Origin of the sequence: Candidatus Acidulodesulfobacterium acidiphilum, from assembly GCA_008534395.1 — a bacterium.
GTDB classification, from domain to species: Bacteria; SZUA-79; SZUA-79; order Acidulodesulfobacterales; family Acidulodesulfobacteraceae; genus Acidulodesulfobacterium_A; species Acidulodesulfobacterium_A acidiphilum.
In genome coordinates this window covers 1-57,671 of the sequence record SHMQ01000007.1, presented here as the reverse complement: position 1 = coordinate 57,671, position 57,671 = coordinate 1, and the positions used below count along the sequence as shown (strand labels likewise).

Annotated in this window: 47 protein-coding genes and 2 tRNA genes (1 of these 49 running past the window's edge); 35 read left to right on the top strand and 14 right to left on the bottom strand. The window is 35.1% G+C overall.

What is annotated here, in order from left to right; all coding sequences use genetic code 11:
• Positions 1–112, top strand: partial view of a nitroreductase family protein gene (locus EVJ48_04005; GenBank protein RZV39681.1) — the 3' portion only. It extends 524 nt beyond the left edge of the window; the window shows 112 of its 636 coding nt (coding positions 525–636); the start codon falls outside the window, past its left edge; the stop codon is at positions 110–112.
• 20 nt (positions 113–132) lie between these two features.
• Here EVJ48_04005 and EVJ48_04000 read toward each other — a convergent pair whose 3' ends face one another.
• Together EVJ48_04000 and EVJ48_03995 are read right to left on the bottom strand one after the other, a co-directional pair.
• Positions 133–1,311, bottom strand: a complete 1,179-nt coding sequence (locus EVJ48_04000) for a C4-dicarboxylate ABC transporter (protein RZV39680.1) — start codon at positions 1,309–1,311, stop codon at positions 133–135.
• 299 nt (positions 1,312–1,610) lie between these two features.
• A tRNA-Arg gene (locus EVJ48_03995) sits at positions 1,611–1,687 on the bottom strand.
• Positions 1,688–2,115: 428 nt separating this feature from the next.
• Between EVJ48_03995 and EVJ48_03990 the strand changes: the two genes are divergently transcribed.
• The 9 genes from EVJ48_03990 (at position 2,116) to EVJ48_03950 (ending at position 11,862) form a co-directional block, all read left to right on the top strand.
• Positions 2,116–3,849: a hypothetical protein gene (locus tag EVJ48_03990; GenBank protein ID RZV39679.1), complete on the top strand. Its 1,734-nt coding sequence runs from the start codon at positions 2,116–2,118 to the stop codon at positions 3,847–3,849.
• A 171-nt stretch (positions 3,850–4,020) separates the two neighbouring features.
• Entirely contained in the window at positions 4,021–5,742 is a 1,722-nt protein-coding gene (locus EVJ48_03985) for a hypothetical protein (GenBank protein ID RZV39678.1), read from the top strand.
• 4 nt (positions 5,743–5,746) lie between these two features.
• Positions 5,747–7,024 carry a hypothetical protein gene (locus EVJ48_03980; protein ID RZV39677.1) on the top strand — a complete coding sequence of 426 codons (1,278 nt, stop codon included), beginning with the start codon at positions 5,747–5,749 and terminating at the stop codon, positions 7,022–7,024.
• Positions 7,025–7,083: 59 nt separating this feature from the next.
• The gene (locus tag EVJ48_03975; protein ID RZV39676.1) at positions 7,084–7,737 is read left to right on the top strand and encodes a type II secretion system protein; all 654 of its coding nucleotides are present in this window, start codon (positions 7,084–7,086) and stop codon (positions 7,735–7,737) included.
• A gap of 169 nt (positions 7,738–7,906) precedes the next feature.
• Positions 7,907–8,485, top strand: coding sequence for a hypothetical protein (locus tag EVJ48_03970; protein ID RZV39675.1), 579 nt, complete (start codon positions 7,907–7,909; stop codon positions 8,483–8,485).
• A gap of 13 nt (positions 8,486–8,498) precedes the next feature.
• Positions 8,499–9,461: a type II secretion system protein gene (locus EVJ48_03965; GenBank protein ID RZV39674.1), complete on the top strand. Its 963-nt coding sequence runs from the start codon at positions 8,499–8,501 to the stop codon at positions 9,459–9,461.
• A 14-nt stretch (positions 9,462–9,475) separates the two neighbouring features.
• The gene (locus tag EVJ48_03960) at positions 9,476–10,669 is read left to right on the top strand and encodes a hypothetical protein (protein ID RZV39673.1); all 1,194 of its coding nucleotides are present in this window, start codon (positions 9,476–9,478) and stop codon (positions 10,667–10,669) included.
• Between the two features lie 49 nt (positions 10,670–10,718).
• Positions 10,719–11,222, top strand: a complete 504-nt coding sequence (locus tag EVJ48_03955) for a hypothetical protein (GenBank protein RZV39672.1) — start codon at positions 10,719–10,721, stop codon at positions 11,220–11,222.
• A gap of 28 nt (positions 11,223–11,250) precedes the next feature.
• Positions 11,251–11,862, top strand: a complete 612-nt coding sequence (locus tag EVJ48_03950; protein ID RZV39671.1) for a hypothetical protein — start codon at positions 11,251–11,253, stop codon at positions 11,860–11,862.
• A gap of 5 nt (positions 11,863–11,867) precedes the next feature.
• On the opposite strand, the gene EVJ48_03945 is transcribed toward EVJ48_03950, so the two are convergent.
• Entirely contained in the window at positions 11,868–13,400 is a 1,533-nt protein-coding gene (locus EVJ48_03945) for a DHA2 family efflux MFS transporter permease subunit (GenBank protein ID RZV39670.1), read from the bottom strand.
• Positions 13,401–13,496: 96 nt separating this feature from the next.
• Entirely contained in the window at positions 13,497–14,198 is a 702-nt protein-coding gene (locus tag EVJ48_03940; protein ID RZV39669.1) for a hypothetical protein, read from the bottom strand.
• Positions 14,199–14,259: 61 nt separating this feature from the next.
• Between EVJ48_03940 and EVJ48_03935 the strand changes: the two genes are divergently transcribed.
• The 6 genes from EVJ48_03935 (at position 14,260) to EVJ48_03910 (ending at position 18,958) form a co-directional block, all read left to right on the top strand.
• Positions 14,260–14,336: transfer RNA gene (locus EVJ48_03935), tRNA-Arg, on the top strand.
• Between the two features lie 13 nt (positions 14,337–14,349).
• Positions 14,350–15,804 carry a phosphoglucomutase/phosphomannomutase family protein gene (locus tag EVJ48_03930; protein ID RZV39668.1) on the top strand — a complete coding sequence of 485 codons (1,455 nt, stop codon included), beginning with the start codon at positions 14,350–14,352 and terminating at the stop codon, positions 15,802–15,804.
• A 118-nt stretch (positions 15,805–15,922) separates the two neighbouring features.
• Positions 15,923–17,224 (top strand): phosphopyruvate hydratase, encoded by a 1,302-nt coding sequence (locus EVJ48_03925; protein RZV39667.1) that lies wholly within the window; start codon positions 15,923–15,925, stop codon positions 17,222–17,224.
• Positions 17,225–17,310: 86 nt separating this feature from the next.
• Positions 17,311–17,574: a YfhL family 4Fe-4S dicluster ferredoxin gene (locus tag EVJ48_03920; protein ID RZV39666.1), complete on the top strand. Its 264-nt coding sequence runs from the start codon at positions 17,311–17,313 to the stop codon at positions 17,572–17,574.
• A 118-nt stretch (positions 17,575–17,692) separates the two neighbouring features.
• A complete protein-coding gene (locus tag EVJ48_03915) occupies positions 17,693–18,376 on the top strand; it encodes a TIGR00730 family Rossman fold protein (GenBank protein ID RZV39665.1) in 684 nt (227 codons plus the stop codon).
• Between the two features lie 36 nt (positions 18,377–18,412).
• Positions 18,413–18,958, top strand: coding sequence for a dCTP deaminase (locus tag EVJ48_03910; GenBank protein RZV39664.1), 546 nt, complete (start codon positions 18,413–18,415; stop codon positions 18,956–18,958).
• A gap of 3 nt (positions 18,959–18,961) precedes the next feature.
• Here the strand turns inward: EVJ48_03910 and EVJ48_03905 are convergent, their stop codons facing one another.
• Both EVJ48_03905 and EVJ48_03900 read right to left on the bottom strand, forming a co-directional pair.
• Complete coding sequence (locus tag EVJ48_03905) at positions 18,962–19,759, bottom strand: hypothetical protein (GenBank protein ID RZV39663.1); 798 nt, start codon at positions 19,757–19,759, stop codon at positions 18,962–18,964.
• Between the two features lie 63 nt (positions 19,760–19,822).
• A complete protein-coding gene (locus EVJ48_03900; protein RZV39662.1) occupies positions 19,823–20,545 on the bottom strand; it encodes an ABC transporter ATP-binding protein in 723 nt (240 codons plus the stop codon).
• 292 nt (positions 20,546–20,837) lie between these two features.
• Between EVJ48_03900 and EVJ48_03895 the strand changes: the two genes are divergently transcribed.
• From EVJ48_03895 to EVJ48_03870, 6 genes are all read left to right on the top strand, one after another.
• Entirely contained in the window at positions 20,838–21,128 is a 291-nt protein-coding gene (locus EVJ48_03895) for a co-chaperone GroES (GenBank protein RZV39661.1), read from the top strand.
• A 52-nt stretch (positions 21,129–21,180) separates the two neighbouring features.
• Positions 21,181–22,821, top strand: a complete 1,641-nt coding sequence (groL, locus tag EVJ48_03890) for a chaperonin GroEL (GenBank protein ID RZV39660.1) — start codon at positions 21,181–21,183, stop codon at positions 22,819–22,821.
• A gap of 261 nt (positions 22,822–23,082) precedes the next feature.
• Positions 23,083–23,610, top strand: coding sequence for a molybdenum cofactor biosynthesis protein MoaB (locus tag EVJ48_03885; GenBank protein RZV39659.1), 528 nt, complete (start codon positions 23,083–23,085; stop codon positions 23,608–23,610).
• A 24-nt stretch (positions 23,611–23,634) separates the two neighbouring features.
• Complete coding sequence (locus tag EVJ48_03880) at positions 23,635–24,321, top strand: hypothetical protein (protein RZV39658.1); 687 nt, start codon at positions 23,635–23,637, stop codon at positions 24,319–24,321.
• The gene (locus EVJ48_03875; GenBank protein ID RZV39657.1) at positions 24,306–27,296 is read left to right on the top strand and encodes a hypothetical protein; all 2,991 of its coding nucleotides are present in this window, start codon (positions 24,306–24,308) and stop codon (positions 27,294–27,296) included. The genes EVJ48_03880 and EVJ48_03875 overlap by 16 nt, the downstream gene beginning before the upstream one ends.
• 57 nt (positions 27,297–27,353) lie before the next feature.
• Positions 27,354–27,833, top strand: coding sequence for a transcriptional repressor (locus tag EVJ48_03870; GenBank protein ID RZV39656.1), 480 nt, complete (start codon positions 27,354–27,356; stop codon positions 27,831–27,833).
• An 8-nt stretch (positions 27,834–27,841) separates the two neighbouring features.
• On the opposite strand, the gene EVJ48_03865 is transcribed toward EVJ48_03870, so the two are convergent.
• The 5 genes from EVJ48_03865 to EVJ48_03845 all read right to left on the bottom strand — a co-directional run bounded on the left by EVJ48_03865 (position 27,842) and on the right by EVJ48_03845 (position 34,556).
• Positions 27,842–28,438, bottom strand: a complete 597-nt coding sequence (locus tag EVJ48_03865; GenBank protein RZV39655.1) for a hypothetical protein — start codon at positions 28,436–28,438, stop codon at positions 27,842–27,844.
• A gap of 7 nt (positions 28,439–28,445) precedes the next feature.
• Entirely contained in the window at positions 28,446–30,230 is a 1,785-nt protein-coding gene (locus tag EVJ48_03860) for a hypothetical protein (protein RZV39654.1), read from the bottom strand.
• A 33-nt stretch (positions 30,231–30,263) separates the two neighbouring features.
• Entirely contained in the window at positions 30,264–31,757 is a 1,494-nt protein-coding gene (locus tag EVJ48_03855) for a DHA2 family efflux MFS transporter permease subunit (GenBank protein RZV39653.1), read from the bottom strand.
• A gap of 28 nt (positions 31,758–31,785) precedes the next feature.
• On the bottom strand, positions 31,786–33,582 hold the full coding sequence (gene aspS / locus EVJ48_03850; GenBank protein RZV39652.1) for an aspartate--tRNA ligase: 1,797 nt from the start codon (positions 33,580–33,582) through the stop codon (positions 31,786–31,788).
• A gap of 107 nt (positions 33,583–33,689) precedes the next feature.
• Positions 33,690–34,556 (bottom strand): alpha/beta hydrolase, encoded by an 867-nt coding sequence (locus EVJ48_03845; GenBank protein ID RZV39651.1) that lies wholly within the window; start codon positions 34,554–34,556, stop codon positions 33,690–33,692.
• Positions 34,557–34,635: 79 nt separating this feature from the next.
• Between EVJ48_03845 and uppS the strand changes: the two genes are divergently transcribed.
• The 3 genes from uppS to EVJ48_03830 all read left to right on the top strand — a co-directional run bounded on the left by uppS (position 34,636) and on the right by EVJ48_03830 (position 36,950).
• Positions 34,636–35,526 carry a di-trans,poly-cis-decaprenylcistransferase gene (gene uppS / locus EVJ48_03840; protein RZV39650.1) on the top strand — a complete coding sequence of 297 codons (891 nt, stop codon included), beginning with the start codon at positions 34,636–34,638 and terminating at the stop codon, positions 35,524–35,526.
• Positions 35,527–35,610: 84 nt separating this feature from the next.
• Positions 35,611–36,768: an MFS transporter gene (locus EVJ48_03835; protein RZV39649.1), complete on the top strand. Its 1,158-nt coding sequence runs from the start codon at positions 35,611–35,613 to the stop codon at positions 36,766–36,768.
• Entirely contained in the window at positions 36,765–36,950 is a 186-nt protein-coding gene (locus EVJ48_03830; GenBank protein RZV39648.1) for a hypothetical protein, read from the top strand. Before EVJ48_03835 ends, EVJ48_03830 begins: the two co-directional genes overlap by 4 nt.
• A 1-nt stretch (position 36,951) precedes the next feature.
• Here EVJ48_03830 and EVJ48_03825 read toward each other — a convergent pair whose 3' ends face one another.
• Positions 36,952–38,523: an APC family permease gene (locus EVJ48_03825; protein ID RZV39647.1), complete on the bottom strand. Its 1,572-nt coding sequence runs from the start codon at positions 38,521–38,523 to the stop codon at positions 36,952–36,954.
• 259 nt (positions 38,524–38,782) lie between these two features.
• On the opposite strand from EVJ48_03825, the gene trxB reads away from it, so the two are divergent.
• On the top strand, positions 38,783–39,697 hold the full coding sequence (trxB, locus tag EVJ48_03820) for a thioredoxin-disulfide reductase (protein RZV39646.1): 915 nt from the start codon (positions 38,783–38,785) through the stop codon (positions 39,695–39,697).
• A 51-nt stretch (positions 39,698–39,748) separates the two neighbouring features.
• On the opposite strand, the gene EVJ48_03815 is transcribed toward trxB, so the two are convergent.
• Positions 39,749–40,126 (bottom strand): peroxiredoxin, encoded by a 378-nt coding sequence (locus EVJ48_03815; GenBank protein ID RZV39645.1) that lies wholly within the window; start codon positions 40,124–40,126, stop codon positions 39,749–39,751.
• A gap of 53 nt (positions 40,127–40,179) precedes the next feature.
• Positions 40,180–41,220 (bottom strand): tryptophan--tRNA ligase, encoded by a 1,041-nt coding sequence (trpS, locus tag EVJ48_03810; GenBank protein ID RZV39644.1) that lies wholly within the window; start codon positions 41,218–41,220, stop codon positions 40,180–40,182.
• 248 nt (positions 41,221–41,468) lie between these two features.
• On the opposite strand from trpS, the gene nadA reads away from it, so the two are divergent.
• The 9 genes from nadA to uvrA all read left to right on the top strand — a co-directional run bounded on the left by nadA (position 41,469) and on the right by uvrA (position 57,383).
• On the top strand, positions 41,469–42,410 hold the full coding sequence (gene nadA, locus EVJ48_03805) for a quinolinate synthase NadA (protein ID RZV39643.1): 942 nt from the start codon (positions 41,469–41,471) through the stop codon (positions 42,408–42,410).
• 40 nt (positions 42,411–42,450) lie between these two features.
• Positions 42,451–43,350, top strand: a complete 900-nt coding sequence (locus EVJ48_03800; GenBank protein RZV39642.1) for a glycine--tRNA ligase subunit alpha — start codon at positions 42,451–42,453, stop codon at positions 43,348–43,350.
• Complete coding sequence (locus EVJ48_03795) at positions 43,347–45,497, top strand: glycine--tRNA ligase subunit beta (GenBank protein ID RZV39641.1); 2,151 nt, start codon at positions 43,347–43,349, stop codon at positions 45,495–45,497. Before EVJ48_03800 ends, EVJ48_03795 begins: the two co-directional genes overlap by 4 nt.
• A 61-nt stretch (positions 45,498–45,558) precedes the next feature.
• Entirely contained in the window at positions 45,559–48,219 is a 2,661-nt protein-coding gene (locus tag EVJ48_03790; protein ID RZV39640.1) for a pyruvate, phosphate dikinase, read from the top strand.
• 3 nt (positions 48,220–48,222) lie between these two features.
• Entirely contained in the window at positions 48,223–51,417 is a 3,195-nt protein-coding gene (mfd, locus tag EVJ48_03785; GenBank protein ID RZV39639.1) for a transcription-repair coupling factor, read from the top strand.
• 57 nt (positions 51,418–51,474) lie between these two features.
• Positions 51,475–52,392 (top strand): hypothetical protein, encoded by a 918-nt coding sequence (locus tag EVJ48_03780; GenBank protein ID RZV39638.1) that lies wholly within the window; start codon positions 51,475–51,477, stop codon positions 52,390–52,392.
• Positions 52,393–52,526: 134 nt separating this feature from the next.
• Complete coding sequence (locus EVJ48_03775; protein ID RZV39637.1) at positions 52,527–53,540, top strand: hypothetical protein; 1,014 nt, start codon at positions 52,527–52,529, stop codon at positions 53,538–53,540.
• A gap of 16 nt (positions 53,541–53,556) precedes the next feature.
• Entirely contained in the window at positions 53,557–54,588 is a 1,032-nt protein-coding gene (gene pdxA / locus EVJ48_03770; protein RZV39636.1) for a 4-hydroxythreonine-4-phosphate dehydrogenase PdxA, read from the top strand.
• Positions 54,573–57,383 (top strand): excinuclease ABC subunit UvrA, encoded by a 2,811-nt coding sequence (gene uvrA / locus EVJ48_03765; protein ID RZV39635.1) that lies wholly within the window; start codon positions 54,573–54,575, stop codon positions 57,381–57,383. The genes pdxA and uvrA overlap by 16 nt, the downstream gene beginning before the upstream one ends.
• The last annotated feature ends 288 nt before the right edge of the window (positions 57,384–57,671 follow it).

The window sequence follows — 57,671 nt, the reverse complement described above, 5'->3', positions numbered from 1 at the left end:
TATTAAAAGCCCCGACAATCTCGTTGCATTGATTCCTGTCGGAAAACCGGTCGAAAGAAAGTCTAAATCGTCGAGGATGAATGTCGAAGAAGTTATTACGGTTGTATTATAATGCAAGATTAAGATATTGAATTAAACAGGGCATTCTTTAGATTCGTCCGGCAAACCAGTTTCTGTCGACAGGCACGGAGCTTTAAAAAGATAGCCGTGCCACATGCCATGAAGCGTTCTCGACGTAACTAACGTCCAGAATCCAGCAAGCATTATGACGAATATAGCCCCAGTAATCCTGAAAAATTCAATACCGGTAATCCTATAGAATATAATCGTAGCTGCAGTGTAAACACCCAGCGGGAAGGTAAATCCCCACCAGCCCATATTAAAAGGCATTCCTTCTTTTACATATCTTATAGTTAATAATAATGCAATAATAAGCCACCAGAAACCGAATCCCCATATAACCAGCCCGCCTATAGGACCGAATGCTGCAGCCGTTTTAGCGTAAATAAAAAGTTTAGTGCCGATAAATGCACGCGGTGCATCGCTTCCCAGGAGAAGAAGTCCTAAACTTCCCGTGCCTATCGGACCCAGCGTCAACCAGGTAGAAACCGCCATATCTTTATGCGGCAATTTGTGCCAGGCAAGACGCAAAAACAGTATAACGAGAACGCCGAAAGCTAAAGGAACCGAGAATGCCCATAAAGCATAGCCGGTAACTACTACTACTCTTGCCGCCGCCGCCGCTAAATGCGGAGCAAGAAAACCTCCCGAAGAAGCCGCAACTTCGGCGGGTACTATAGGCAATAGCCATACGGCAGTCATGTCTTCAATGCTGTGGGTATGGTTAGTGAACATATAGAAAGGCACAAGAATACCTACAATAACGCTTATTATTACGTCTATCCACCATAAATAGAAAGCAAGATTGACCATTTTCGGGCCTGCGAAATTTAAAAAACCGTTTATAATAGTTACCAATCCCATAGGAATAGCTCCAAGAAACATGGATTGAATCGGGTGGCCGAACAACTTTACCGCCGATTTAAAATAAAAAACAAATCTGCCTATAAATAAAACGCTAAAGATTACAAAAAGAAAAATATTTATAACCCATAAAGTTTTAGCTACCATTAAGAGACCCGGCACATAAAACGGGAAAGCTCCCAGCATAAGAGACAAAATTCCAGTACCCATATTCATAGTAAACCAGTTTGGGGTGAATTGTCTTATAAGGTCGCTCGGTTTGTTCATTTGTTTCAACGGGCGCAAATTGTTGACAAACGAGCCGTTTTTTTTAATATCTTTTTTCATAGATTTTAAATAAATTATATTTATATTGTTTAATTATTAGATATAAAAATATAACGATATTATATTTTTATATAAACTAACATTGAAGCGCTATTAAAGATATCATTTTTTTTAAATTATATCAAGAAAATTTTAAAATATAAATATGTTATATTTTTAAAATAATTTCTTATTTTAAGAGTTTTAAAATGTTTACAAAGGAAGAATTTTTAAATATAAGCTATGTATATATTTCCCGAAACTTTACATTTCTTTGACGCGAGAAGGTTTTAAAAACGATATTAAAACCCTTGATTTAATGGTGCGTCCAGCAGGATTCGAACCTGCGACCCACAGCTTAGAAGGCTGTTGCTCTATCCATCTGAGCTATGAACGCATAATTGGATAGTATTATCTTTAATATATATAAATAATACCATTTATACCTATTTCTGTCAATTATCGAAATGCGTTTTTTAAAGTACGTTGTGTCGAAAGCATGTATTAAACGGAGCTTGTGAATATTAAGCGTCGTCGGCCAAGGTTTATCCATTGATTCTATTTTTATTTAGTTGTTTGATTATAGTCATTTAAAATTTTCTAAAATATCATCATGAATTTTTGTATATATATTTCGTTTTTTTAGTCCGCGATTCACTATAAAAACCTTTCAATAAAGATTTTTACTATAATCTTGCCCGATATGTAACATAAATTTAACAAAAATTTAATGTAAATGTAACAAAATTGTCATAATGTGGAAACATTAAAAAAATATAATTGAATTATATTTAAAAAATTAACTTAATTAAAAATAAAAAAATTATGAAAATTAAAAACAAAAAATTATCGGCGTTTATATTTATTACTGCAGTTGCAAGTATCGGTATGATTTTTTCGGTTAAAGTATGCGCAGCTTATAATAAGAATCAAAACAGTTTTAACGAATTACTTAAGAAATACGGGATAAAAATTAAAAAAGCCGGAATAGTACATATTAATTTCGATGGGAAAAAGGAGGATCGTCTATCTGTAAATGTTCGTAAAAATAGAGGTTGTGAAGAAATTAACGGAGCAATCTGCAAAAAAAGTTTAACTAAAATGAATATGAATATGCCTTATTTTTTGAGGCAAAGAATTTCACTTTCCGGAAACGGAAGCGTAAAATCCGCATTAATGACTTTATCTCATGAAACGGGCGTTCCTTTTGTAATTTACAGGGGTTTTCCTGATAAATTGAAGAACGAAGCATATTATAAAGATATTCCGTTGTATAAAGTTTTAAACGGACTTTTGGTTTCTAACGGTTTTGCTTACAGTTATAAAAATAAAATGCTTTATGTTTATGCCGTAGAAGAAAAAACCTTCCATATTCCGGTATCGGATCTATTATCAACTTTTTCTTCGACAGTCGGCATGAGCGGTATAGAAGGAGGAGGCGTTAATTCTAGCATTAATAACGGAAATACTCAAGAAATACCGGAAGGAGGCGGGACGGGTATTACAGGAGGAAATACCGAATCATCCGGTTCAGGTTCTTCTGATTCTTTGTCTTCCGGTTTAATAAACTCCGGCGTAAACGGTAATTATGGAAACGGCGGCGGTTATTCGGGCAATCCTTCCGGTTCGCTTTCGCTTACATTGTCGGAATCGGACAGTCTATATTCTATAATTTCCAGAAATATAAAAGAAATGTTAACTAAAAACGGAAAATATTTTATTAATCCGAAAGACGGATTGATATGGGTAAAAGACAGAGTTTCAAATGTCAATGAAGTTGCGGCTTATATAAAAAGAATAAATAAGTTTCTTTCAAAACAGGTGTTTTTAAAAGTTGAGGTAATAGACGTAAATTTAAATAAAGGATTTCAGGCGGGAATAAACTGGAATTTATTATTTAATCAGGCTTTTAAGTCTAATGTTTTTGGGGCGGATTCATTGTCGGTTTCGGCTCAGCTTGCGTCTTCAAACAATATTTCTAATGCGCCGTATATAGGTTTTAAGGGTTCTGGAAGCAACAGCGCAATTTTAAACGCTTTGAGGACTCAGGGGGCAGTCGACGTTATCTCTCAGCCAAGGCTTGTTTTAATGGATGGGCAGACGAGGCTTATATCTTCCGGCACTATAACCCCTTATGTTTCGAGTATTCAGACGATGTCGCTAAGTTTGTCGCAGACGGAAACTTATCCTGTTATATCTCAGGTTCAAACGGGGCTTTCGATATCTTTTACTCCTCATATAAATTTTAAAAATAATTCCGTTTCCGTTACGTTAAGCCTAATAGATAATTCTATTACAGGCTATCAGTCTTTTGCAATCGGGGAGGAAAGTTTCAGTAATCCTGTAATAGAATCGAAAAGCTTTTCCGACACCGTAAACGTAAAGTCGGGTTCGACGATACTTGTAGGAGGAATACTTACGACTGATAAAGTTAAAAATACGTACGGAATTCCTATATTTTCTAAAATACCTCTGTTTGGCAATTTTTTCAAGTCTGTAAACGATACCGATGAAAAAGAAGACCTGCTTATAATGCTTACGCCGAAAATAATCAGATAAAGCTGAATTTACAAAAAATTTGCAGCAGAAAATGAGTATAAAATAAAAATTTTCATTCGTGTTTATTATAGATGTTTATGTATATACGTATATATAGAGCATAAAGATTTATAAACAAACAATAAAGATATCAAAATAAATCAATAATAAATTTATTTGTTTTTTAGTCATATGAAAATCGGCGAATATTTTATATCGAAAAGAAAGTTTACTGAAGAACAGCTTAAAGATGCACTATTCATGCAGTCTATCGGCAAAAAAAGACTGGGTGAAATATTAACGGATTGTGGCTATGTTACAGATGCCGATATAGCGCTTTATGCGGCAGACAGTTCAGGAAGAGAATTTTTCGGCGATTTAAATTCGTTTTATATAGATAAAAAGGAAAATGAATATTTCGGCTTTGCCCTGCTATATGATATTCCAGCCGTAATAGCAAAAAAAGACGGGATCAGCTATATAGTTTGCAATGAAATTACATCATCTTTGTCGGGAAAGATAGCTTTTGACGAACGTCTTAAATCTTATAAAATAGCTATTTCTACGAAAAGAAAAATTTACGAAGCGCTCAGTAAGATATTTATTAGCAATAAAGAGTTCTCCGAAAAAGAAATTTTAAACGAGGCAATTGAAATAGCGTTATTAAAAGGATCACCTAATTTAAGGATAAAAAGAACGGAAAATTTTTACATGATTATTATGGACGGAGAAATTTATCAGGAAAACATAAGAGTTCTAAGCTTGGAGTCGGGACAGAGGATAATAAATATTATAGCCGCAAATTGCAGAATTACTTTAAAAAAAGGCGAGGGATTAGACGCAAAATTTATTTTTGTTTCAAATTTTTATAAAGGGTTAAAAGTTAGCATTAGAGTTGCATTTTTACCCATTTCATCGAAGCTCGACAAAGAAACCATGCTTTTTGAAGCAGTCCTTAGAATTCATGGTTTGAATAAAGTATTCGATTTTGAATCGATAGGTTTTACGGAAGAAAATGCCGAATTGCTAAAAAAATCTTATATACACCCAAACGGACTTATTATAGCTACCGGACCGACCGGTTCCGGAAAAACTACTACATTTTATGCAATGCTTAAACTGCTGTCCCAGAAAAAAGGTACGATTTTGACTATAGAAGATCCGGTAGAAATAGAATTACGCGAATCGAATATAACGCAAATGAATATATCTGAAGATTTTGGATATCCTGAAGCCGTCAGGGTTATGTTGAGAAGCGAGCCGGATATAATGATGATAGGCGAAATAAGGGACGAAATTACCGCAAAACATGCGCTGATGGCTGCAGAAACGGGTCATCTCGTCATGACTACGCTTCACGCTAATTCGTCTCTGTCGATATTCGGAAGATTTAAATCTTTAAATATAGATGTCGTTCAGTTATTTTCGGTATTAAGATTCGTAACGGCGCAGAGGCTGTATAATCCTTTATGTCCAGAATGCAAAAAAAAGATATATTTCGAAGAGTTACCTTCTATTTACAAAAAAGCCCTGATGCAGGACTTACGATTTACCCCAGAAACAGGTTATGAAATGAATATAAAAAGTAAAAATAACATAGCAAGATTTATCGATACGACTTCAGATTTTAAAGAGGTAAAATTTCTCGATGCCGTTTTTGTGAGAGGAGAAAAAAACTGCGACAGTTGCGGCGGAACGGGATACGATAAAAGAAAGCCGCTTATTGAAATTGCCGAGTTTAATGAATCTGCAAAAGAGGAAATATATAAAGACTTAAATTTATTGTTTAATCAGTCTTACTTAGAATCCGTTTTAATAAATTTATCGGGATTTAAATCTTTAAAAACGCAGGCATTTGAAAAATTGCTTGCAGGCGATATAGATCCCCAAGCTTATTTTAGTTTGTCGAGGTAGATTTATGTTAAAAAATTATTTAGTCAAATTTTATACCCCTGAAGGTAAAAGTCTGATAAGAAATATTAAGGCGCAAAATTTATCGGATGCGGAAACGCTTATTTTAGAAGAAGGCTATATGCCGTCATTTGTTTTACCCAATATTTTTTTAGATGCAATAAACCCTACCGGCAACGGAGGAATGAAAGACGCCGAGCTTGCGGTGTTTTTTAATGAACTGCATCATCTCGTCAAATCTACCGGTTCGGTCGGCAAATCTTTTAGTTATATGGACAAAGATATACCAACGCCTGAATCTTCAAAAAAATATGATTTGCTATATTTATTAAAGCGCCTATATTACAGCCATAAGCTTTCAAAGATAAAAAATCGTAAAAAATTGATAAAAAACTGCATTTATTTGTTGGATAAAGGGGAAAGCGTTAAAGAAGCGTTTGCGAGGAATAATTTTGAAGAAATAGCACTTTCCTTAATAGATTTAGCGGAATCTACCGGCGATTATTCGGAATCTTTTTTAAAAATATCCGAATATTTCGAAACTAAAAATATTTATAAAAAAAATATTATAGGAACCTTAGCTTATCCTTTATTTTTATTTTTACTGCTGTTTATAGCTTTTTCGGTTTTTCTTTATTACGTCGTTCCGACTTTTTCGTTATTCTTTAAGCAGTTTCCGAATATTCCCTTGTCTACGGTTTATACGTTAAAATTGTTCGGGCGGTTAAAAAATATTTTTATCTATATAATATTTTTCGCCGTTCTTATTTTCGCCGCTTTTTTGTCGGATTTATCCGGAATAAAAACTAAAGCGTTTTCCTTTTTGCAAAACATACCTCAGTTAAAAAATATTTTAAATTACTCTTATTTAAACTGGATTTTTTATCAATTTTCTTTAATGATATCTTCGGGCGTGACGGTTAACGCAGTATTCGATTATTTTGGAAAAAACAGTTCTAAAGTATATTTTAGAAATAAATTTAAATCAGTTTATCAAGATTTAATTAAAGGCAATACGTTGTTTGATTCTTTGCATAAAGCCGATTTTTTGCCGGAGGATGCCATAGAGTCTATAAGGTACGGCGAAATAGGAGGGTTTTTATCCGAAACGGTTTTGAATCTTTCTAAGGAATTTAAAGAAAAAGCGGACAGATATATGAAAATATTTACTAAAGGATTGTTTTTGCTTGCAATGATAGGCGTAGTACTTTTTTTGCTATTAATGTTTTTTTCTTTATTTTTACCTCTTATTCAGGGAATGGTGGGTTTGTCGGCTAATTACTAAAATTATAAATAAATTTAAAACTAAAAAACAAAAAAATTAAATTTATCCGGAGGAAAATTATGATTGCGCTAAAAAAGAAAGAAATTAAAATTAAAAGCAAAAAAAGCAAAAAAATTAATGACAAGTTGGATTTTCACTCACTAAAAATTTATAAAAACGGGAACGGTTTTACCCTTATGGAAATTATAGTCGCAATGATAGTAGTCGGAATACTTTCGGCAGGGGGATTAATGGTTTATAACGGATTAATAGGTTCTTCCAATGTTACTGCAACGGTTCAATCGGTTACTAAATTAGAATCGGCCGTAAATTCTTATATGCAGGTAAACGGCGGGAGTATAATTCCCCCTGCCGGCGTTTCTCTTCCATATGCTATGCAGGAAGACAACCTGCTCCCTTCTTCATGGACGGTTAACGGCAATAACGTTATACCGCCTAATGCGGGTTTTGTTTCCGCATATCAAATTTCTACCGATTCAAATCCGGGACAGTATATTTACGTCATCGGCATAAACGCTCCGCAGATGACGAATGCCCAGGCTTTAAACATATGCAATTCTTTAGAAAACTCAATATCCGGCGTAGATACCGAGGGCAGTCCCGTCTTTAACATAGGTAACGGTCAAAATTGCTTGACGGATCTGTTCAACGGTAATGCAGCTTCGGCAAATAATTCAAATTTTCAGGGAAGCCTGACCTTTACATTTAATTAACAAGTTAACAATCGTTAAAACAGCGAAAATTAAATTGAAATTAATTAAATCCTTAAAAAAGCTATTAAAGGTTATTTATATGAAACGTTACGGCTATTACATTATTTTAAATATAATGTTTGTTTTTTACTTATTTTTATTGCCAAAATTTTCTTTCGGAATGTCCGGTATGCCTAAGGGTCAAATATATAATATGGAAGCGCAAAATATCGTCAATATTACAGATTTATTAATAAAGGCAGAACATGCTTATTTTCAAAACACGGGAACTTTTACGGATATCACGAGTTTGGAAAACAATAAGCCGGCGTATTTAAGTCCGATGAAAGTTTATAATTTTCAAGGAGATTCATGTTTAGAAAAATTACTCTTTAAAAGCACGACAAATATATGCATTAATTTACAAAACGAATCAATCGAAATTTATATTCCTTTAAATTTGGCCAATGAAGATATAGTCGCTAAAGAAATAAGCAAAGGCATAACGGGTAAGACGGGGCAGGTTTCCGATATTAACGGCTTAGGCGTAGTAACTTTTAGTTTAAACGACGCAGCGCCCTCTTTTCATTCTGCTTCTGCCTCTAACTCTAATACTGGCGCGTCTTCACCGGTTTCATCGGTAAACGTAAGTCCTAACGCCAACGGAGGTATTAATTATACCAATACCGTAGGGACGCAGAGCAATTTATTAACAAAAGTAACGCAGACAATAACAAACTTTTTTGCATCTGTCTTAAGTCTTTTTTAAAAATGGAGGTGTTATGAATATTAATTTTGCTAAAATTTTAGAAAATAATAATAAAGGATTTTCGCTTGCAGGAATTATTGTTTCAATGATAGTTTTGTCGATAATGACTGCGTTAAGCATACCTGCGCTTCAGGGTATTGTATGCGAAAATAGAGCGCAAAACGTATCTGTTCTGGCAAATACTTTGATAAATGCCGAAAGTACCTATGTTAATAATAATAGTAAATTCAGTAGCATAAGTTCTCTTCAATCTGCAGGGTACATAGCTAAAGGCATAGGCATAAATTTTGTCGGAGGCAATCCAAATTCGAATTGCATATACGGAAGTATAAAAACGGAAGACGATACTAAAATATGTTTAAGCGTTAATAATGCCGTTAATAATGGTACCGCTCAGGAAATCAGTTATACTCTTGCCGTTACTCCTTCGCAAAGCGGCGAACCTAACGACTATTATAATTTTTATAAAGAAATAAGGCACGATATTCCCGGAAGTTCGTTAGTTAACGGAAACGAAATAATTTATATAGACCCTATAGCCTTAAGCAATGGAGACGGCGGCATTTATGAACAGTACATAGGAAAGAGTTTTTATATTACAGGCGCAATTTGTTATGTTACGCAAACTATGAGTCGTTATAATCGTGACGGATGGTCAAGAGACTGGGCAGACGGCGAATTGAAGTTATATTTTATAGTTGAAGCTATTGACGGAAATAGCGCTATATTGAGCTATGCCAACGATCCTTATTCCGGATGCGGCGGAGGTTCTGCATATACAAATAATTCCGGCGTTACCTATACCGAAAATTACTGGGTAGGAGGAGCGTTTCAGAGTAAATATCTTCCTGAAGTTTACGGGAACGTAAGGTATTCTTATTGGGAAGGCGGAATGAATTACGTTCAAGTAGAACCCGCAGGATATGAGATAAAAATACCTGCAAATTATCTTCCAGACCTTATAAAATTAAATTAAACTTAAAAAAAATTATGTATAAAAATTTTATTTATATTGAAGAATACGATATATATCAGTATTTTGACGGCGATAAATCATTTTTTTCGCATGAACGTATCGACGATTATGCAGCCGATTTTGAAATAGAACATGCAGTTTCGATAATATCTAAAAATATAAATTTTTCGATTATACCGGAAAAAAGATTAAAAGACGGTAAAAAATTTTATTTAAGCCGTTACGTAGGAAAATCTTATAAGAACGAATCTTATTTTTTTGCGGATGGTATAAATGGAGGATGCGGATTTTATCATACCCTGCCTTTAAATATTAAAAAATATTATTCGTTATTTAAAGGAATAGATATAGTTATTCCATACGATTTTTTGGTGATAGAGTTTTTAAAAGAAAAATTTAACGGCATTAATCTTAAAAAAGATTTTCTATTTATAGAAAAAACCGACGACGTATATAAAATGATTTTAGTTTCAAACGGTTTTAGCATAATGCCGGTTTTAAGTTTTAAGGCGGATATGTTAATGGATAATCTTAATATTTTGAAAACCAGAATAGATTCCGAAAATATTGGCATTAAAATAGAGCAGATAATTGCCGAATGCGATTGCGCCGATTTTAAAAATTTTTTCGGAAATGTAGAAATATTAAATTTTACGGCTAAAGATTTTTTTGAATATTTTAAAAGCATAAACAAAAATACCCCTCATTTTGAAGATATAGAAATAAAATTTAAAAAAATAGAAGATAAAAAAAATAGGGCAAAAAATATTTATATCGCAGTTTTAATATTTGCTATATTTTTAATGGAAGTGCTGGTTGTATCTTACCGAAAAAAAACATTTTACGAAGTGCAAAAAATAAGAGAAATGAACAAAAAAATTTCCGTTTTATCTTTAAAAATAGATAAAGATAAAAGTAAAATTTTATTTAACGAGGATTTCCCTAAAGTTAATATTGCGAATTATTTAAAAAAATTTTTTGCGATTTTACCGAAAAGCGTCAAAATAAAAAAAATCAATATTATAAAATCGGGAGCAGGATATATTTTTAATGCAACCGTATTTGGTACCGACGGTTATAGGATATTCTCGCATAATTATAATGCGCTATCAAAAAAGTTGGACGGAAAAAAAACTTTAAGCGTTAAATATTTTTTCGACAAATCTGGAAAACCTTCAATGAAATTTTTAGGATTACTAAAAAAATAAATTAAACAAACTAATATTCAAAATACGACAAATTAAAAAATAATACAAAATGAAAAAAATTAAGAACAAAAGGTCGATAATATTAATTTTATTATCTTTAACCTCGGCTTGTATATTGTTTTATGGGTTAATACCTTCTATAAGCTATTTTTATAAATTAAATAAATCATATACTTACGAAAAAAATACTATCAGACAGTTAAAAATTAATATTAAGAAAGATAATAAGATTAAAACTATTAAATTTACGGCTGGAAAACATGAATTTTATAGTTATATGGTGTCTTTTTTATCTTATGCGAGATATTTAAAAGAAAACGGATTTAATATCGGAATTAGCATCCAAAAGACGGAAAATAGGAAAAATGTTCAAGATGTTTATTTAAAAATAACTAACTTTACGGTGGCATTAAGTAATTTTTCGGACATCGATGCCTTATTTTCTTTAATAAAGACGCTTAAATCGTTTCCATTCGAAATAAAAAAAATTAATATTAAATCCGGAAGAAAAATAGATGCAATTATAAACGCCGAACTTATTGGTTTTAAATAAAAATAAATTTTAATAAAAAGAGGGGCTGATGAAATCTAAAGTTAAAAAATTTGCGGTTATTATTTTTGCATTTTTTATATTTATAACGGTGCTATCGACGTTAAGCAGACTAAAATCGGGAAATAATAAAAAAATAAATATTTTGCATAATACGTCTTGTAAAAATAAAAAAATTACTAAGCTCAATTTAAGCGTTAAAGGTAAATATACAGACCTGAAAGCTGAATCTACGGAATTATCTAAAAAACCGCTTAAAGATATTTTTAGTATTCCGAATAAAAAATACGAAAATTACAGCAGACTTTTTATTTTGCACTCAAAGTCACAAAAAAATGTAGTCGCGGACTACGTTGCAAAACCGGCGCCGTATCTCATTAACGCAAATAGCGGTTTTAATAAAGGCGGAAATTTAAGCAACGTCGTTAAAAATTTGAAATTTAAAGGATTTTCAGGCAAAAATAAACGGACAGTGGTTTTAATATTTACGGGCGGCAATACTGCTTTGGTAGCAATAAACGGTAAAAAACATTATATTCATACGGGAGAAAATATAGGCGGTATTTTTATTTTAAAAGTCGAGCCTTCAAAAATAATTTATACGCGTAAAGGGAAAATTTTATATAAATATTTAAATGATTAACGATATTAACGATGTATCTTATTTTTTAACATAAGAGCCGGTATTATTCCTATAAGGCATATGACTCCCGCAACGACAAATACGTCGTCGTAAGATTGGACGGTCGCAAACATTTTAACTACGGAGTCTATAAAACCCATGCCCGGATTAATTTTTGCCGAATTAGCTATGACTGCGGTATTAGCCTTAAAAAGCCCATTACTGCCAAACGTCGATTTCATTTTAATAAAAGTATTGTTTTTGTAGTTTATTTTATCGCCGTATCTTGTAAGATAATAAACCTTTTTTGTAGCCAGATAGTTTGCAAAATAAGCGATGCCGAAGCCGGAAGCAAGTCTCATGGTTATAGGCAGCAGACCGGAAGCTTCAGGTATCTGGTCTTTTTTGACCGAATTTAATCCTGCGCTCATAATGGGCGAATATAGCATGCCAAGCCCTATGCCTCTTATAATTGAAGGATATATTATATCGTAGAGGCTTGACTGCGTTGAAAGATTCCAATATAAAAAGAGGGAGATAGCCGTCGTCAGCATACCGAAAACAATAAAATATTTTGGGCCCCATTTATCTGCCATTTTACCGAAAACGGGAGCCGATAATGCAACGGCTATCGCCGACGGCATCATAATAAGACCGGTCATATAAGGCGTGTAATCCATAATGTTTTCCAAAAAGACGGGCATAATAAACAACGAGCCGAACAAGGCTATAGCCCTTACTGCATTAATAGACGTTATTAAAGTAAAATTATAATTTTTAAATATTTTAAAATCTATTAATGGACGAGAAATAAACGGTTCAAATAAAAAGAACATAAAAAACCCTGCGGCGCTTAAAATTTCGCAGATATGAATGTAGCTTGAATCCCATCCTTTATTCTGTCCTTCATTAAAAGCTACGAGCATGAATGCTATAGCTATCGCAAAAAAAGCAAAACCTAAAAAATCAAAATTTGCTTTAAAATTAATTCCTTTATGGTCATCTTCCATAATTATGAGTATCCCTATAAGAGTTATTACCGCAATAGGAGCATTCACGAAAAATACCCACCTCCATGTAAGATGGTCGGTAATCCAGCCGCCTAAGGTAGGACCGATAGCCGGAGCCGCCATTGCTCCGATACCCCATATTCCCATCGCCCTTCCTCTTTCATGCGGTTCAAAAACCTTGCCCATAAGCGCTAATCCAAGAGGCGCAATACCTCCGCCCGAAAGCCCCTGTATGACACGGAATGTTATCAGCATATTTATAGAGGTGGCAAAACCGCAAGCCACGGAAGAAATAGTAAAAAATATTATGCTAAGGACAATAGGTATCTTTAACCCTATTTTTCTTATTATGAATGTTATAGGCATAATTATTATTGCCGTAGCCACGTTATAAGCTATCATTACCCAGTCGACGTCTTCAAGATTTACGCCTAAGCTTGACATAATTTTCGGTATAGCTATAGTTACTATACTCATGTCGAGCATAACCATAAAGAAAAACGCTACGAGTAACAATAAAATCAAATTTTTATATTCTTTAGAGTACATAAATTAAATTTTACCATATAGTGACTTAATAGTCATTAATTTTATAAGACTTAATTAAAAAAATCATTTTAATAAAATAATTGAAAAATTAGAAAATTATAAAAGGTTAAATTCCACGCAGTTAATAGATATTATCTGTATTATCGATATTATATTGGAATGATAAATTACATGACCTCCGTTTTGAATATCGCTTTTTTCGTCAGATATAATATATATATAGAATTCGTTAATTATTTTGTTTCCAAGCGATATTATTTTATGTAGCTTCTCCATTAATATTTTCTTTCTTTCTTTTATATCTCCATGGTTTATCTCCATAAAAAAAGTATCTATATTTTCCTTAAAAAAAGCGCTCAGGTAAAGACATAACTCCGGTATATAAGTTTGAACTTTAAGCACGGGATATTTATATAATTCGTTTATATTTAATTTTATTAATTCTAAATTATTGTAAATATTTTTCATGTTTTCCGTAAATTTTATTATACGCAGTGTTTTGTATATTATATTTAATTGCTTAATCTTTTTTTTCTTAAATACCGGTTTGAAAAATATTATTTCGTCTTTTTCCAATATTTTTAGCGATAAAGTGTTAATTTCTTCGCATATAATATCAAATTCATTCTTACTTATATTGAAAAAAAAATCCTTTATACCGCTGTCATGTATTTTGTAATTATTTGTGATGACCTCGTTTAAAATTCCTTCTATATTTTGTTCGACGATATAAGCCAGTTTTGTAGCGTTAGAATTCAATAAATACAATAGTATATTTTTTTTATTTTTTTTCCCCATACATATATTATATAATATATGTAAAATTTTAATTTTCTATTAAGCAATGCTAATTTATTTAGTGTCCGTAGCTCATCTGGACAGAGTGCAGGACTCCGACTCCTGAGGCAGCGGGTTCGAATCCCGCCGGACACACCACATACGGTGGCTTGTGAATAATATATTAATAAATTTTGGTACCGACGGATATAGAGGAGTAATAGGCGATAATTTTACATTTGAGCATGTCGGCCGTATCAGTTGTGCGCTTGGAGAGTATTTAAAATCAAATTCTTCCAAGAAGGTGGCAATAGGATACGATACACGTTTTTTGTCTAAAGAATTTGCCTTGAAGTCGGCAGAATCGCTTGAGTCCGTCGGGATAGATGCGACGTTAAGCGATAATTTTTGTCCGTCCCCGGTTTTATCTTATTTTGTAAAGAATAAAGGATATGACGCCGGTATAATGATTACCGCCAGCCATAATCCGTTTATGTTTAACGGTTTGAAATTTAAAAGCCGTTTCGGCGCTTCTATGCTTCAATCCGAAGTTAAAAAAATTGAAAAAATAGCAAATGAAGACGGAAAGAAATACGGCAAAGAATATAATAAATTTAAAAAAAATATTTATAATTTTCAATATGCGGATTTTAAAAAAGATTATATTAAAAGGATAATTGATTTAACTGGTGTCAATAGAGTATTGTCTAATTCAGATAAGGATTTTTTAAAATCGTTATACGTAGTGATAGACCCTATGTACGGTGCCGGAATAGGTTACTTGTCCCTTATATTAAAAGATTTTTCCGTTAGCCATTCCTCCGTCAATAATATCGTTAATCCCGCTTTTCCCGGTTTAAACCCAGAGCCTATAGACGCCAATCTTAATAAATTAAAATTTTCCGTAAAAAAAAGGGGGAATAAAAATAAATTTGCGGTTGGTTTCGCTACGGATGGGGATGCAGACAGAATTGGGGCGGTGGACGACAGGGGAAATTTTATCGATTCGCATAAAATTTTTACTATAATTTTAAATTATCTTATAGAAGAAGGTTTTTCCGGAAGCGTAGTCAAGACCGTTTCGGTATCTAAATCTATCGGCGATATTTGCGGTAAAAACGGAATTAAGCTGTATGAAACGCCTATAGGTTTTAAAAATATAGCCGAGCTTATGATAAAAGACGGCAGCGACGTATTTATAGGCGGAGAAGAGTCGGGCGGCATAGGAATCGCTTCGCATTTGCCGGAAAGAGACGGTATATTTAATGCATTGATGCTTTTAAAAATTATGGTTGTTAAGCAAAAGAACTTAAACGAACTATTAAACGATATTTTTGGAGAAAATTATCCGTATATATATAAACGCGTCGATATCAAAATAAACGATACGAAAAAACTAATTCTTATTGAAAAACTTAAAGCGGAAGATTTCAGCCTGCCTTTTAAGAATAAAATTACTAATCTTAATTTTAAGGACGGATTTAAATTTGAATATAACGACGGATCATGGCTGCTGATACGCCCTTCCGGAACGGAACCTGTTCTAAGAATTTACGCAGAGAGTAAAGACGAAAAGTTGACGGATTACCTTATAAATCAAACGATTAAAGAAATAAACGCTTTATAGGCTATAAAAAAATAAAAGAAAATATTTTTAAAACATAAAAAAAGTGGTATAATGTTTAAGATTTTTTAAAAATTAATCTAATAATTGAATTTAATTAACTTTTAGGGGACGTTGCAATATGAGCGAAATAGTAGATATTAAAGGAAGACAAATTTTGGATTCCAGAGGAAATCCGACTATAAGCGTAAAAGTTTCTTTGGAGAGCGGAGTAAGCGGTTCAGCCTGCGTGCCGTCCGGCGCTTCCACCGGCGAATATGAAGCTTACGAAAAAAGAGACAACGATAACTCGCTTTTCGACGGAAAATCAGTTCATTCCGCGGTAGAGGGAATTAACGATATAATAGCAAAATCTCTTAACGGAATCGAAAGTTATTCGCAGAGGCTTATAGACGACATCATGATAAATCTCGACGGCACCCAAAATAAATCTAATCTTGGCGCAAATGCTATTTTAGCGGTGTCGCTTGCGTCTGCCGCCGCTTCGGCGAATGAATTGGAGATACCCCTTTATCGTTATTTAGGCGGAGTTAACGCTCATGTAATGCCGGTTCCGATGATGAATATTTTGAACGGCGGAAAACACGCGAATAATTTACTTGACTTTCAGGAATTTATGATAGTACCCGCCGGCGCCAAATCTTTCGAAGAGGCGTTGCGAATGGGTGTAGAAGTTTACCAAAAACTCAAGAAGGTTTTAGACGAGAAAAAAATGCCTACTTCGGTGGGCGACGAAGGCGGTTTTGCGCCTCATCTTCAGAATAATATGGAAGCAATAACGCTCATAATGGAAGCTATCGAAAAAGCGAGATATCAACCAGGCAAAGATATATTCATTGCCCTTGATCCGGCGGCAAGCGAATTTTATGATAACGGAAAATATGTTCTTAAAGAGGCAGGTAAAAAAACCGTATTGGAATCGGACGAAATGGTGGCTATGTATGCAGGCTACGTGGAAAAATTTCCTATTATATCAATAGAAGATGGTATGGCTCAGGATGATTTTAACGGCTTTTCTATGTTGTTAAAGGAAATTGGAAATAAAGTCCAGATAGTCGGCGACGACCTTACCGTGACTAATCCCATCCGCATTAAAAAGGCTATGGATTCCCATTCTATAAATTCGGTCCTGATTAAATTAAATCAGATAGGTTCTTTGTCTCAGACGTTGGATGCTATAGAATTAACTCAGAAAAACAATATGACGGCCGTTATTTCCCACAGATCGGGGGAGACGGAAGATACCTTTATTTCCGATCTTGCGGTCGCGGTTAATTCGGGATTAATTAAGACCGGAGCGCCGGCGCGTTCGGAAAGAGTCGCGAAATACAACAGGCTTTTACAAATAGAAGAGGAACTCGGTTCTAATTCTTCATATTTGGGATTGAAAGCTTTTAAAGGAGCAGGAGATCGTTTAAGTTAATCAAATTCATTAGCTTAATTAAACTTTATTTAGTCGTTTTTAGCAGTAAAAATAAAAATAAATTAAAAAAAATTAAGGAGGTTTTTATGGCTTTTGTAATTACCGATGAATGTATTGCATGCGGGGTTTGCGTTCCCGAATGTCCAAATAATGCTATTTCCGAGGGTGACATATATGTTATAGATCCCAGCCTTTGCACGGAATGTTATGGGTATTTCGATACTCAGCAGTGTGCGTCCGTATGTCCGGTAGATTGCTGTATTCAGGACGACAACCATAAAGAGTCTAAAGATGAATTGAAAGCTAAAGCATTAAAGGCTCATCCAGATAAAAAAGACTGGAAATTTTAATGTATAAAACCAATCAAATTTAATCTTATTTAAAAGCAGAGGGGAAACCGTTAAATTTATAAATTAATATTTAAATGTTTTACCTCTGCTTTTCCTTTAAAATTTTTTAAAATAAATTATGCCTATTAAAAAAGAAGATATAAAAAGATACGAACTAAATTCGTTTGACCATACGGAACCATGGCGGCTTTTTAGGATTATAGGGGAATTTGTGGACGGGTTCGATATATTGCCGTCGGTATGTCCGGCTGTAACTATATACGGAAGTGCAAGAGTAAAGGAAAATGAAGAAGTATATTTACAAACTAAAGAATTGGCTCATAAATTAGCTTTAAAGGGTTTTTCCATAATTTCAGGCGGAGGTCCGGGAGTAATGGAAGCCGCAAACAGGGGATGCAGGGAAGCCAAGGAACAGCACGGTTTAAACGTGAGTTCGGTAGGATTAAATATTAAACTTCCGCATGAGCAGACCCTTAACAAATTTGCCGACGTAACTTTAGAGTTTAAATATTTTTTCGTAAGAAAAGTTATGCTTGTAAGATATGCTTCCGCATATATTATGATGCCCGGAGGTTTCGGAACTTTAGACGAACTTTTTGAAACCGTAGAATTGATTCAGACCGGTAAAACAAAACCTTTTCCGGTAATTTTATACGGCTCTGACTATTGGAAAGGATTAATAGACTGGATTAAAAGCAATACTTTAAAAAAATCTTATATTTCCTCAAAAGATTTTGATATAATTAAAATCATGGATGATCCGGACGAAATAACCGATTTTATTTTAAACTTTAATTTATAAATTAACATTAATAATTTATAAAAAATATTTTAATATATGATTAAAAACGACAAATGGATCGAAGAAAAAGCTAAAGAAGGGATGATAAGCCCTTTTGAAAGTTCACAAGTAAGAAACGGAGTTATATCTTACGGCGTTTCTTCCTTCGGTTATGATTTGCGTATATCAAACGAATTTAAAATATTTACTAATATCAATAATACGGTAGTCGATCCTAAAAACTTCGATTCGAAGTCTTTTATAGACCTAGTATCGGACGTCTGCATAGTTCCGCCTAATTCTTTTGCGCTCGGCAGATCGGTTGAATATTTTAAAATACCAAGAAACGTGGTCACCATATGCCTCGGCAAATCTACATATGCCAGATGCGGTATAGTAGTTAACGTTACACCGTTTGAACCGGAATGGGAAGGATACGTTACCTTGGAAATATCTAATACCACCCCGCTTCCCGCTAAAATTTACGCCAATGAAGGTATTGCCCAGGTTCTTTTTTTTGAAGGCGAAGAGCCTAGGGTTTCCTATAAAGACAAAAAAGGCAAATACCAGTCTCAGGTCGGCATAACCCTGCCGAAACTTTAAAATTTATTTTATAACTCTTTTTTTTATAAAATAAACCGATGCATAAAAAAATATAAGCGCAAATAATATAATTATCGACAAATAGGAAAATAACAAAACCGGATTAATTTTGCCTTCGTCAAGCATTCTCATTATACTTACGGTGTAATATAGAGGCATAATATAAACGAAATATCTGATTAAATAAGGTAGGGAAGAAACAGGATAAAATACGCCGGAGAATAAAAACATAGTAGATATTGCTATAGTAAAATAATAGGAAAAAAAGTCGTACGACGGCGAAAATGATGTTATTAACAGCGATAACGAAGAAAACAATATCCCGTTTAGAACGATGACAATAGGGATAATAAGAGCCGCAGGCGATATTATCCACCCGAAAACCGCTCCGATTATCAATACGGCGGTTCCGCTCATAAAAGCTTTTGCCGTTCCCCAAAGAATCTCGCCGGAAACTATGTCTTCTATGCCTATGGGGGTAAGTAAAATTGCCTGATAAATCCCGTTCGTAACCATTCTCGTATATGCGCCGAAAGTCGATTCGAATGCCGCCGCATACATTGAAGAAGAGGCAATTATTCCCGGAACTATATATTTAACGTAAGATATTCCGTTTATATTATGGATAAATCTGCCTATTCCAAATCCTAAAGCGGCAAGATATAAAAGCGGCTCAAGAATATCTCCTATTATGCCGGGTTTGTAATATTTTAGCCATACTAAATAGTTACGGTAAAAAACGGTAAATAAACTTTTGCTTAAATTTGAATTTGTTTTGTTTACTTTTTTTAAAAGTTCCATTTATAACCATTTTGTGGCAGGGACAGAGTTAAATTCTGTCCCTGCTGTTTGTTAATGATGAATTTATGTTTTTGTGATGTCAAGAAAAATTTCTTCCAAAGATTTTTTATTAAGGGTAATTTCGCTAATAGCGCCGTTAAAAACGATATTGCCGTGATTTAATATTATAATGTTTTTAAAAAGCCGTTCCGCTTCTTCCATATAATGCGTGGACATAAGAATAGTAACCCCGTTCCTATTTAATGCCTTAAGTTTTTCCCATATATTTTGCCTGTATTCGGGATCTAATCCGCTTGTAGGCTCGTCTAATATAATTAAGGACGGATTGTTGATTAATGCTCTGGCAATCATAAGCCGTCTTTTTAATCCGCCGGAAAGTTCCGAAACTTTAAAATATTTTTTTTCGCCCATATCGAAAAAATTTAGAAGTTCGTTTGCGCGCCTGCGAGATTCGACGCCGGTAATTCCGAAATATTTTGAATATACGGTCAGATTATCGTTAACGGACAGATCTTCGTCTAAATTATCTTCCTGCGGGACTATTCCTAAAGAATATTTAATTTTTTTATAATTATATAAAAAATCCAATCCGTTAATAGAAATATTTCCGGAATCAGGAATTACTATTCCGTATAAAATTTTTAAAAGAGTGGATTTTCCTGCGCCGTTGGGACCTATTAATCCAAAAAAATCACCGTATTTAATTTTAAAACTAACTTCGCTTAAGACCTTTAAGCGATTAAAGTTTTTTGTTAAGCCGTTTATTTCGAGAATATATTTTTCCATTTAATTCAATTATATCACTTTTAAATTGACGATAAAATAAAAAAATAAAATTGAAAATATAAGTAAAACGTAATAAAATTACAAATAATCGAAAAATATAAAGAAAATATCGATTATTTATCTGTCAATATAAAATATCTTAAATTAATTACAAAATAGTTAAAGATTTATGATATTGTTTTTTTAAAAGCATAAGTGTATATTAAAAAGGTTAGCACTCAAAGCTAATAAGTGCTAAAAATTTTAATTTTGTTTATGAATTAAATTAAATTTAAATAAGGAGAAGAAGTTTATGAAAGTTAAACCATTGCAAGACAGAGTCTTAGTAGAAAGACTTCAGGAAGAAGAAAAAACTAAGGGAGGATTATTTATTCCTGATTCTGCGAAAGAAAAGCCTATGCAGGGCAAAGTCGTCGCTGCGGGAAACGGCAGAATTTTAGAAGACGGGAAAAAAATCCCGATGGACGTTAAAGTAGGCGATATCGTTTTATTTGCAAAATATTCAGGAAACGACGTAAAAATTGACGATAAGGAATATCTTATTATGAAAGAAGACGACATCTTGGCTATAGTAGAAAAATAAGAAATTTTAAAATTTAATAATTTAAATTCAAATTTAAAGGAGTAAAATAATTATGGCAAAAGAATTAAAATTTTCAGCGGAAGCCAGAGCCGAAATTCTTACCGGCGTCAATGCGCTTGCAGATGCCGTTAAAGTTACGCTTGGACCCAAAGGAAGAAACGTAGTAATTGAAAAATCTTTCGGTTCGCCTACAATTACGAAAGACGGCGTTACGGTAGCAAAAGAAATAGAATTGTCCGATAAGTTCCAAAATATGGGCGCCCAGATGGTAAAAGAAGTAGCTTCTAAAACATCGGATACAGCCGGTGACGGAACGACTACCGCAACAGTTTTAGCTCAGGCTATATATAAAGAAGGCGTTAAATACGTTACCGCAGGAGCCAGCCCCATTTATGTTAAAAGAGGAATAGACAAAGCCGTAGAAGAAATCGTAAAAGAACTTAAAAAGATATCGAAACCGATACAGGATCAAAAAGAAATAGCTCAGGTAGGCACGATATCGGCAAACAATGACGAAACTATCGGTTCTATTATTGCCGAAGCTATGGATAAAGTAGGCAAAGAAGGCGTTATAACCGTAGAAGAAGCAAAAAGCATGGAGACCACCCTTGAAGTAGTCGAAGGAATGCAGTTTGACAGGGGTTATTTATCTCCTTATTTTGTAACCGACTCGGAAAGAATGGAATGCGTTCTCGACAATCCGTATGTTTTGATTAACGAAAAGAAAATCTCCGCAATGAAAGATTTATTGCCGATTCTTGAGCAGATTGCAAAGTCCGGCCGTCCGTTTATTATAATAGCCGAAGAAGTAGAAGGAGAAGCTCTTGCTACGCTTGTCGTTAATAAATTAAGAGGCACTTTAAACTGCTGTGCCGTTAAAGCCCCGGGCTTTGGCGACAGAAGAAAAGCTATGCTCGAAGACATAGCGGTATTGACCGGCGGTCAGGTAATTTCCGAAGATATAGGCGTTAAACTCGAATCTATTACTCTTAAGGATCTCGGACAGGCGAAGAGGATTACGGTAGATAAAGACAATACGACGGTAGTGGACGGCTCAGGTTCTAAAGCCGATATAGAAAAAAGAGTCAAACAAATTAGAGCGCAGATTGAAGAATCTACCTCGGATTACGATAAAGAAAAACTTCAGGAAAGACTTGCAAAATTAATCGGCGGAGTTGCCGTGATTAACGTAGGCGCGGCTACCGAAACAGAGATGAAAGAAAAGAAAGCCAGAGTCGAAGATGCTTTACATGCTACGAGAGCGGCGGTAGAAGAAGGAATAGTTCCCGGAGGCGGCGTTGCGCTCTTAAGAGCCGCTAAATCTATAGATAATATCAAAGGCTCAAACCACGATGAAGAATCCGGCATTAAAATAATTAAAAGAGCCGTTCAGGAGCCTTTAAGGATGATTTCTGAAAATGCAGGAGTAGAAGGTTCTATCGTAATTGATAAAGTTCTTGCTAACGACGGAGCTGCTTTTGGATATAATGCAGCAGCCGATAAATACGAAGACCTCATCAAAGCCGGTATTATAGACCCGACTAAAGTTGAAAGGACTGCTCTTCAGAATGCAGCAAGCGTTGCATCTCTTATGCTGACTACGGAAGCAATGATAGCCGACAAACCCGAAGAGAAACCTGCGGCAGGAATGCCCGGCGGAATGCCCGGCGGCGGAATGGGCGGAATGTATTAATTGATGCCGCTTAGAATAAATAAATTGCTGTTTAAATAAACAAACAAGTGCCGAAAATATTTTAAACTTAAGTATTTTCGGCACTTTTGTTTTATATAAAAAAATAAAGAAAAAAGTGTCAGATTTTATTTTATTCACACGAAAAGAAACAATTAACGATAAAAGATGTTGCATGAAATTAATCTGACTTTTTTTTAATGCAGGTATAACAGGTATAAGAAAATTGACATTTTTCGCTTATTAGTTTAAAATTTATGTAATATGGGGCATATCGAGCATAAAAAAAATATTAACGCTAACAAGCCGCTTAACGTTTATATTATAACGCTGAGCGACTCAAGAAAAGAAAGCGAAGACGAAAGCGGAGATTATATAAAAAAAGCGCTTGCGTCGGCAGGACATGAAGTATCGGGCTACGCTTTAATAAAAGACGACGAAGATTTACTTGAGAGCTTAATCGTCAAGGTTTGCGGTGCGGAACATAAGCCGAAAATCGATTCTGTTATTATAAACGGCGGAACCGGCGTTTCTTACAAAGACATAACTTACGAAACATTAAAAAATATATACGATAAAGAATTATACGGTTTTGGGGAGCTGTTCAGGAGTTTAAGCTATAACGAAATAGGTACCTCCGCAATAATGTCCCGCGCTTCCGCAGGGATATACAACGGAAAGGTAATTTTTTCCGTTCCCGGTTCTATTAATGCCGTAACGCTTGCTATGAATAATATAATCCTTAAAGAAATGGGACATCTTTATTATGAAATTTCAAAACACCTTTCTTAAAATAACAACCTTAAAATAATATATATGATAAATATAAAAGTAAGATTATTTGCCGCTTTAAAAGAATTAATAGGGAAAAATTTATTAGATTTTACCGTAAAAGAAGGTTCATCGGTAAAAGATATTATTTCAATAATGGAAACAAGTTATCCCGACATAAAAAATATTCTTAAAGTATCTAAGTATGCCGTTAATCAGGAATATGCCGACGCCGGAAAAAAATTGTCGGAAGGAGACGAAATCACGGTTATTATGCCGGTAAGCGGCGGAGTTTCCTCTTTTTATTCTATTGCGGATGCCGCTTTTAATATTAAAATAACGGCTGAAAGAATAAACTGCAATGAAGTTCTTGATTTTGTTTCCGATTCTTCCTCTGGTTCCGTGCTTTTATTTAACGGAACGGTAAGAGATAATGAAGACGGAAAACCGGTAGAGTATCTTTACTATGAAGCTTATGAAGAAATGGCGGTTAAAGAAATCAAAAAGTTGATAAAAGAAGCGTTTAACAAATATAATATATTAAAAGTTTGCATAGTACATAGAACCGGAAAAATGGAAATTGGAGAAATATCCATCTCCATTGGCGTTTCAAGTCCGCACAGGGAAGATTCTTATCTGGCTTCAAAATTTTTAATAGACGCAATAAAAGAGACTGTTCCTATATGGAAAAAAGAAATATTCGAAGAAGGCGGTAAGTGGAAAAGAATATGAAGGAAAAGCTTTATCTTGGGATAGATATAGGTTCTACTACAGTTAAATTTGCAATTTTAGACGATAAACTTAATCTTATAAAGAAAGACTACATAAGGTCTAACGGCGAATCAATAAAAACGGCTTATGACGTTTTAAAAAAAATATTCGAAGAATATCCTGAAAACCTTTTTGCCGGAATAGGGGCTACCGGTTCCGGTTCGCGGACGTTAGGCGAAGTTTTAGGTATTCCTAACATAAATGAATTAGTAGCGCAGACGGAAGCAGTAAAATATTTTTATCCGAATGTTAAAACCGTAATAGAAATCGGTGGGCAGGACTCCAAATTTTTAATGCTAAGGAAAAACGAAGAAACCGGTCGAATATTTTTGGAAGACTTCGGCTTAAACGATTTATGCGCGGCTGGCACCGGTTCTTTTCTAGACCAACAGGCGGAAAGACTTCATATAAGCATAGAAAACGAATTCGGCAATATGGCGCTTGAGTCTAAAAATCCGGCTAAGATTGCGGGAAGATGCACGGTTTTCGCAAAGTCGGATATGATACATCTTCAGCAGGTTTCTACGCCTATATCAGATATTGTTGCAGGATTATGTTATGCGGTCGCAAGAACTTTTATAGGAACCGTAGCAAAAGGTAAAAAGTTTGAAAAACCGGTTATATTTCAAGGCGGAGTTGCATTTAATAAAGGTATGATAAGAGCCTTTAAAGATATTCTCGGGCTTAAAGAAGGCGAACTTATAATACCGGAGCATCATACCGTTATGCCGGCTATAGGCATAGCTATAATTTCGCGTGACGAAAAAGATTTTAAATTTAACGGCTTGGAACCTCTAAGGGAATTTATAGAAAAAGACAAATCTTCCGGCAGATATAGGGAAAGATTGAAATCCATGCAATTTGCGGATGAAAAGTTTAATAATGCGGAAATGGATAGTTTAACTTCCCTTAAATCTCTTTCCGGTCTCAATATTCCGGTTTATATAGGCATAGATACCGGTTCCGTTTCAACCAACGTAGTTTTATTAGACGAAAATAAAAATCTGTTAGTTAAAAAATACAAAAAAACAAACGGCAAACCAATTGAAATAGTAAGAGACACTCTTTACGAAATTTATCTTGAATTACAAAATTTCAATATAGAAGTTACGGTAAAAGGGGTGTGTACGACCGGCTCCGGACGCTATTTAATAGCCGATTACGTAGGCGCCGACATCGTAAAAAATGAAATAACGGCACAGGCCGCGGCGTCTATATTTATAGACAAAGACGTCGATACAGTTTTTGAAATAGGCGGACAGGATTCAAAATATATCAGGATTCAAGACGGCGTAGTAGTGGATTTTGAAATGAATAAAGCATGCGCGGCAGGCACCGGTTCATTCCTTGAAGAACAGGCTTTAAAACTTAATATCGATATTATAAAAGAATTTTCGGATAAAGCCTTTAACGCCGAAAGTTCTTGCAATCTCGGCGACAGATGCACCGTATTTATGGAATCCGACCTTGTTTCGCATCAGCAGAAAGGGGCAAATAAAGACCAGCTTATAGCGGGATTAGCTTATTCAATAGTCGAAAATTATTTAAATAAAGTAGTTCTTGGAAAACCTGTGGGTAAACATATACTTTTTCAAGGAGGCGTAGCTTTAAATAAAGCAGTAGTAAGCGCTTTTGAAACGCTTCTCGGAAAAAAAATTATAGTTCCGCGGCATAATGAAGTAACGGGAGCTATAGGTAGCGCGTTAATAGCTTTTACCAATAATTCCGAGTCTAAGTTTGTCGGTTTCGATTTAAGAAACAGGAAATATACGCAGGAATCTTTTGAATGTTTAAAATGTTCAAATTTATGCGACGTTAATAAAGTAGTTGTTGAAAATGAACCTGCACATTATTACGGAGCAAGATGCGACATATTTGAAGTAGATAAAGCCAAAACGAAAAAAGGAGATAATTTTTTTAAGTATAGAAAGGAACTCTTGTTAGAAGGATATTCCGACTCTAATGAATCCGATTATTCTAAACCGCGCATTGGTATTCCTTTCTGCCTCGAAACCTACGATCTTTTTCCATTTTATAACGAATTTTTTAGTAGTTTAGGTTTTAACGTTATTTTATCTACGGAAACAAATAGAAATATAATAAATTCATCTAATATGCTTTCCGTTACCGATACGTGTTTTCCTGTAAAATTAGTAGCTGGTCACGTAAAGAATCTGATAGAAAAAAAAATAGAAGCGGTTTTTTTGCCGGCATTAGTTAACAGGGAAAAAAATCATGATTTTCAAGAAAATACATTTCAGTGTCCTTATATACAGGGAGTGCCGTTTATAGCCAGATCGTTGATAGAGCTTAACAAAATACATGTTATTTCGCCGGAAGTAAGATTGTTCGGCGTTAAACATGATTATGACTTGACGATCGACCATTTTTTAAAAAATCTTAAAAAATTCAGTATATCTAAAAATAAAATTATTACCGCTTTCGATAAAGCGCTTAATAAGCAGAAACTATTTTATGAAAGATTAAAAACAAAAGGCAAGGAAGTATTAGAAAGTTATGATGATATTACGGTGCTTATAGGAAGGACTTATAATACTCAGGACGAAGGAATTAATCTTTCGATATCCAATAAAATTGCTTCTCTCGGCAAAACAGTCATGCCTATGGATTTTTTAGATATAGAGGGCGTTTCTATTTATGAAGAACACGACAACATGTTCTGGCATTCGGGACATAAAATTTTGTCGGCAGCTAAAATAGTCATGGATAATCCGAAATTGAATGCAGTTTATATTACTAATTATGCATGCGGCCCCGACTCTTTCATAAAAAACTTCTTTGCTGAATATATGAAACATAAACCTTATCTTGAAATAGAAATAGACGAGCATAATGCCGATGCCGGTTACGTTACGAGATTGGAAGCTTTTTACGACAGCATTAAAGATTTTAAAATAAAACCTGAAAACGTTTGACATTTTTTTTATATTATATAATAATTAATACTATATAATAATTTTTGGAGATTTAAAATGAAACAGCAAGTTAATATACGGTTAAATGATATAGTTTCTAAAATAAAAAAAATGGGGTACAGTCTAACCCCTCAAAGGCTTGAAATTATTAAAATAGTTTCGGAATCAAAAAGTCATCCATCTGCGGTAGACGTTTACGATAAAATTAGAAAAGCATATCCGATGATTTCGTTAAATACAGTTTATAAAAATCTTTCTCTTTTGTCGTCTATACATGAAGTTAAAGAAATAAGAACCCTGCAGAATTCGGTGCATTATGACGGAGATATTTCTTTGCACGGTCATGCTATATGCGAAAAATGCGGCAGAATAATAGACGTTAAAATAGACGAATCGGATTTTAAAGGATTTTTTGAAACAAAGATAAAAGAAAATTTTAAAGAAAAATATTATATTAATAATTATGGATTAGAATTTTACGGTTTATGCGGTTTATGTTATAAAGAAACTGCTTCAAACGAAAGCATTTCCGTTTAATCTTAATTTTATTGATTTTCGGCTACATAATCGTAACCTTTTAGAATAGTTTGAATCATATTTTTCTTTAAAGCGTCGTTTTCGGAAAACAAAGCCGTCTGTCTCAAAACTGAATCAAGATCTAAAAGACTGCTTTTAGATATAAATGCTCCTATAAGGGCAATATAGGAACTTACCCTGTTTTTACCCATGGAATCTTGGTCTACTATGTTTTTAAGCGGTATTTTATAAATATTTTCCGTTTTTTCTTTTAATTTTTGCATAGTCGATTCGTTGTCTGTCAGCCAGAAATCGCAAACGTTAAACGAGGAATAATCCGAAATTAAAAGCGTATTTTTTCCGATAAAAGTATAATAGTTTAACAAGGATTGAAAATCTAAGCTTATAACCGCATCGATATTATTCAGGCAGCTTATCGATTCAAATTTACCCACCTTTATAACCGCATATGTCATGCTGTAATTGGATATATTAGACGTAGGTTTGATGAGCAAAGACACGTTGAAGTTTTCATTTTTTAAAGAGTAATAAAGAAATTTACTCAGGTAATTTATTTCTTTAAAGTCCGCTCCGTTAAGTATAAGATTGTAATTAATGTTTTCCATAAAAGTTTTATAAATTAATTTTACTTTCTAAAGATTTTTTTACTTTAATTTTTTTACGTTTTTTAGATTTAATAGCATTATGCGGACAAATATCAATACATAATTTGCAAAAATTACAAATTTCAGGTTCTACAAATATATCTTTATTTATATCTATTTTTATAGCCGGACATTTTGTTTTCTGGTAGCATAACCTGCAGTCAAATTTTTTGCAAACGTTATTGTTTATAATAAGATACGATTTATAATTCAAATCTCGTCCTGATTTTGCATTATTGAAACAATCGTTATCTATAAATATTAACTGCATACTATCGGGAGCTATATTTAAATCTTTAAATCGAGTGCTCTTTTTTATAATATTTTTTTTAAAAGTTTTTAAGGCAGGATTTAAAATTAAGTTTTCCGCATTAAAATCATAATCGAATATAGATTTATACACAACAAATATTATTCTGCCGTTAGTTTTTGCTACGTTATAAATTTTAAAAAATTTATCTATATTTTCGTAAAATTTTAAATAAGTAATAAAAACATAAAAATTTTTATTTAAATCTTTCGAATTCATCGTAGAGATGAAAAAAACAGGATTATCGTTTGTTGCTATATTGTTAAAAGAAAATTTTAAAGCGCTGGATTGCAATAAAGAAAAGCATCCTGTATCTCCGATTAAAACATCGTTTTCCGAATTGCCTATTTTTTTTTCAAGATACGATAAAAAAGAAAATAGATTGCATCCGACACAAAAAGATTTAGGTATTTTTGAGTCTTTAATCTCGAAATCGTCGGAACAAAAACCCAACTCGATGCCGCTATCGTTTTTATACTCTACAACCGATAAATTTTCATATTTAATTATGTTTTTGTTATTTTCAATTATATTTATAAGCTTAAAATTTAACAGCGAGTATGAGTCGAATATATATATATTCTTATAAAAACCGCCGCAATTATCTTTTATAATTTCATTTAATTCAAAATAGTTAATTGGATTAAGCAGATAAAACAAAATAATATTGGAATTTTCAGAGAATTTTTTATTTTCTATTATGCGGTGAAAATTTTTTGCATCTGTAAAGATAAGGTTATTTTCGCCTGAACTTTCAGAGATTTTTTTAAAAAAATCTATATGTTTTCCTGTATTTTTAAAGGATTGTATATTTTGAATAAGCCCTTTTTCTTCACCGGTACTTTTATAATATGCATCCGTAAGATTTTTTAGTGTAAAATCGGGCATTGATGCCGTTCTTTCGGTATATTCTTTTTTTTCTTCGAGAATATATTCGTTCATTACGGAATCGTTAAGATAAATAATAACGGGGAGTTTTAGTTTTTCCGACAGTTCAAAATAATACGGAATATAATCGATAAAATTCGAAACTTTATAATAATTATAAACTGGAAAAACGCTTTTGAAATCAAAAGAAAATTTTTTTAACCCCTGTTTTTTAAAAAGAAACAGTACCGTGCCGCCTGTTAACGCTTCATTTTTAATAAAATATTCTTCTAAATGCGCATAGTTTAAAAATGAAATATCATAAGCAAAAACCGAAGTCCTGCGGTTAGTTACGGAAAGAGAATAAACCTCCGTCCATAAAAAATCCAGATTATATTCGACGTTTAAAGGAGAAACTGCCGGAATTTCGGGCATTGCCTTTGCAATATTGTCTTCTAAGAATATATTGCTTATGCCGTTGTTTAAGGTTCTTTTTATTATATATTCTACGCCGGAAATAAACTCGCCGTCATTATTTTTGACGGCGAGTTTATTTCTTTTACTAAAAATTCTCATGAAATTTATTTTATAAATATTATTGCATTAATATTACATTAAGTCTATGGGTTCAGCGCCTTCGATTTTTGTTATCTTTACGTTTTTCTTAGCTACGGACATTATGGTCGCAAATACGTTAATGCCGAGTAGCATAAACATAACGATTGTAAGGCCGTGCAAGAAACCAATATTGGCGATTTTTTCCGGTATATCTTTAAGCAATGCAAAACCGTGAGCTTTGGCATAGCTATGTTTTGTCGAGGAAACTATAAGTCCTGAAATGGCAACCCCGAATATTAAACCTAATGCCCTCATCATGTTAAGAATTCCACCTGCGACTCCAAGTCTTTCCGGAGGAGCGGAAAGCATAATTGCGCTATTGTTAGGCGGAGTAAATATACCCATTCCGACACCTAAAATGATAAAATCGAAAATAAGCATATAAATATTTACGGAATTGCCCAAAAACGACAATAGAAGAGTAGCTATGGCGCATACGAACATGCCGAGCGTAGTCATAATTCTTGAACCTACCTTGTCCGATATAGCTCCAGCAAAAGGCGCTATAATAGCCATAGAAAGAGGAATAGGCGTTAAAAGAGAGCCTGTTGCCGCCGCATTATAGTGAAGTAAATTTTCAAGATAAAAAGGCATAAGGAAGAGGACGGCAAATAAGACGTAATAAGATAGCATACCCGTAACGTTTCCTGCAGAAAATCCCCATTTTTTAAAGAGTTTTAAATCTATCATCGGATGTTCCACTTTAATTTCCGTATAAACGAAAAGAGGCAGAAAAACTGCGGCAATAACAAAATAAGTAATTATAATAGGCGAAGACCAGCCTAATTTTGTTCCTTCATTGACTGCCAGAACTAGGAAGGCAAGTCCTGCCGCAAAAAAAGAAATTCCAAAGTAATCTATTTTTTCTTTTTTCTTCATATTAGCTTTGCTTGACGGCAGGATAAATAAAGCCATAAACGTTCCTGCGATTCCAATCGGCACGTTAACGTAAAATATCCAGCGCCATCCTATAGCCGCAATAATCATACCGCCTACAAAAGGGCCTATAGACATTGCGATAGCCTGAACGGAACCCTGAAGCCCTATAGCCTTGCCTAGTTCGTTAGAAGGAAAAGCCTGAGTTATTATCGCAACGGAATTAGCCTGAAGAAGTCCTGCTCCTACCGCCTGAAGAACACGGGAAAAAATAATAAAATTTGCATTAGGCGCAATGCCGCAAAGCGCCGAACCGACTGTAAAAACAACGAAACCGGTATTATACATCTTTGTTCTTCCGAACATATCGGCGAGTCTTCCAAATAAAGGTAAAAAAACTGTAAGAGTCAGCATATAAGCCATTGCAACCCATTCTATAACCGCCATATTTACTTGAAAGCCTTTTTCCATAGTCGGCATAGCGACGTTGACTATGCTCACGTCTAAAGCAGACATTGTTGCGCCTACCAGAACCGTTGAAAGTATAAACCATTTCCAATTTGGATGAGATTCAAAGTACGGATGAGGAAAACCAGATTTTTTTTCCAATTTAATGCCCCCCTGTTTTTTTCTATTTTTATATTTTCGTTATATTTTCGTTTAATTTTATTCCTAATTCTCTAAGCTGAATCGTATTAACGCCGGAAGGAGCGTCCGTAAGAGGGCAGTATGCTTTCTGCGTTTTCGGAAAAGCTATTACGTCCCTTATAGATTCTTCATTTCTCAGTATCATTAATATTCTGTCCAATCCAAAAGCAATGCCTCCGTGAGGCGGAGCGCCGAAACTCAGAGCATCTAAAAGAAAGCCGAATTTTATTTTAGCGTCTTCCGGCGATATAGAAAGAATTTTAAAAATAGTTTCCTGCAGTTTAGAATTATGTATCCTGATACTTCCGCCGCCTATTTCTTCTCCGTTAAGCACGAGATCGTAACTGTCCGATTTAACGGATAAAGGGTCTGTTTCAAGTTTTTCGATATCTTTAACTGCCGGAGAAGTAAAAGGATGATGAACGGCAACTATCTTTTTTTCCTCTTCGGAGTATTCGAATAAAGGAAAATTGACGACCCATAAAAGATCCAACCTGTCTTTATTTATAAGATTATATTTTTTAGCCAGATGCAGTCTCAGTCTTCCAAGTACGTTTTCCGCAGTTTTTTTTGAATCCGACTGATAAAATATTATATCGCCGTTTTTAGCTCCGGTTACCTTAATGAGATTACTTCTCTCTTCGTCGGATATAAATTTAGAAATCCCTCCTTCTAAAGCATTATTTTCGGAAACTTTCGTCCATGCAAGACCTTTAGCCCCGAAATCTTTTGCGGTGTTTAGAAGTTCGTCTATATCTTTTCTGGAAAGAAGATTAGCGCCGTCAGGCAGGCAAACCGCTTTAATAACGCCGCCGTTTTTAATATTTTCTTTAAAAACGTTCATGGCGGAGTTTTCAAAAACATCCGTTAAGCTCCGAATAATCAATTCAAATCTTGTATCGGGTTTATCGCTTCCGTATTTGTCCATCGCCTCGTCGTAATCTATAACTTTAAACGGACGTTCTATTTTAACGTTTAAAAGTTTTTCGAAAAGCATGACGAACAGTTCTTCGGCGATTGAAATAACGTCCTTGTTTTCTACAAAAGACATTTCCATATCCAACTGGGTGAATTCGGGTTGTCTGTCTGCCCTTAAATCTTCGTCCCTGAAACATCTTACTATTTGATAATACCGTTCAAATCCGCCGACCATCAAAATCTGCTTGAATAATTGCGGCGACTGTGGAAGGGCAAAAAACCTGCCGTTGTTTAATCTGGAAGGGACAAGAAAATCCCTTGAACCTTCAGGCGTGCTTTTCGTCAAAAAAGGCGTTTCTATATCGAAAAAACCTTTTCCGTCAAGAAATTCTCTTACGAGATGCGTAAATTTAGACCTAAAAATTAAATTATCTTTTAATCTTTTGCTTCTTAAATCTAAATATCTGTATTTGAGCCTGGTAAACTCATTGACTTCCGATTCTTCGTCTATCTGGAAAGGCAAAACTTCGCAGGTATTAAGAATTTCGACTGTTTTAGCCGCAAGTTCCAAACTGCCGGTTTTTAAAGTATCGTTTTCGGTTCCTTCCGGTCTTTTTCTTACCGTTCCGCTTACGGCAATAACATATTCGTTCCTAAGCTTTTTTGCGGTCTTAAAAGACCCGCCTTCAATGTTTTCGTCGAAGACTATCTGCAGTATTCCCGAATAATCCCTCAAATCTATAAAAATCAAACCGCCGTGGTCGCGGTAGTGCATTACCCATCCTTTAAACGTAAACTCTTTGCCTATATCCGATTCTTTAATATCTTCGCATAATGTCCGCATTATTAACCTTATCTCTCCAATCATTTTGTAACCATTTTGTGGCAGTACCGGAATTCAATTCCGGTACTGCGTTTTTATAAAACGGCAGGATTTTTTTTGTTCAATTTTTAAGTTTATAATTTTAATGCCGTTCATGTCAATAAAAATTTATCGATTTCTTTTTCCATGCTATAATTTCCGTATAAAAAATCTATATGATTTTTTGCCGGAATGTTATTGATAACGGAGTTTATAATTTTTTTGGATAAATCTTGAATACATTTTTGTTTTATTATTAAGTCTTTTTCAGAGTAAACAAAATAAAAAAGTATTTTTTTAAAATTCTCGTTAATAAATTTTACGTCTTTTTTATAGTTTCGGATTTTACCGTAATCTTGAGAATATTTAAAGTCGTTAACGACTGCCGTATCAGGAGTTCTTTTTATATCGGCTAATGCTTTTTTTAAAATATTTTTATCCCTTGAACCGAGAGCATCTTTTAAAAAAAGCATAATAGTCCTGTCGAAAGAATTTTCTAAGCTTCTGATGAAACTGTCGCTGATGCCCGTATCGTGGCATCCCGCTATCAGCATAATTTTTTCGGTATTTTCCGGAAATAAAGCCGCATATTTTAAACATACCTGCGCTCCCATCGAATGACCTATTAAGGTTATTTTGGCGCCCTTTTCCACAAGTTCTTCGACTACTGAATTTATAGATTTTGCGTAAAAAGAAATGCCGTCGTTTTCAGGCATTACAAAATTTAGCTTATTATCATCGTTAGAATCGACGTCAACAGGTAAAGATCTAAAATGAAACGGTAAATCGGGGACTAAAATATTAAAAGTCTTGCCGAAGTTTTTTTTTATATAGTTAAAAATAGAAAGCATCGAAAGATGATTTCCGCCGGCGCCGTGAATCAGAAGAATACATTTGTTTTCGCCGTCTTTATTTTTGACGTTCGAAGATTTATGAAAAATATAAAAAATTTTTATTTCGCTAAGTTCTTTATACGGCACGCTATAATTTTAAAAAATAGTCAAAATATGTTATATTAAAAGTTAAAGTTAATTAAAAAGATTATAACATATAAATAAAATGTTCGTAAAAAAATTAGCATATTTTTATTATAAAAAAAAGTTAGAAAAAGAGATATTAAAGAATAAAATCCCTCAGCACATAGGAATAATATTAGACGGCAACCGAAGATACGCTAAGAAATGCGGTTTTGAAGATGCAAGCAGGGGGCATAGAAAAGGCGCCGATAAACTTTACGAAGTTCTTTCCTGGTGTTTAGATTTAAAAATCAAAGTCGTTACCGTATGGGCATTTTCTACGGATAATTTTAAAAGAAGCCCCTCCGAAATCGACAGTTTAATGCATATTATTAAAGATCAGCTTGAATCTTATATAAATTCAAAATTTATAAACGAAAATAAAATAAGAGTTTCGGTTATCGGCAAAAGAGAATTACTATCCGAAGATTTAATAGAAGTCATCGACAGGCTCGAAAATAAAACTAAAGATTATTCAAACCTAAAACTATATATAGCCGTCGGATACGGAGGAAGACAGGAGATATGCGACGCCATAATAAATTTTATTTCGGATAATATTTATATAATAAATAAAACAAGCGGCCTATGCGAAGGTTCAGGCGGAAATAAAAAAGGAATTTTGCATGAAAGTCCGTCCATAGAAAACGCTAATAGCCGGCGATGTTCTTCGGGTTATACCGACGATTATGATTATCTGTCTAATATTATTACCGTTGAAAATATATCCAAATATCTTTATGCAAAAGGTTCTCCCGACCCGGATTTAATTATAAGAACCAGCGGCGAGATTAGATTGTCCGGTTTTCTGCTTTGGCAAAGCGCATATTCCGAGTTTTATTTCTGCGATGCATATTGGCCAGAGTTCAGGGAAATAGATTTTTTACGAGCTATAAGAAGCTATCAATCCCGTCAGATAAGAGCGGGAAAGTGATTTAAAATGCTAAGCGGGAATCCAGATTATTAGAAAATAAGCGATTTGCGGTCAAAAAGTTTAATCATATTAGGGGAATACAGAATGGCTTTTAACAAAAAGCAGAAAAAGACTATTGCGGCTATGAGTTCTGTAGTTGGTTTAAGGATGCTTGCGGTATTTCTTGTTTTGCCGGTTTTCGTGCTGTTCGCCGAAAAATTTACGTCAAGTTTTATTTTAATCGGAATTGCATTCGGTATTTACGGCTTATCGAGGGCGATTTTTCAGATTCCGTTCGGTTATATTTCCGATAAAATAGGAAGAAAAAACGTTTTGTTTTTCGGCATGCTTTTATTCGGCATATTTACTTTTATAATAGGTTTTTCCGATAATATTTACGAACTTATACTGTTTAGGTTTCTTCAAGGAGTCGCCGCAGAAAGCTCCGTGGCGTTCGCATTGGTTTCCGATACCGTTTCCGAGAGCGACAGGACAAAAGCTATGGCATTTCTCGGTATCCCTATAGGATTAAGTTTTGTCGTGGGTATCGTAATGGGTCCTTTGCTTTCTTATTACTTCGGTTATCCTTTTTTATTCTATATTTCCGGCATATTCGGCATTATTTCCGCCCTTTTAATTATGGTTCTGGTGGAGGAACCCAAGAGCAAAGAAATGCTGAAAGAAATAGAAGTTTCCTTTAAAGACGCCGTTGCCGTTTTCAAAAACAAAACGCTTGCAAATCTTTCCTTACAGGGTTTTCTTTTGTCTTTCTTTATGACCGTTTTCTTTTTCGGTCTGCCTTTAATAGTCAAGCATGAATTAGGAACAGGATATTATTACAAGGTTTTAATCCCTATGGTAGTATTTTCTCTTTTTGCCATGATGAAAGCTTCAAAAAAAGCCGATATGGGATATGAAGTTCATCTATTGAAGTTAAGTTTTTTATTAATGGCTGTTTCAAGCATTTTTATGTTTTCCGATGCTAAAGGTTATGCTCTGCCGGTAATTATAATAGGCGGAATTTTGTTTTTTACCGGCTTTTCAATTACCGAACCTATAATGCCTTCTTTAGTGTCGTCTTCATCGGATAAGTCTTTTGTGGGCACTTCCATGGGGGTTTACAATACTTTGCAATTTTTGGGAAGTTTTATAGGAGGAAGCATAGCAGGGTTGCTGTATGAAAGCTACCGCAGTTTCATACCTGCTATTCTAATTGCTTCTTCTTTAATTTGCTATCTTTTAATTATGAGGATTAAAAAATGAAAAAAGTGGATAAAGTCGATTTAACGAAATTAAAATCTAAAGTAAGGGAAAGACCTTTATATTATTGTAAATGCGGTTTATCCAGCAGACTGCCGTACTGCGACTGGAAACACGGATGCGATAAACCGGTTAAAGAAAGCAAAAACGATAAACCGAGTGAAAACGGCTCAGGCGATAAATAAATTATATTTCAAACTCCTCTCCTATGAACTCTTCCTCGATTATCATTTTCATTTCTTCTTTCTTTATGGAGGCATTGATTGCTATAAAGTAAAATAAGACTGCCGTTAATATCACTATTATTAAGTCGTAGGGGGATTTAACGGCATTATCTCCGCCGAAATTATTACTGCCGAAAAAAGATATAATTATAAGCGCGGCTATATAAAAAAGAAACCATAAGCCTGGCATTACTGTCTGTTTAAATTTTGTTTTAATGCCGTTAAAATTAGTAATAATAAACAGTATAATTCCGGCCGATATTCCGATGCCCAATTTCCATAATACGGTAAAAGTCGACCAGTAAATAATGAGGGTGCCTACTATAAACGCCGATAAAGAAATAATATTTGCAAAAGGCAGATAAAAAGGGCGCTTTCTTTCGGCGTCCAACTTTCTGAACGTCATAAGCCCTATGGGTCCGAGGACATAAGTAAAAACCATTCCGGACGTAATTACGCCCACTAAAGACTGCCAGCTCGGAAACGGAAGAAGATATAACGCCGACAGGATAAAAGTCACAAGTAAAGAGATATAGGCGGTACCGTATTTATTGAAATTTTTATTAAAACTTTCCGGCAAAAATTTCATCTTGGACATTGCAAAAGTAATTCTGGAAGTCGTTCCCATATATACCAAACCCGTAGCAAAAGGCGATATAACCGCGCCCACCATTACCATAATCGCGAATGCCGGAAGTCCGTATAAATTCAATAAATTTACGAAAGGCGAAGAAAAATTAAGCAGATTCCAATTATTATTTTTAACTGCAGGAACGGATATAATAAAACTGAATGCAAGCAAAGTATAAATTATAATGCCTATTATTACGGATAGAATTGTAGCAATGGGAACGTCTCTTCCTGGGTTTTTAGCTTCGCCGGACAAATCTATGGCCTGCCTGAAACCGAGGTATGAAAATATAACTCCGCCCAGCGATACGCTCTTCATAACGCCGTCATATCCGTAAGGCATTAAGTTATATACGTGAAGATTTTTTATATTGCCGTTTTTAACGGAAACATATATAAGCGCTATAGAAGCGGCTAATACGATAAAAATTTTAAAGTACGTCAGGAAAGTATTAGTCTTTGCAAAAATTTTCGCGCCGAAAAAATTTAAAATAAAGAAAATTAAAAGAATAAAAAATGAAAACAACATTCCGAAATGCGTAGGAGAGTTATTTATGAATAAACCCGGAATATACCGGTTAAGATACTGAACCGTAGCTTCTGTTTCTATGGTGCTGACGGCCGCGCCGGCTATAATGAGTATCCAACTTGTTATAAACCCAAGAAATGCGCCGTGCGTATATTTCGGGTATCTTGCAAGACTGCCCGCCGAAGGAAGCATCGCTCCGAGTTCGCTGTAAACGAGAGCAATAAGCATAACGGCAAATCCGCTGATAAACCATGACAATATAGATGCCGGGCCTGCATATTTTGCGCTTACATAAACGCCCAGAAGCCATCCCGAGCCGATGATTGCGCTTGTCGAAGCAAAAGTCAGCTGAAGCAGGTTTAATGTTTTTTTCATCGTTTCATTATTTGATTTAAAAAATACAATATGATTTAATGTATTATATTAATCATTTTCTAATAAAACAACAATAAAAATATTTCCAAAATTGCCGATAGAATGTTTAAGTTATAATAAAATGTTTTAAAGAAAAAGGTGTCAGATTTTTTTTCCGCTTTTGTTAAGGTCAATTAATATATAAAGTGTATTGCGGAAAATTAATCTGACGTTTTTTCCAATATTTTTAAATATTTATAATACAAAGGAGGATTTTCTGATGATTTACGATTTAGTTATAATCGGCGGCGGACCCGCCGGATTGTCGGCCGCTATATATGCCTTAAGAGCGCGCCTTAACATTGTCCTGATAGAAAAAATGGCCGTAGGCGGTCAGATAGCTCTTACGGATAATATAGAAAATTATCCGGGATTTCCTTCTCTTTCCGGCGTAGAGTTAATGCAGAAATTTGAAGAACACGCTAAAGGACTGGGCTTGCAAATTATATACGACGAAATAAAAGACATATCCGACGACGGCGAATATAAAACCTTAAGAGGCGTTAATGAAAATTATCAGACTAAAACTGTTATTATAACGGTAGGGGCATCGCCTAAAAGGCTTAATATACCAGGCGAAAGAGAGTTTACCGGAAGAGGCGTATCATACTGCGCCACCTGCGACGGCCCTTTTTTTAAAGACCAGGATATAGCAGTAGTCGGCGGCGGGGATGCCGCTTTAAAAGAGGCTAACTATTTGACTAAAATAGTTAAATCGGTGACTTTAATTCACAGAAGAAAGGAATTTAGGGCTGAAAAAATAATTCAGGAAAGGCTTCATAATGCAAAGAACGTAATTATGCAATTAGAGCATATTCCAGTTTCTATCAACGGAGATAAAACCGTAGAATCTATAACTATAGAAAGCGTTAAAACTAAAGAAAGAACGACGGTCCCCGTTAAAGGAGTTTTTATTTTTATCGGCATTAGCCCTCAAACGTCTTTCCTTAAAAATATAGAAAAAGACGAATACGGTTTTATCAAAACAGATCCTTATACGCTAATGACGTCAATGCCCGGAGTATTTTGCGCAGGCGATGCCCATTCCAAGAAACTGCTTCAGGTTGCTACCGCGGTCGGCGAAGGCGCTCTTGCGGCAACAGCGGCAGAAGAATTTATTTGCGACGTATGTTAAGGCTTTTCCATTTTGCAATGGTGCCAGAATTGAATTCTGTCACCATAGTTATTAATACGAAAGCGTTTTTACGTTATCGTCCATAACCATTTGAACTACGTATGCTCCGCCTACTACGCCGCTGCATTCTTCAATCAAATCATCTTTGGTGAAGTCGTTTAATTCTAATGCCGGAGTGCAGACTTTAAAAACGACTCCCGCATTATAGGCGTCTTTTATGAAATCGTATATCGATTTAGGACTACCTTCTTTCGCCCTGAGATTTTCTGCAACGCCTTTTTTCATTAAAAGACCCGCATCCGCCGTCAGGACAATTTCTACTTCGTAATCCATTACCGCCGCCGCCGCCGCCTGGAAAAAAGGGGCTCCGAGAGCATGAGGATTTGAAGGGGAAGTGTTTTGAAGCATTATAAAAAGTTTGTTTGCCATAATACTTATGCCTCCATTTTTTAAAATTTTTTTGAAAATAAAAATATTAATATTTATTTATTATACAATATTTCCATTGAATTTTTAACTTCTTTTATCGTTTCGGAAGCGATTATTCGGGATTTTTTAGTTCCGTCAAACAGTATATCCCACACTTCGTCTTTGTTTTTTAGATAACGGTTTCTACGCTCATTCATAGGTTCTAATAAAGATTTAATAACATTGAACAGATTCTCTTTGCATTTTACGCATCCTATTTTTCCGTTTTCACAGTTGTATTCGGTTTCATTAATTAAATCGCCGCCTGAAAAAGCCTTGTGGTAAGAGAATATAGTACATATATCGGGATTGCCTTTGTCGGTCGGGTGAATTCTGTTTTTGTCCGTTAGCGCCGATTTAATTTTATTTTTAACGGAATCGAAATCGTCAGAAAGATTTATAGCGTTTCCGTATGATTTGCTCATTTTTAAATTTCCGTCAAGCCCGACGAGTTTTGGGGATTCGCCTATAAGTGCGAAAGGCTCTATGAGTTTGCCGGAATATAATTCGTTAAATTTTCTTACTATTTTTCTTGCTATTTCGATATGGGGAAGTTGGTCTATACCAACCGGCACCAGGTCTGCTTTAAAAACTGCTATATCTGCGGTCTGGCTTACCGGATAACCAAGAAATCCGTAAGTTAATTCTTTGTAGCCTCTTTCTTTAGCCTCGGTTTTAATGGTAGGATTATGTCTTAAGGGGTTTACCGAAACAAGCATCGAAAAAAAAGTCGTCAGTTCCGAAATTTCCGGTATCATAGACTGTATCGCAATAGTGGATATTGTCGGGTCTATTCCCGCCGAAAGATAGTCCAATGCTACAAGAAAGATATTTTCTTTAAGTTTTTCCGGATGTTCGAAATTAGTAGTCAGAGCTTGGATATCTGCTATTAAAATAAAAGTTTCGTATTTATACTGAAGCTTTACCCTGTTCTTTAAAGAACCTGCGTAATGTCCCAGATGAAGAGGTCCTGTAGGCCTGTCCCCGGTCAATATTCTTTTGTATTTGTATTTTGATTCGTCGGCTATTGCCGAATTGTCGGTTTTTAAATCCATAATTTTAATTCCTTTTTTAAACACGGGGACAGAATTCAATTCTGTCCCCGCCACAAATTGATTTTTAACTTTAGATTATATTATGTTATAATATTATAAACAAGTTAAAAATCTCTATTGCTATAATAACAATAAAAAATGTATTAAATAATATAATAAACTGATGTAAATAAAACGCCCAATAGGATTAAATTTAAATATAGATATAAACGTTAAATTTTAATTCGCGGCTATATATAAGGTCAAATATGAATAATAACGACGAAAATAAAGAAGAAAATTCCGGCTCGGTAAAATACAAACAAAAGTTTTTAAAAGAACTTTTAAGAAAAAAAAATGCAATATTGCTTGCCCATAACTATCAGAGGGACGAAATACAAGAAATTGCCGATTTTCAAGGAGATTCGCTTGAACTTTCTATAAAAGCTAATAAAACCGATGCCGATATAATAGTTTTTTGCGGCGTAAGATTTATGGCGGAAAGCGCGGCTATTATGAATCCGGAAAAAACCGTCATTCTTCCAAACGAAAATGCCGGCTGTCCAATGGTTGACATGATAACGGCGCAAGATATTCTTAACTTAAAAAAAGATTATCCCGATGCCCCCGTCGTTGCTTACGTCAACACGTCTGCGGAATGCAAAGCCGTTTCCGATATTTGCTGTACTTCGGCTAACGCCGTTAAAGTCGTTAACTCGTTAAGCTCTAAAAGAGCGATAATGGTTCCCGATAAAAATTTAGGAAGTTACGTTCAAAGGTTTACCGACAAAGAAGTTATAAACTGGCCGGGTTACTGTCCGCCGCATAAAAGAACTACGCCGGAAGATATCAAAGTTCTTAAACAAAAATATCCTGGAGCCGTGTTTGTAGCCCATCCGGAATCTTCACCCGAAACTATCGATGTTGCCGACCATGTTTCATCTACTTCCGGCATGTATAAATTTGTCAGGGAATCAACCGCAAAATATTTTATTATCGGAACCGAAAGGGGCATAATGTATAAAATGAAGAAAGAAAATCCCGGCAAAGTATTTATTCCGTCAAATAATGGTTTAGTCTGTCCTAATATGAAAAAAACGCATTTGGACGATGTTATTAATTCATTGGCTCAGATGAAGAATATTATTAAAATTCCTGAAGACGTTAGAATCAAGGCAAGAAAATCTATTGAAAATATGTTAGCCCTTTAGTATAATTTTAATTCAATTTTACTTTAAAAAGGGGAAGTCTATTAAAACATCGGGATTTCAACAGCTAATATTTAATCTGCAGAACTTCTGGTCGGACTTTGGGTGCGTAATTCTGCAGCCATACGATATAGAAGTAGGAGCGGCTACATTTGCGCCCTATACGTTTCTTAAGTGCTTGGATTGTATGGACTGGAGAGTCGCTTATGTCCAGCCGTCAAGAAGGCCTACCGACGGGAGGTACGGTCAAAATCCCAACAGATTGGGAAAATATTATCAGTTCCAAGTTATTATACAGCCGTATATCGATAACATACAGGAGATATATTTAGACAGTTTAAAGAGCGTCGATATTAACCCTATTATGCATGACGTCCGGTTTGTAGAAGACGATTGGGAATCGCCTACTCTCGGCGCATGGGGTCTCGGATGGGAAGTCTGGCTCGACGGCATGGAAGTTACTCAGTTTACATATTTTCAGCAGATAGGAGGCATAGAACTTTCCAAACCGGCTATAGAAATTACTTACGGATTGGAGCGGATAGCCATGTTCCTTCAAAATAAAGACGCGGTTTTTAACCTGCAATGGAACGGTTCTTTTAAATACGGCGATATACATAAAGACGACGAATTCCAATTTTCCAAATATAATTTTGAATATTCAAGCGCAGAAGCGCTTTATAATTTATTCAATATATATGAAGCCGAATCGAAAAAACTTCTTTCTTTTCGGCTGAAAGAATTAGTTAAACCTGCTTACGAATATTGCCTGAAGTGTTCGCATGCCTTTAATTTGCTTGATGCAAGAGGGCTTATAAGCGTATCCGAAAGAATGAATTATATATTGAGAGTCAGGACGCTTGCCGAAGGATGCGCAAAACTTTATACGGGATTTTATTCTAAAGAAGAAGAAAATAAAAACATGAAGCCTAATTTAAAATAATTTATGATAATTCGGGTTATTACAAATTGAGCGAATATTTACTCGAAATAGGTTCGGGCGAGCTTCCTTACGAAGAGGTGAGGAAAATACCGCCGGCTTTAAAAAAAATAGTAGAAAATTTTCTCGCCGACGAGCTTTTTCTCGCCGAAAAACCGCATGTCGAAACTTACGCTACTCCAAGACGCACGGTATTGTTTATTAAAGAACTGCCGGCAAAATCGCCGGACAGGGAAATAGAAATAATAGGGCCTCCTGTTAATATTTCGTATCATGGGGGCGTTCCGGCGGAGCCTCTTTTGCAGTTTATGAAAAAAACCGGAATTTCCGACCATAAGAAAATCTATACGGTTAATCAAAAAAAGGGGGTTTACGCCGCATGCAAAAAGAAAATAAAAGGAGCGCTTTTAAAAGATCTGCTTGCACAAAATATACCTTTGTTTATAAAGAAAATCCCCTTTAAAAAAACTATGTTCTGGTTAGATAAGGAAATACGTTATCCAAGGCCTGTTTTATGGATAACGTCGGTATTCGACGGAAAAACAGCGGCGTTTGATTTCGGCGGCATTAAAACCTCTAACCGCACTTACTTAAAACCGCCTTTATCATACAAAATGAGGCCGGTAAAAATATATAGCGCTCAAGATTATTTTAATATAATATCCGCAAACGGGATAATACTAAAAAATATCGAAAGAAAAGATTATATAGAATCTGCATTAAAAGATATATCGAAAACGGCCGGCGCCGATATTCCCGAATGCGGCGAAGATTTTATAGACGAAATAGTGGGACTGACCGAAACTCCTTATGCTTTATTATGCGGATTCGACGAAAAATTTCTTTCTATTCCGCAAGAACTGCTTTCGGTCGTTATGAAAAAACATCAGCGTTTTTTTCCGCTTTCAAAAAGCGGCAAATTAATTTCAAATTTTATTGCTATTGCCGACGTAAATCCTCTTAACGAGTTTAAAGAATCGTTAGAAAAAAATATAAAGTCCGGTTATTCCAGAGTACTTAGCGCACGACTTGCCGACGCGGGATTTTTTTTTAACGAAGATACCAAAAAAAAGCTTGCAGATTTTGTCGAAGAAACTAAAAATATAATGTTTTATCAGGGTTTAGGCACCTATTTCGATAAAACTTTACGCATAAAAAATTTGGGTCTTTTTATTGGAGACGAACTTAATTTCGGCGCAGAAATTTTGTCCGATTTTAAAACGGCTTCCGGTTTGTTAAAATTCGATCTTGCAACCCACGCAGTTTATGAATTTCCTGAAATGCAGGGAATAATGGGCAGGATATACGCTAAAGCGGCAGGAGAAAACTCTCGTATATCAACCGCAATAGAAGAGCATTATTATCCGGCATCCAAAACCGGCGGAGATAAAAAGAAAATACTTCCCTCTAACGATTTATCGGCTTTATGCGCTTTAGCGGACAAATTAGACACGGTTTTTGCTTTTGTAATGCTAAAAAAACTCCCCTCAGGAGAATCCGACCCTTTTTATCTCCGAAGGGCTATGATAGGCATAATAGAAATTATCTTAGATAAAAAATATAAGATTAATTTAATAAAGGCATTTGATTTTTATTTTAAAGAATTTTTTAATGATAGAAAATTAAATAAAGAAGAATTAAAAAATGCTTTTATAAATTTTGCCGATACGAGATTTAAGAATTTTATGCTTACGTCCGGTTATAAATCCGACGAAATAGCCGCCGTATTAAATTCTTCGGTTCGTGAAAATTTTTATACGGAGTTTATTAAAATAGATTTTCTTTCAAAATATAAAGAAAATGAAGCGATTTTTGAACTATCGCAGATATATAAGAGAATTAACAATATTACTTACAAATTTTCCGATATAACGGTTTTTAATGAAGAAAAATTAACTTTGTATGAAGAAAAACAGCTTATTTCAATTTTTAAAAAGGTAAGCAAAGATATAATCTTATCTCTTAAACAAAACGACTTTAAAACGGTTTTAAGCGAAATGCATAAATTGGTCATGCCGGTAAACGCTTTCTTCGACGGCGTCATGATTTTAACCGAACAGGAAGAAATTAAGAATTCAAGGATCGGATTATTAAATAATATTTTGAATCTTTTTAAAAATTTTTGCGATTTTTCCAATTTAGATTTATAATTATATTTTTTAATTCTAATAATATATTAAATATATTTTTATTTATTCGGAGGATAGTGTTATGGGTAAATTCGTTTATTTTTTCGGCAACAAAAAGGCGGACGGCGATGGTTCCATGAAAAATTTGCTTGGCGGAAAAGGAGCCGGTTTGGCGGAGATGACTAACCTCGGCATAAGAGTTCCTGCCGGTTTTACGATAACCACGGAAGTTTGTACTTATTTTTATGAACACGGCAAAAAATATCCCGATGAATTAAAAAGCGAGGTAAAAGAAAATATAAAAAAGATGGAAGATGCAATGGGGTCTAAGTTCGGCGACGCTAAAAATCCCCTGTTGGTTTCCGTAAGAAGCGGGGCAAGGGTATCGATGCCCGGAATGATGGACACGGTTTTAAATCTCGGATTGAACGAGACTACCATTAAAGGCCTTATCGAAAAATCGGGCAACGAAAGATTTGCATACGATACATACAGAAGATTTATTCAGATGTTTTCAAACGTAGTTCTTGGAATAGATTCCGGAATTATGGAATCTATTTTAGCAGATAAAAAGAAAGAAAAATCGGTTAAAAACGACAACGAATTAAATGAAGCCGATCTTCGCTATCTGGTATCGGAATTTAAAAAAGTCGTGGAAAAAGAAAAAGGAATAAAATTTCCAGACGATCCAGAGGAGCAGTTGTGGATGGGCATTTCTGCCGTTTTTGAATCTTGGAACGTACCGAGAGCTATAACATACAGAAAGCTCAATAAAATACCTGAAAACTGGGGAACCGCAGTAAACGTTGTTTCTATGGTTTACGGAAATATGGGAGAAACTTCCGCAACCGGAGTAGCGTTTACCAGAAATCCTTCTACCGGAGAAAACGGTTTTTACGGCGAATATCTTATTAATGCGCAGGGCGAAGACGTCGTGGCGGGAATAAGGACGCCTCAGCCCGTCAACGAACTTTCCAAGAAAAATTCCGAAGATCTTTCTTTGGAAAAAGCTATGCCCGCAGTATATAAAGACCTTCTGGAATATGCAAGCCGGCTGGAAAAACATTATAAAGATATGCTTGACCTCGAGTTTACTATTCAGGAAGGCATACTTTACATGCTTCAGGTAAGGACGGGAAAAAGGACGGCGAAAGCAGCGGTTAAAATTGCGGTAGATATGGTCAAGGAAGGTATGATAGATAAAAAAACAGCCGTTTTAAGAATAGACCCCTATTCTATAGCGCAGCTTATGTATCCGGCGGTAGATCTCAGCGCAAAAAAAGACGTTATAGCAAAAGGGCTTCCTGCTTCGCCCGGAGCGGCAAGCGGCGAAGTGGTTTTTTCGGCAGAAGAAGCGGAAGCAGAAGTAAAAAAAGGCAAAAAAGTAATATTGGTAAGAATGGAGACTTCTCCCGAAGATATACACGGAATGAGCGTTTCCGAAGGTATTCTTACCGCCAGGGGAGGCATGACTTCCCACGCCGCCGTAGTTGCGAGAGGTATGGGGAAATGCGCCGTTACCGGCTGTTCGGTTCTTGAAATTAACGAAAAGAAAGGGGAGATAACAGTCGGAAACAGAAACATAAAAATAGGAGATATTATTACGTTAAACGGATCCAACGGGGAAGTTTATTCCGGTTACGTAAAAATGATAACGCCGGAAATAAACGAAGATTTCAGGACGATAATGAAATATGCGGATGAGTTTAGAAAATTGAGCGTAAGGGCAAATGCGGATACTCCCGAGGATGCAAAAGTTGCGCGCGGTTACGGAGCCGAAGGCATAGGACTTTGCAGAACGGAGCATATGTTCTTTAAAGGCGACAGAATAAAAGCCGTCAGAGAGATGATTCTTTCCGAAACGGCTGCGGAAAGACAAAAAGCACTTGCTAAGCTTCTCCCCATGCAAAAATCCGACTTTATAGAATTATACGAAGAAATGAAGGGCTACTCGGTAAACATAAGGCTTCTTGACCCGCCGCTGCATGAATTTCTTCCGAAAACGGAAAAAGACATAAGAGAGTTATCCGAAATTATGGGTATTTCATACGAGAGGCTCAGCGCAAAGACGGCTTCCCTACACGAAGTCAACCCGATGCTTGGTCACAGAGGCTGCCGTCTGGGAGTAAGTTATCCCGAAATATATGAAATGCAGGTTCAGGCAATTATGGAAGCCGCATGCGAATTTTATAAAAACGGCAACAAGATTATTCCCGAAATTATGATTCCGGTCGTCGGGATTTATGAAGAGATAAGGTTATTAAAGGAATTAGTCGATAAAAAAGCTGCAGAAGTTATGAATAAATACGGCACTAAACTCGACTACTTAGTCGGAACTATGATAGAACTTCCGAGAGCATGTATGGTAGCCGACGAAATAGCGGGCGAGGCCGAATTTTTTTCGTTCGGTACAAACGATCTTACACAGACTACTTTCGGGTTTTCAAGGGACGACATAGGTTCTTTTTTACCCGATTATCTTAATAAAAATATTCTTAAGACAGATCCGTTTATGGAGTTAGACAGAAGCGGTGTAGGCGAATTAATGAAAATTGCCGTACGGAAGGGCAAGGAAACAAGAAAAGATATTAAACTCGGCATATGCGGAGAACACGGAGGCGACCCAAGCTCTATAGAATTTTGCCACAGCATCAATCTTAATTATGTCAGCTGTTCGCCTTACAGGGTTCCGGTTGCAATAATTTCCTCCGCTCAGGCTTCGATTAAAGAGGTGAAATCTTAAGGAATAGATTTGGAACCATTAGATTTAAAAACGCTTGCCGCTTTTTCTTTAGACGCTGCTTCGTTTATAGAAAGAGAGAAAGGAATATTTATTTTTTTATGCGATAATTACGCCTCCGCTAAAGCTTTGTACGGCAACCTGTCGTTTTTTTCTTCGCAGAAAATATTTTTCTGCGAAGAAATAATCCCCGTAAGCCTTTTGTATGATTTAAGGCAAACCGCCTCTGCCGCTGTAGTTACGACTCCTATTTCTTTTTTCTCTAAAGTGCCGGAGCCGGACAGCCTTCTTAACTCGTTTATCCATATAAAAAAAGGTTCAAACTTTTCGCGCGACGTTTTTATAGAAACTCTCGCTTCGTACGGCTATGAAAGAACGAATATTATAGAAAACGAAAACGAATTTGCTGTAAGAGGGGAAATAATAGACATAAGCAATGCAGATTCTCTTTATCCGGTCAGGATCGATTTTTTTGACGAAACCGTAGAAGATTTGCGGTATTTTGACCTCAATACGCAGTTAAGCATTAAAAGCATAGATGCATTTACCGTATTCCCCGTAAAATCTAATTATTATCCTAAAACTATAAATATATCCGAATCCGTTCCGAATTCGGTTTTATACATAGAAGAACCCGAAACCGAACTTTTAGATTTTTTAAACCGCGGCACGGATAATAAAAATAGTTTTAATAGGATTTTAAATAATTTAAATAAATTTTATTATTTTAATATTAAAAAATCTTCGATATATTACGGAATTAAAAACGATACCGGCAATAACATAGGGGAAAAATTTTCGGAAATAAAATCGGTAAATAGCCGTTTTGCCGAAAAGTTAAAATATGAAAACGGCAAATTAAATCTAACTCTAATAAGAAAAATAATCCTCAATCTTATAAATAAAGAATACAAGGTAACCGTCGTTTCCAAAAACGAAATTCACAGGGAAAGGCTTAAAAATATTTTTGCTTCCATAGGATTAAGCGAAGAAGAAATACAAAACGGATTATTTAAAATTATTAACGGTAACGTTTCATCAGGTTTTATATCTAAAAAAGATAAACTTTTTTTAATTAAAGGGGAAGAACTTTTCAGGGAACATTTAGATATCGTTTCCGAAAGTTCAAGCCGGTTAAAAACTTCGGGATTAGATTATTTTAAAAGCATAGAAGAGCTGAATCCCGGAGATTACGTAGTCCACGACGAGTTCGGAATTGCACAGTTTACCGAAATTAGAAATATTACGCTCAACGGCATATCGTCCGATTATTTTACCCTTATGTTTGAAGGAGGAGATAAGCTATTCGTTCCGTCGGAAAAAATTTATCTTTTACATAAGTATATATCTTCTTCCGAAGATAATGCTCCGGTTTTAAACAGACTCGGCAATAAATCATGGGAGAAAGCCAAGACCAAAGCAAAAAAGAAAATTGAAGAAATTGCGGAAGATTTAAAAGTTCTTTACGCAAAAAGAATGACGGACAGGGGGTTTGCATTTTCTCCGGAAGATGAAGAATATAGAGAATTCGAGGAAAATTTTGAATTTGAAGAAACGGAAGACCAGGCAAGAGCCATTAAAGAAGTTTTACGGGATATGCAGGGCAATAAACCTATGGACAGGCTGATATGCGGAGACGTCGGATTCGGCAAAACCGAGGTAGCTATTAGAGCGGCTTTCAAAGCGGCTATGGACGGCAAGCAGGTTGCCTTAATAGCTCCTACTACTATTTTAGTAGACCAGCATTATCAAAATTTTAAAAAAAGATTTGATAAGTATCCCGTAAAAATTGCCCATATCTCAAGATTCGTCAAGAAGAACGAAGAAAAAGAAATCGTTAAAGGAATTAAAAGCGGAGAGATAGATATAATAATCGGGACGCATAAATTGCTGTCGGAAAAAATAGAATATAAGGATATAGGTCTTCTGATTATCGACGAAGAACAAAAATTCGGCGCACTGCAGAAAGAAAAAATAAAAAAATTAAGATATTCGATAGACGTTTTGGCGATGAGCGCAACTCCTATTCCGAGGACGCTTTATATGTCTATGTCGGGAATAAGGGACTTAAGCATTATAAGCACGCCTCCTTCCGGTCGAAAAAACGTTATAACGGAAATAGCAAACTACGACGAAGAGATAATAAAGAAAGCGATATTTAACGAAATAAGCAGAGGCGGACAGGTTTATTTTATCGATAACAGGATATCCCATTTAGATTCCGTTCGCGACAGGCTTGCTAAAATTATGCCGGATATAAGAATAGGGGTAGTTCACGGGAGGTTACAGCCTGAAAAAATTATGGATATTATGCATATTTTTCACGATAAAGGATACGACATCCTGCTTTCGACCGCCATAATAGAATCGGGATTGGACAATCCTAACGTAAATACGATTATTATAAATAATGCCGAAAAATTAGGGCTTAGCCAGCTTTATCAATTAAGGGGAAGGGTCGGGAGATCGCACATTCAGGCATATTGCTATGCCGTTACTGGAACGCCCGTTGAAAATATAAGCCCGGAACAATTAAAAAGGCTAGTCGCCGTTAAAGAATACAGCGAATTGAGTTCGGGATTTAAACTTGCCATGGCGGATTTGGAAATAAGGGGAGCGGGGAATATTTTGGGAGGAGCGCAATCAGGACATATAAACTCGGTCGGTCTTGAGATGTGCATGCAGATGTTGAAGGAAGAAATTGAAAAAATGCGCGGCGTAATATTGCCTGCACAGATTAATCCGGAAGTTAAGACTAATTTATCCGCTTATATTCCTAAAAGCTATATAGAAGACGAAAAAACAAAGACCTCTTTTTACAGAAAACTGGCTAATTGCGTAACTATTAACGACGTGGAAAATATAAAAAAGGAGTTTGAAGACAGATTCGGCAGGATGGAAGATTCCGTTAAAAATCTGTTAAAAATTGCAGAACTTAAAATTAATATGAAAAATTGCAAAGTAAGCATTATAGAGATTAAAGATGCCGAGTTTATTATGGAATTTCATAATTCGGCGGCGTCCATTTTTGAAAGGCTGATAAAATTTATAAACGATAAAGAATCTTCGTCTGAATATATAATTAATTTTATAGACGAATTTAAAATGAGGCTAAGATTTAAACATTTAGATTCTAAGCAGGATAAAATAGAGAAAGCTAAAATTATCTTGCAACGATTATACGGCTATGTTAATATTTAATAATTGTATTTGCTTTAAATTAACTTAATTTAACTTTTATTTGTTCAAGAGGGGAAAATGAAAAAGCTTAAAGGTTCTATTTTATTAATTGCCCTGTTTTCGATAGTATTATCGATGGGTCTTTACGGATGCGCAAAGAAGCAGACCGCCGCACCTTCTAAAGTAATTGCGGAAGTAAACGGAAAACCTATTACAGCCGCAAAATTTCAAGAGGAAATGTCTAAATTTCCGCCTGAACTAAGATCTTATCTCGAAACGCCGACCGGCGAAAAGAGACTGCTAAAAAGTCTTGTGGACAGGCAGATTTTAGTAAACGAAGCTTTAAAAGAAGGAGTAAATAAATCAAAATCTTATAAAACGCAGATTTCTGATTTTAAAAAAGGTCTTTTAGTCCAGCTTTTGCTCCATAAAGAAGTTGCAAATAAAGTAAAAGTTACTACGGCTGATGCCAAGGCTTATTATAAAAAGCATTATCTTTCTTTTAATCTGCCTTCTAAAATTAACGTAAGCTATATACAGGTAAATTCTCCGAAAAAAGCCCAGTTAGCATATAAAATGCTTACTTCCGGCAAACCTTTTCCTGCGGTAGCTCAAAAATATTCGATGGCGCCTAATGCTAAAAACGGCGGTATGCTCGGCTGGATAAAATTCCAGGAAACTACACCCGCATTTAACAATGCGGCTTTCAGCATTCCTAAGGTCGGCGGCATATCGAAGATAGTAAAGGTCGGCAGCCATTACGACATTATAAAATTAAATAACGTAGTTACCGGCAAACCTAAACCTTTTTTGTCTTTAAAAAATCAGATAATAATGATAATGAAACAGAAAGAGGCGTCTAAAATTTTAAAATCTTTTGTAGGGAATTTGAGAAAGAAAGCTAAAATAAAATATTTTTACAAAAATTTGCCGGTTGCAAATTCTACAGTTCCTCAGGCATCGACAGGTCAAACTAAAGCGGCTGCAAAAAAATAAAAACGGTTAAAAGTATTATAAACGCTAAAATAAAATATTTTGATAATCAGAATACGGCATAAAATATAATTTATGCCGTATTCGCTTATAAGTAATAATAATTACGGAATTATATCCGTTTTATTAATAAAAAAATGAGAAAAAATAAGATTTTTATAATTTTAATATCCGCAGTTTTAACGTCGGTTTTATTTTCCGCAATAATAAAAAATGCAAACGCCGTAATAATAGACCAGGTAATAGCGGTAGTAAATAAAACGCCGATAACTCTATACGATTTTGCAAAATTCGACAGACCGGCTTTCGAGCAGTACGAACAGATGCAAAACGAAGCGTCGCAGGGTATTTTTACCCAGGAAGACACGGCGGTTATGTCTAAGACCAAGGCTGTGCTTAATGCTTTAATAAATAAAATGTTAATCAGGCATGAAGAAGAAAAGGCCGCTATTTATATTGCGCCTAAACAGTTAAAAGCCTATGTAAGGGCGGTGGCTCTTGCTAATAACTTTACGGTTAAGCAGTTTTTTAAGTTTTTAGCTAAAAAGGGAATAAGTAAAAAAGCGTATCTGAAACAGGTCAAAAATCATTTTATGGAAGTAGAACTTTTGAGGAAAGTTTTTGGAAATAAAATGGTAATAACAAAAAATCAATTGATAGAGTATTACAGGAAAAACATTGAAGAATTCAGAGGAGAGCCTCAGGTTGACCTAAAGCTGATTTTTTTAGCCGTTCCTCAAAATGCAAATAAAAAAACTAAGGAAGAAATATACAAAAGGATTTCCGCAATAAGAGAAAATGCTATATCCGGAACTAAAAGCTTTTCCGGACTTGCAAGGGAATATTCCGAAGACCCTTCCGAAAAAAACGGCGGGAGGATAGGATATGTTTATAAAAATAAACTGTCGCCCAATTTTTCCGATATTGCATTCAGGCTGCATGTCGGTCAGATAAGTCCGGTTATAAGGACTAAATTCGGTTATGCTGTATTGAAATCGGTAGGCAAAAAGATGGGTGCGTTTAGAACTTTTAAACAGGTAAAGCCTGAAATATTTTCGATCCTTGAAAAACATAGAACGAATAAATACTTAAGGAAAATTTTAAAAAAAGCAAGAAAAAATTCTTACGTTAAAATATTGATTGCAGCATAAAAAAGTAGAACTAAAATTGAATGAAGAGAGCCGTTTTATAGGCATTACTATGGGCGACCCCGGTGGAATAGGGCCGGAAATAGCAATTAAGTCCGTTAAGCATTTCATAGAAAACGAAGCCGAATATATTAAACCGATTATTTTCGGATCTTTTGAAAATATAGAATATACTTCGCAAAATATAATAAAAACCGATATCCCTATAAATTTAATTAAGCCTGATTCTTTTATAGATTATGCTTATCAAACAGGAAAAATAAACGTAATAGATTTAGCTTCTAAATCTTATGCGCAGGTTAAGTATGGAAACGTTAACCACACTTATGCAAAAGACGTCGAAAAATTTATAGAAACCGCAGTTGATTTTTCTATAAAAGAAAAAATACTAGGTTTTGCTACTGCTCCTATAAATAAAGATATGATGCTTAAGGGAGGGGCAAGATTCGGCGGACACACCGAGCTATTAGGGTATTTAGCAGGTTCCGACGATTTTGCCATGCTTTTCTATTCGGATAAACTTATTACAATTCTTTCGACTATTCATATACCTATTTCGGAAGTTCCAGTTAAAATTACTAAAAATCTGCTAAGAAAAATAATAAAAATTTCTATAGAATGGTTAAAAAAAGACCTGGGGAAAAATAGTCCTAATATTGCCGTTCTAGGTTTAAATCCTCATGCGGGGGAAAACGGAAGAATAGGAAACGAAGAGAAAGAAATTATAGTTCCCGTTATAGAGGAATTTAAAAATTATAAAGAAAATATAGCCGGCCCTTTCCCTGCGGATAGTTTTTTTGCCGAAAAATATAAAAAATTCGATTTAATCGTTGCTATGTATCACGATCAGGCGTTGATACCTTTTAAACTGCTTTCGTTTCATAAGGGGGTCAACGTTACGGCGGGTTTAAAATTTATCAGGACGTCACCGGTTCACGGAACGGCTTACGATATTGCCGGTAAGAACAAGGCTGATTGCGGCAGTATGATAGAATCCATAAAATTAGTCGGCAGGATATCGGAGAATAGAAAAAGATGGAAAGAAAGATAGTTATTAAAGGAGCAAGACAGCATAATTTAAAAAATATAAACGTCGAGATACCCAAAGACAAGCTTGTAGTTATAACGGGACTTTCAGGCTCCGGCAAATCCTCCCTTGCGTTCGACACCGTATTTGCAGAAGGGCAAAGGAGATATCTTGAATCTCTGTCGTCATATGCGCGGCAGTTCATGGAACAAATGGATAAACCGGACGTAGATTCGGTAGAAGGACTTTCTCCGGCCATTTCTATCGAACAAAAGTCCGTCAGTAAAAATCCCCGTTCTACGGTCGGCACAATTACCGAAATATACGATTATTTAAGAGTTCTTTTCGCCAGAATAGGTATTCCGTACTGTTATAAGTGCGGTAAAAAAATCGAACCAAAAACCATAGATAGTATGGTGAAATCGGTTTATTCCAATAAAGCCGGCGAAAAACTTATAGTTCTATCTCCTATAGCAATTAACAGAAAGGGAGAGTTTAAGGCAAAATTCGACGATTACTTAAAACATGGTTTTTATAGAATTTATGCCGACGGGAAGGAATATAATTTAGACGAACCGATTAATTTAGACAAAAAAAAGAAGCATAATATAGACTTAGTCATAGACAGGCTGACAATAAAAGAAGAAAATAAAAAAAGACTGTTCGATTCCATAGAACTTGCTTTAAAATTATCTTCCGGCATATTAAAACTTAGATATGAAGACAGGGAAGAAATATTAACCGAAAATTCTATCTGCTTAAACTGCAATATAAGTTACGGCAAACCGGAACCCGCAGTTTTTTCCTTTAACAGCCCGCAGGGCGCTTGTCCCGAATGCGGCGGTTTGGGTTACAAGGAATATTTTGACGAGGATCTGATAGTTCCCGATAAAAATCTTTCGTTAAAAGAAGATGCTATAATTATTTTTAAAAATTCTACTCCCGTATATAAAAGCCAAATTTTTAACTCGCTTTCAAAACATTACGGATTTGATTTATATACTCCTTATAAAGATTTGAGCGCAGATATAAAGCAGGCATTACTATACGGTTCGGGAGAAGAAAAAATTAAATTTTTCGATGCGACCGGCGGCTCTTCCTATCATTTAAGGCATTGGGAAGGTATAATACCAATGCTTGAAAGAAATATAGCCGAAGGAAATTATCTACTGGATCCTAATAAATTCAAATCGGAAAAAGTTTGTCCCGAATGCGGCGGTTTCAGGTTGAGGAAAGAATCTTTAAGCTATAAAATAGGCGGACTAAATATAGCGGAAATTTCGGATTTAAACGTTAAAAATGAGCTGGATTTTTTTAATAAGCTTGAATTAAGCAATTACGAGATTGAAATTGCGGCAAAAATTTTAAACGAGGTTAAAGAAAGGTTAAGGTTTTTAGTAAACGTAGGGCTTGAATATCTGACTCTTTCAAGACAGGCGCAGACGCTGTCGGGCGGGGAATCGCAGAGGATAAGATTGGCCTCGCAAATCGGCTCCGGTCTTACCGGCGTTTTATACGTAATGGACGAGCCGAGTATAGGACTGCATATGAGGGATAACGAGAGGCTTCTTAAGACCATTTTTGAATTGCGGGATAAAGGCAACAGTCTGATAGTCGTGGAGCACGACGAAACTACAATGCTCAAATCGGACTATATAATCGATATGGGCCCTGGTGCGGGGAAGAACGGCGGCTACGTTATAGCGCACGGAACTCCGGAAGAAATTATGAAAAATCCGGATTCTTTAACCGGCAAATATTTGACTGGGCAGTTAAAAATTCCTATACCAGAATTCAGAAGGGAGCATTTATCCGGTTATTTAGAAATAAAAGGCGCAAAGATGAATAATTTGAAAAATATTGACGTTAAAATTCCGTTGAATAATTTCGTATGTATAACTGGAGTTTCAGGGTCGGGGAAAAGCACTTTGATTTTGGATACTCTATATCAGGCGGTTTTTGCCTATAAGAACGGTTATGCAATCGATTTTAAAAGGTTTAATATCGATGCTATAAAGAACGTAGATTATTTCGACAGAGTAGTTAATATAGACCAGTCGCCTATAGGAAGAACTCCAAGGTCTAATCCTGCAACGTATACCGGAATTTTTACTTTAATAAGGGAAATTTTCGCCGGCACTAAAGAATCGAAATCAAGGGGCTACGATCCAGGCAGATTCAGTTTTAACGTTAAAGGAGGCAGATGCGAAGCCTGCAGCGGAGACGGCGTAAAAAAAATAGAAATGCTTTTTATGCCCGACGTTTATGTTATGTGCGACGTATGCAAAGGTAAAAGATATAATGCTCCTACGTTAGAAATCACTTATAAAAATAAAAATATTTACGACGTTTTAAATATGACGGTTAAAGAAGCTTACGTTTTTTTTAACGCTATTCCGCCGCTTGCCCATAAACTAAAATTTTTAATAGACGTCGGATTGGATTATATAAATCTCGGCCAGCTTGCAACTACGCTTTCGGGAGGCGAAGCCCAGAGAATAAAGCTGTCGAAAGAATTATCGAGACCTGGACAGTATAAAACATTATATATACTTGACGAACCGACGACAGGGCTTCATTTCGACGATATCGGCAAGCTTTTGATCATATTAAACCTTCTCGTAGAAGCAGGAAATACCGTTATAGTTATTGAACACAATTTAGACGTAATAAAATCGGCAGATTACATAATAGATATGGGTCATGAAGGAGGCGAAGGCGGCGGAGAAATAATAGCTGCCGGAACGCCGGAAGAGATTTCCGTAAACGAGAATTCGTCTATCGGCAAATATTTGTTACCGTTGCTTGATTTCAAATAAATTTATTTTGTATAATTTTATTGCAATTTTGAGCGTGATTGCTTCATAATAATTGTCTTTTATGTATCGAAGCAAAGTGTAGAAGACGCTTGAGTTTTTAAAGCCGTATATTGATGTCATACAAGGATTATAAGGGGTTCGGCAATTTTTGGAAAAAAATATATGTTGTCAACTTTTAATTTGTCTATTGAATTTAACTTTTAATTTGTCATAATATCTTTGTATTATTATTTTGCTTTTAATACGTTTTATTAATAATCGCAATCAACCTTCATCACCCCCTTTGCC

Excerpts from the sequence above, each read along its gene's own strand:
- EVJ48_03910 (RZV39664.1), top strand. The coding sequence starts at position 18,413 with ATGATTAAAAACGACAAATGGATCGAAGAAAAAGCTAAAGAAGGGATG.
- EVJ48_03975 (RZV39676.1), top strand. The coding sequence starts at position 7,084 with ATGATTGCGCTAAAAAAGAAAGAAATTAAAATTAAAAGCAAAAAAAGC.
- EVJ48_03960 (RZV39673.1), top strand. The coding sequence starts at position 9,476 with ATGTATAAAAATTTTATTTATATTGAAGAATACGATATATATCAGTAT.
- EVJ48_03980 (RZV39677.1), top strand. The coding sequence starts at position 5,747 with ATGTTAAAAAATTATTTAGTCAAATTTTATACCCCTGAAGGTAAAAGT.
- EVJ48_03870 (RZV39656.1), top strand. The coding sequence starts at position 27,354 with ATGAAACAGCAAGTTAATATACGGTTAAATGATATAGTTTCTAAAATA.
- EVJ48_03955 (RZV39672.1), top strand. The coding sequence starts at position 10,719 with ATGAAAAAAATTAAGAACAAAAGGTCGATAATATTAATTTTATTATCT.
- uppS (RZV39650.1), top strand. The coding sequence starts at position 34,636 with ATGTTCGTAAAAAAATTAGCATATTTTTATTATAAAAAAAAGTTAGAA.
- trxB (RZV39646.1), top strand. The coding sequence starts at position 38,783 with ATGATTTACGATTTAGTTATAATCGGCGGCGGACCCGCCGGATTGTCG.
- EVJ48_03970 (RZV39675.1), top strand. The coding sequence starts at position 7,907 with ATGCCTAAGGGTCAAATATATAATATGGAAGCGCAAAATATCGTCAAT.
- EVJ48_03885 (RZV39659.1), top strand. The coding sequence starts at position 23,083 with ATGGGGCATATCGAGCATAAAAAAAATATTAACGCTAACAAGCCGCTT.
- EVJ48_03780 (RZV39638.1), top strand. The coding sequence starts at position 51,475 with ATGAAAAAGCTTAAAGGTTCTATTTTATTAATTGCCCTGTTTTCGATA.
- EVJ48_03830 (RZV39648.1), top strand. The coding sequence starts at position 36,765 with ATGAAAAAAGTGGATAAAGTCGATTTAACGAAATTAAAATCTAAAGTA.
- EVJ48_03900 (RZV39662.1), bottom strand. The coding sequence starts at position 20,545 with ATGGAAAAATATATTCTCGAAATAAACGGCTTAACAAAAAACTTTAAT.
- EVJ48_03775 (RZV39637.1), top strand. The coding sequence starts at position 52,527 with ATGAGAAAAAATAAGATTTTTATAATTTTAATATCCGCAGTTTTAACG.
- uvrA (RZV39635.1), top strand. The coding sequence starts at position 54,573 with ATGGAAAGAAAGATAGTTATTAAAGGAGCAAGACAGCATAATTTAAAA.
- EVJ48_03815 (RZV39645.1), bottom strand. The coding sequence starts at position 40,126 with ATGGCAAACAAACTTTTTATAATGCTTCAAAACACTTCCCCTTCAAAT.
- aspS (RZV39652.1), bottom strand. The coding sequence starts at position 33,582 with ATGATTGGAGAGATAAGGTTAATAATGCGGACATTATGCGAAGATATT.
- EVJ48_03925 (RZV39667.1), top strand. The coding sequence starts at position 15,923 with ATGAGCGAAATAGTAGATATTAAAGGAAGACAAATTTTGGATTCCAGA.
- EVJ48_03950 (RZV39671.1), top strand. The coding sequence starts at position 11,251 with ATGAAATCTAAAGTTAAAAAATTTGCGGTTATTATTTTTGCATTTTTT.
- EVJ48_03965 (RZV39674.1), top strand. The coding sequence starts at position 8,499 with ATGAATATTAATTTTGCTAAAATTTTAGAAAATAATAATAAAGGATTT.
- EVJ48_03790 (RZV39640.1), top strand. The coding sequence starts at position 45,559 with ATGGGTAAATTCGTTTATTTTTTCGGCAACAAAAAGGCGGACGGCGAT.
- EVJ48_04000 (RZV39680.1), bottom strand. The coding sequence starts at position 1,311 with ATGAAAAAAGATATTAAAAAAAACGGCTCGTTTGTCAACAATTTGCGC.
- EVJ48_03990 (RZV39679.1), top strand. The coding sequence starts at position 2,116 with ATGAAAATTAAAAACAAAAAATTATCGGCGTTTATATTTATTACTGCA.
- EVJ48_03920 (RZV39666.1), top strand. The coding sequence starts at position 17,311 with ATGGCTTTTGTAATTACCGATGAATGTATTGCATGCGGGGTTTGCGTT.
- EVJ48_03945 (RZV39670.1), bottom strand. The coding sequence starts at position 13,400 with ATGTACTCTAAAGAATATAAAAATTTGATTTTATTGTTACTCGTAGCG.
- EVJ48_03860 (RZV39654.1), bottom strand. The coding sequence starts at position 30,230 with ATGAGAATTTTTAGTAAAAGAAATAAACTCGCCGTCAAAAATAATGAC.
- trpS (RZV39644.1), bottom strand. The coding sequence starts at position 41,220 with ATGGATTTAAAAACCGACAATTCGGCAATAGCCGACGAATCAAAATAC.
- nadA (RZV39643.1), top strand. The coding sequence starts at position 41,469 with ATGAATAATAACGACGAAAATAAAGAAGAAAATTCCGGCTCGGTAAAA.
- EVJ48_03905 (RZV39663.1), bottom strand. The coding sequence starts at position 19,759 with ATGGAACTTTTAAAAAAAGTAAACAAAACAAATTCAAATTTAAGCAAA.
- EVJ48_03985 (RZV39678.1), top strand. The coding sequence starts at position 4,021 with ATGAAAATCGGCGAATATTTTATATCGAAAAGAAAGTTTACTGAAGAA.
- groL (RZV39660.1), top strand. The coding sequence starts at position 21,181 with ATGGCAAAAGAATTAAAATTTTCAGCGGAAGCCAGAGCCGAAATTCTT.
- EVJ48_03825 (RZV39647.1), bottom strand. The coding sequence starts at position 38,523 with ATGAAAAAAACATTAAACCTGCTTCAGCTGACTTTTGCTTCGACAAGC.
- EVJ48_03835 (RZV39649.1), top strand. The coding sequence starts at position 35,611 with ATGGCTTTTAACAAAAAGCAGAAAAAGACTATTGCGGCTATGAGTTCT.
- EVJ48_03895 (RZV39661.1), top strand. The coding sequence starts at position 20,838 with ATGAAAGTTAAACCATTGCAAGACAGAGTCTTAGTAGAAAGACTTCAG.
- EVJ48_03915 (RZV39665.1), top strand. The coding sequence starts at position 17,693 with ATGCCTATTAAAAAAGAAGATATAAAAAGATACGAACTAAATTCGTTT.
- EVJ48_03880 (RZV39658.1), top strand. The coding sequence starts at position 23,635 with ATGATAAATATAAAAGTAAGATTATTTGCCGCTTTAAAAGAATTAATA.
- EVJ48_03865 (RZV39655.1), bottom strand. The coding sequence starts at position 28,438 with ATGGAAAACATTAATTACAATCTTATACTTAACGGAGCGGACTTTAAA.
- EVJ48_03940 (RZV39669.1), bottom strand. The coding sequence starts at position 14,198 with ATGGGGAAAAAAAATAAAAAAAATATACTATTGTATTTATTGAATTCT.